The organism is Nocardiopsis sp. SBT366 (assembly GCF_001083815.1).
Classification (GTDB): Bacteria; Actinomycetota; Actinomycetes; order Streptosporangiales; family Streptosporangiaceae; genus Nocardiopsis; species Nocardiopsis prasina.
Window position 1 is genome coordinate 1 of sequence record NZ_LAVM01000001.1, and the last position, 57,523, is coordinate 57,523.

General features: G+C 70.3%; 51 protein-coding genes and 1 riboswitch (1 of these 52 cut by a window edge). Of the genes, 25 read left to right on the forward strand and 26 right to left on the reverse strand.

What is annotated here, in order from left to right; genetic code table 11:
* Positions 1–261 precede the first annotated feature (261 nt).
* The 5 genes from carB to pyrR all read right to left on the reverse strand — a co-directional run bounded on the left by carB (position 262) and on the right by pyrR (position 7,778).
* A complete protein-coding gene (gene carB / locus ADX84_RS00005) occupies positions 262–3,570 on the reverse strand; it encodes a carbamoyl-phosphate synthase large subunit (protein ID WP_049565480.1) in 3,309 nt (1,102 codons plus the stop codon).
* A gap of 15 nt (positions 3,571–3,585) precedes the next feature.
* Positions 3,586–4,728: a glutamine-hydrolyzing carbamoyl-phosphate synthase small subunit gene (gene carA, locus ADX84_RS00010; RefSeq protein WP_049565482.1), complete on the reverse strand. Its 1,143-nt coding sequence runs from the start codon at positions 4,726–4,728 to the stop codon at positions 3,586–3,588.
* 56 nt (positions 4,729–4,784) lie between these two features.
* On the reverse strand, positions 4,785–6,086 hold the full coding sequence (locus ADX84_RS00015; RefSeq protein ID WP_049565485.1) for a dihydroorotase: 1,302 nt from the start codon (positions 6,084–6,086) through the stop codon (positions 4,785–4,787).
* Positions 6,087–6,195: 109 nt separating this feature from the next.
* Complete coding sequence (locus ADX84_RS00020) at positions 6,196–7,104, reverse strand: aspartate carbamoyltransferase catalytic subunit (protein ID WP_017546558.1); 909 nt, start codon at positions 7,102–7,104, stop codon at positions 6,196–6,198.
* Complete coding sequence (gene pyrR / locus ADX84_RS00025) at positions 7,104–7,778, reverse strand: bifunctional pyr operon transcriptional regulator/uracil phosphoribosyltransferase PyrR (RefSeq protein ID WP_049565496.1); 675 nt, start codon at positions 7,776–7,778, stop codon at positions 7,104–7,106. The genes ADX84_RS00020 and pyrR overlap by 1 nt, the downstream gene beginning before the upstream one ends.
* Positions 7,779–8,279: 501 nt before the next feature.
* Here pyrR and ADX84_RS00030 point away from each other — a divergent pair.
* Both ADX84_RS00030 and ADX84_RS00035 read left to right on the forward strand, forming a co-directional pair.
* Complete coding sequence (locus ADX84_RS00030; RefSeq protein ID WP_013154123.1) at positions 8,280–8,774, forward strand: transcriptional regulator; 495 nt, start codon at positions 8,280–8,282, stop codon at positions 8,772–8,774.
* Between the two features lie 310 nt (positions 8,775–9,084).
* A complete protein-coding gene (locus ADX84_RS00035; protein ID WP_049565503.1) occupies positions 9,085–9,693 on the forward strand; it encodes a GNAT family N-acetyltransferase in 609 nt (202 codons plus the stop codon).
* Here the strand turns inward: ADX84_RS00035 and metF are convergent.
* Complete coding sequence (metF, locus tag ADX84_RS00040; RefSeq protein WP_049565506.1) at positions 9,611–10,540, reverse strand: methylenetetrahydrofolate reductase [NAD(P)H]; 930 nt, start codon at positions 10,538–10,540, stop codon at positions 9,611–9,613. The genes ADX84_RS00035 and metF overlap by 83 nt on opposite strands.
* 256 nt (positions 10,541–10,796) lie before the next feature.
* Between metF and ADX84_RS00045 the strand changes: the two genes are divergently transcribed.
* The 4 genes from ADX84_RS00045 to ADX84_RS00060 all read left to right on the forward strand — a co-directional run bounded on the left by ADX84_RS00045 (position 10,797) and on the right by ADX84_RS00060 (position 15,413).
* Positions 10,797–11,882 carry a polyprenyl synthetase family protein gene (locus ADX84_RS00045; RefSeq protein WP_199776436.1) on the forward strand — a complete coding sequence of 362 codons (1,086 nt, stop codon included), beginning with the start codon at positions 10,797–10,799 and terminating at the stop codon, positions 11,880–11,882.
* A 171-nt stretch (positions 11,883–12,053) separates the two neighbouring features.
* On the forward strand, positions 12,054–13,340 hold the full coding sequence (locus ADX84_RS00050) for a DUF418 domain-containing protein (RefSeq protein ID WP_049565508.1): 1,287 nt from the start codon (positions 12,054–12,056) through the stop codon (positions 13,338–13,340).
* A gap of 68 nt (positions 13,341–13,408) precedes the next feature.
* A complete protein-coding gene (locus ADX84_RS00055; RefSeq protein ID WP_049565511.1) occupies positions 13,409–14,302 on the forward strand; it encodes an SDR family oxidoreductase in 894 nt (297 codons plus the stop codon).
* Between the two features lie 139 nt (positions 14,303–14,441).
* Complete coding sequence (locus ADX84_RS00060; RefSeq protein WP_049565736.1) at positions 14,442–15,413, forward strand: zinc-binding dehydrogenase; 972 nt, start codon at positions 14,442–14,444, stop codon at positions 15,411–15,413.
* Positions 15,414–15,871: 458 nt separating this feature from the next.
* Here ADX84_RS00060 and thiE read toward each other — a convergent pair whose 3' ends face one another.
* Both thiE and ADX84_RS00070 read right to left on the reverse strand, forming a co-directional pair.
* Positions 15,872–16,537 (reverse strand): thiamine phosphate synthase, encoded by a 666-nt coding sequence (gene thiE / locus ADX84_RS00065; RefSeq protein WP_049565515.1) that lies wholly within the window; start codon positions 16,535–16,537, stop codon positions 15,872–15,874.
* A 66-nt stretch (positions 16,538–16,603) separates the two neighbouring features.
* Complete coding sequence (locus tag ADX84_RS00070) at positions 16,604–16,963, reverse strand: Rv2175c family DNA-binding protein (RefSeq protein ID WP_026129616.1); 360 nt, start codon at positions 16,961–16,963, stop codon at positions 16,604–16,606.
* Positions 16,964–17,082: 119 nt separating this feature from the next.
* Positions 17,083–17,193: riboswitch (TPP riboswitch) on the forward strand.
* Between ADX84_RS00070 and thiO the strand changes: the two genes are divergently transcribed.
* From thiO to thiI, 7 genes are all read left to right on the forward strand, one after another.
* A complete protein-coding gene (thiO, locus tag ADX84_RS00075) occupies positions 17,192–18,397 on the forward strand; it encodes a glycine oxidase ThiO (RefSeq protein WP_082206218.1) in 1,206 nt (401 codons plus the stop codon). Its footprint overlaps the riboswitch before it by 2 nt.
* 2 nt (positions 18,398–18,399) lie before the next feature.
* Positions 18,400–18,612 (forward strand): sulfur carrier protein ThiS, encoded by a 213-nt coding sequence (gene thiS, locus ADX84_RS00080; RefSeq protein ID WP_049565523.1) that lies wholly within the window; start codon positions 18,400–18,402, stop codon positions 18,610–18,612.
* Positions 18,613–18,615: 3 nt separating this feature from the next.
* Positions 18,616–19,416 carry a thiazole synthase gene (locus ADX84_RS00085; RefSeq protein ID WP_049565527.1) on the forward strand — a complete coding sequence of 267 codons (801 nt, stop codon included), beginning with the start codon at positions 18,616–18,618 and terminating at the stop codon, positions 19,414–19,416.
* 369 nt (positions 19,417–19,785) lie between these two features.
* Complete coding sequence (pknB, locus tag ADX84_RS00090; RefSeq protein ID WP_049565530.1) at positions 19,786–21,765, forward strand: Stk1 family PASTA domain-containing Ser/Thr kinase; 1,980 nt, start codon at positions 19,786–19,788, stop codon at positions 21,763–21,765.
* Between the two features lie 251 nt (positions 21,766–22,016).
* Positions 22,017–22,682 (forward strand): response regulator transcription factor, encoded by a 666-nt coding sequence (locus ADX84_RS00095; RefSeq protein WP_049565532.1) that lies wholly within the window; start codon positions 22,017–22,019, stop codon positions 22,680–22,682.
* 152 nt (positions 22,683–22,834) lie between these two features.
* Positions 22,835–23,860 carry a 6-phosphofructokinase gene (locus ADX84_RS00100; RefSeq protein WP_017546543.1) on the forward strand — a complete coding sequence of 342 codons (1,026 nt, stop codon included), beginning with the start codon at positions 22,835–22,837 and terminating at the stop codon, positions 23,858–23,860.
* Between the two features lie 177 nt (positions 23,861–24,037).
* Entirely contained in the window at positions 24,038–25,330 is a 1,293-nt protein-coding gene (gene thiI, locus ADX84_RS00105; RefSeq protein ID WP_049565534.1) for a tRNA uracil 4-sulfurtransferase ThiI, read from the forward strand.
* 108 nt (positions 25,331–25,438) lie between these two features.
* Here thiI and aroF read toward each other — a convergent pair whose 3' ends face one another.
* Positions 25,439–26,485: a 3-deoxy-7-phosphoheptulonate synthase gene (gene aroF, locus ADX84_RS00110; RefSeq protein WP_049565537.1), complete on the reverse strand. Its 1,047-nt coding sequence runs from the start codon at positions 26,483–26,485 to the stop codon at positions 25,439–25,441.
* Positions 26,486–26,852: 367 nt separating this feature from the next.
* On the opposite strand from aroF, the gene ADX84_RS00115 reads away from it, so the two are divergent.
* Positions 26,853–27,491 carry a molybdopterin-dependent oxidoreductase gene (locus ADX84_RS00115; protein WP_199776437.1) on the forward strand — a complete coding sequence of 213 codons (639 nt, stop codon included), beginning with the start codon at positions 26,853–26,855 and terminating at the stop codon, positions 27,489–27,491.
* A 22-nt stretch (positions 27,492–27,513) separates the two neighbouring features.
* Here the strand turns inward: ADX84_RS00115 and macS are convergent, their stop codons facing one another.
* The 3 genes from macS to ADX84_RS00130 all read right to left on the reverse strand — a co-directional run bounded on the left by macS (position 27,514) and on the right by ADX84_RS00130 (position 30,374).
* Entirely contained in the window at positions 27,514–28,593 is a 1,080-nt protein-coding gene (macS, locus tag ADX84_RS00120; protein WP_082206219.1) for a MacS family sensor histidine kinase, read from the reverse strand.
* A gap of 72 nt (positions 28,594–28,665) precedes the next feature.
* Positions 28,666–29,580, reverse strand: a complete 915-nt coding sequence (locus tag ADX84_RS00125) for a hypothetical protein (RefSeq protein ID WP_049565540.1) — start codon at positions 29,578–29,580, stop codon at positions 28,666–28,668.
* Entirely contained in the window at positions 29,577–30,374 is a 798-nt protein-coding gene (locus tag ADX84_RS00130; RefSeq protein WP_049565543.1) for a carboxylesterase, read from the reverse strand. The genes ADX84_RS00125 and ADX84_RS00130 overlap by 4 nt, the downstream gene beginning before the upstream one ends.
* Positions 30,375–30,790: 416 nt before the next feature.
* Between ADX84_RS00130 and ADX84_RS00135 the strand changes: the two genes are divergently transcribed.
* On the forward strand, positions 30,791–31,654 hold the full coding sequence (locus ADX84_RS00135; protein WP_049565546.1) for a 1-acyl-sn-glycerol-3-phosphate acyltransferase: 864 nt from the start codon (positions 30,791–30,793) through the stop codon (positions 31,652–31,654).
* Positions 31,655–31,747: 93 nt separating this feature from the next.
* Here ADX84_RS00135 and ADX84_RS00140 read toward each other — a convergent pair whose 3' ends face one another.
* Complete coding sequence (locus ADX84_RS00140; RefSeq protein WP_049565549.1) at positions 31,748–32,695, reverse strand: ROK family glucokinase; 948 nt, start codon at positions 32,693–32,695, stop codon at positions 31,748–31,750.
* A 145-nt stretch (positions 32,696–32,840) separates the two neighbouring features.
* The gene (locus tag ADX84_RS00145) at positions 32,841–33,359 is read right to left on the reverse strand and encodes a hypothetical protein (RefSeq protein ID WP_049565552.1); all 519 of its coding nucleotides are present in this window, start codon (positions 33,357–33,359) and stop codon (positions 32,841–32,843) included.
* Positions 33,360–33,929: 570 nt separating this feature from the next.
* On the opposite strand from ADX84_RS00145, the gene ADX84_RS00150 reads away from it, so the two are divergent.
* A complete protein-coding gene (locus tag ADX84_RS00150; RefSeq protein WP_049565557.1) occupies positions 33,930–35,738 on the forward strand; it encodes a long-chain fatty acid--CoA ligase in 1,809 nt (602 codons plus the stop codon).
* Between the two features lie 229 nt (positions 35,739–35,967).
* Here ADX84_RS00150 and ADX84_RS00155 read toward each other — a convergent pair whose 3' ends face one another.
* From ADX84_RS00155 to ADX84_RS00170, 4 genes are all read right to left on the reverse strand, one after another.
* Positions 35,968–37,620 carry a cytochrome bc complex cytochrome b subunit gene (locus tag ADX84_RS00155; RefSeq protein ID WP_049565559.1) on the reverse strand — a complete coding sequence of 551 codons (1,653 nt, stop codon included), beginning with the start codon at positions 37,618–37,620 and terminating at the stop codon, positions 35,968–35,970.
* Between the two features lie 3 nt (positions 37,621–37,623).
* Positions 37,624–38,754: a ubiquinol-cytochrome c reductase iron-sulfur subunit gene (locus tag ADX84_RS00160; protein WP_049565562.1), complete on the reverse strand. Its 1,131-nt coding sequence runs from the start codon at positions 38,752–38,754 to the stop codon at positions 37,624–37,626.
* Positions 38,747–39,589 carry a cytochrome c gene (locus tag ADX84_RS00165; RefSeq protein WP_234003808.1) on the reverse strand — a complete coding sequence of 281 codons (843 nt, stop codon included), beginning with the start codon at positions 39,587–39,589 and terminating at the stop codon, positions 38,747–38,749. The genes ADX84_RS00160 and ADX84_RS00165 overlap by 8 nt, the downstream gene beginning before the upstream one ends.
* Positions 39,590–39,684: 95 nt before the next feature.
* Positions 39,685–40,260 (reverse strand): heme-copper oxidase subunit III, encoded by a 576-nt coding sequence (locus ADX84_RS00170; protein ID WP_369801034.1) that lies wholly within the window; start codon positions 40,258–40,260, stop codon positions 39,685–39,687.
* 536 nt (positions 40,261–40,796) lie between these two features.
* Between ADX84_RS00170 and ADX84_RS00175 the strand changes: the two genes are divergently transcribed.
* Genes ADX84_RS00175 through trpD form a run of 3 tightly spaced genes read left to right on the forward strand, consistent with a single transcriptional unit; the run spans position 40,797 to position 42,536 of the window.
* Positions 40,797–41,234 (forward strand): hypothetical protein, encoded by a 438-nt coding sequence (locus ADX84_RS00175; protein WP_049565566.1) that lies wholly within the window; start codon positions 40,797–40,799, stop codon positions 41,232–41,234.
* Between the two features lie 18 nt (positions 41,235–41,252).
* On the forward strand, positions 41,253–41,384 hold the full coding sequence (locus ADX84_RS26925; RefSeq protein WP_255352538.1) for a hypothetical protein: 132 nt from the start codon (positions 41,253–41,255) through the stop codon (positions 41,382–41,384).
* Positions 41,385–41,444: 60 nt separating this feature from the next.
* A complete protein-coding gene (gene trpD / locus ADX84_RS00180) occupies positions 41,445–42,536 on the forward strand; it encodes an anthranilate phosphoribosyltransferase (protein ID WP_049565569.1) in 1,092 nt (363 codons plus the stop codon).
* Between the two features lie 55 nt (positions 42,537–42,591).
* On the opposite strand, the gene ADX84_RS00185 is transcribed toward trpD, so the two are convergent.
* Genes ADX84_RS00185 through ADX84_RS00195 form a run of 3 tightly spaced genes read right to left on the reverse strand, consistent with a single transcriptional unit; the run spans position 42,592 to position 45,436 of the window.
* Positions 42,592–42,867: an Lrp/AsnC family transcriptional regulator gene (locus ADX84_RS00185; protein ID WP_017546524.1), complete on the reverse strand. Its 276-nt coding sequence runs from the start codon at positions 42,865–42,867 to the stop codon at positions 42,592–42,594.
* A 48-nt stretch (positions 42,868–42,915) separates the two neighbouring features.
* A complete protein-coding gene (locus ADX84_RS00190; protein WP_049565572.1) occupies positions 42,916–43,680 on the reverse strand; it encodes a rhomboid family intramembrane serine protease in 765 nt (254 codons plus the stop codon).
* Positions 43,658–45,436, reverse strand: coding sequence for a DEDD exonuclease domain-containing protein (locus ADX84_RS00195; protein WP_049565575.1), 1,779 nt, complete (start codon positions 45,434–45,436; stop codon positions 43,658–43,660). The genes ADX84_RS00190 and ADX84_RS00195 overlap by 23 nt, the downstream gene beginning before the upstream one ends.
* A gap of 131 nt (positions 45,437–45,567) precedes the next feature.
* Here ADX84_RS00195 and ADX84_RS00200 point away from each other — a divergent pair, with 131 nt between their 5' ends.
* The 5 genes from ADX84_RS00200 (at position 45,568) to ADX84_RS00220 (ending at position 51,261) form a co-directional block, all read left to right on the forward strand.
* Positions 45,568–45,849 carry a hypothetical protein gene (locus ADX84_RS00200; RefSeq protein WP_017546521.1) on the forward strand — a complete coding sequence of 94 codons (282 nt, stop codon included), beginning with the start codon at positions 45,568–45,570 and terminating at the stop codon, positions 45,847–45,849.
* Entirely contained in the window at positions 45,846–47,255 is a 1,410-nt protein-coding gene (locus ADX84_RS00205) for an NYN domain-containing protein (protein WP_049565578.1), read from the forward strand. The genes ADX84_RS00200 and ADX84_RS00205 overlap by 4 nt, the downstream gene beginning before the upstream one ends.
* 368 nt (positions 47,256–47,623) lie before the next feature.
* Positions 47,624–48,619 carry a C40 family peptidase gene (locus tag ADX84_RS00210; protein ID WP_082206222.1) on the forward strand — a complete coding sequence of 332 codons (996 nt, stop codon included), beginning with the start codon at positions 47,624–47,626 and terminating at the stop codon, positions 48,617–48,619.
* Between the two features lie 348 nt (positions 48,620–48,967).
* Entirely contained in the window at positions 48,968–50,014 is a 1,047-nt protein-coding gene (locus ADX84_RS00215) for a C40 family peptidase (RefSeq protein ID WP_049565595.1), read from the forward strand.
* 101 nt (positions 50,015–50,115) lie between these two features.
* Positions 50,116–51,261, forward strand: a complete 1,146-nt coding sequence (locus tag ADX84_RS00220) for a glycosyltransferase family 4 protein (RefSeq protein WP_049565598.1) — start codon at positions 50,116–50,118, stop codon at positions 51,259–51,261.
* Positions 51,262–51,442: 181 nt separating this feature from the next.
* Here the strand turns inward: ADX84_RS00220 and ADX84_RS00225 are convergent, their stop codons facing one another.
* From ADX84_RS00225 to coxB, 4 genes are all read right to left on the reverse strand, one after another.
* Complete coding sequence (locus ADX84_RS00225) at positions 51,443–52,768, reverse strand: Ig-like domain-containing protein (RefSeq protein WP_049565600.1); 1,326 nt, start codon at positions 52,766–52,768, stop codon at positions 51,443–51,445.
* A gap of 248 nt (positions 52,769–53,016) precedes the next feature.
* A complete protein-coding gene (locus ADX84_RS00230) occupies positions 53,017–53,442 on the reverse strand; it encodes a cytochrome c oxidase subunit 4 (RefSeq protein ID WP_049565603.1) in 426 nt (141 codons plus the stop codon).
* Positions 53,443–53,454: 12 nt separating this feature from the next.
* Positions 53,455–55,128 (reverse strand): cytochrome c oxidase subunit I, encoded by a 1,674-nt coding sequence (gene ctaD, locus ADX84_RS00235; protein WP_049565606.1) that lies wholly within the window; start codon positions 55,126–55,128, stop codon positions 53,455–53,457.
* Entirely contained in the window at positions 55,129–55,974 is an 846-nt protein-coding gene (gene coxB / locus ADX84_RS00240) for a cytochrome c oxidase subunit II (RefSeq protein ID WP_049565609.1), read from the reverse strand. It abuts the gene before it with no gap.
* Between the two features lie 529 nt (positions 55,975–56,503).
* Between coxB and ADX84_RS00245 the strand changes: the two genes are divergently transcribed.
* On the forward strand, positions 56,504–56,761 hold the full coding sequence (locus ADX84_RS00245) for a sulfurtransferase TusA family protein (RefSeq protein WP_017546512.1): 258 nt from the start codon (positions 56,504–56,506) through the stop codon (positions 56,759–56,761).
* A gap of 237 nt (positions 56,762–56,998) precedes the next feature.
* Here the strand turns inward: ADX84_RS00245 and rpsD are convergent, their stop codons facing one another.
* Positions 56,999–57,523, reverse strand: the 3' portion of a protein-coding gene (gene rpsD / locus ADX84_RS00250; protein WP_049565612.1) for a 30S ribosomal protein S4. The gene runs 87 nt beyond the window's last position; the window shows 525 of its 612 coding nt (coding positions 88–612); its start codon lies beyond the right edge, outside the window — the gene reads right to left on this strand; its stop codon occupies positions 56,999–57,001.

The following is a 57,523-nucleotide window of genomic DNA, read 5'->3' on the forward strand; positions in this document are numbered from 1 at the left end:
CGACGGTGATGGCGTAGTAGGCGTCCACCCTGCGCACGTTCAGCACGGGGCACCTGGTCTGCACCGGTCCGTTGTCGCTCATGTCTGGTGGTGGCCTCTCTGGAACTCGGCTTCACTGTCCGGGTACCCGGAACTGCCGGGGATGTGGGTTGAGGCGAGCACAGCATCCTCGTCCACGCCTGGCTCGTTCCTCGCCGACGGCTCGACTCGTCCCGCACTTGCTGCGGGAGGTCGGCCCGGCGGTACCCGGACTTCTACAGCCTAGGAGTTCCGGCGGCTCTCCGTGAGCGACTGGGAGTGCTCCTGGAGGGAGCGCACCCCGAGGTCGCCGCGAACGCGGGCCTCGATCGCCTGCACGGCGGCGGCCAGGCCCTGCACGGTGGTGACGCTGGGCACCCCGCGGGAGATGGCCGCGGTTCGGATCTCGTATCCGTCCAGACGAGGACCGGACTGGCCCGCGCTGCCGAACGGGGTGTTGACGATCAGGTCCACTCCGCCGTCGTGGATGAGCTGCACGATCGTGCGTTCGCCGTTGGGTCCGGTGCCCGCGCTGTGCTTGCGCACCACGGTGGCGTGGACGCCGTTGCGGCGCAGCACCACGGCGGTCCCCTCGGTGGCCAGGATCTCGAAGCCGAGGTCGGCCAAGCGCTTGACCGGGAAGATCATCGAGCGCTTGTCCCGGTTGGCGACCGACACGAACACCTTGCCCTGGGTGGGCACGTCTCCGTTGACCGCCAGCTGGGACTTGGCGTAGGCCGGGCCGAACCCGGTGTCCAGGCCCATGACCTCACCGGTGGAGCGCATCTCGGGGCCAAGGACGGTGTCGACGCCCTCGCCCTCCTTGTTGATGAACCGGTTGAAGGGCAGCACGGCCTCCTTCACCGACACCGGGGCGTCGGCGGGCATGTCGCCGCCGTCGCCCTTGGCGGGCAGCATGCCCTCGGCGCGCAGGTCCGCGATGCTGCTCCCGGCCATGACGCGCGCCGCGGCCTTGGCCAGCGGCACGGCCGTGGCCTTGGAGACGAACGGGACCGTGCGGGAGGCGCGCGGGTTGGCCTCCAGGACGTTGAGGACTCCGGAGGCCAGCGCGTACTGGACGTTGAGCAGGCCCCGGACCCCGGTGCCCCGCGCGATGGCCTCGGTGGAGTAGCGGATGCGCTCGATGTCCTCGCTGCCCAGGGTGATGGAGGGCAGGGTGCACGCCGAGTCGCCGGAGTGGATGCCGGCCTCCTCGATGTGCTCCATGACGCCGCCCAGGTACAGGTCCTTGCCGTCGTAGAGGGCGTCGACGTCGATCTCGATGGCGTCGTCGAGGAAGCGGTCGATCAGGACCGGGTGCTCGGGGCTGACCTCGGCGTTGCGCTCGATGTAGTCGGCGAGCATCCGCTCGCTGTAGACGATCTCCATGCCCCGGCCGCCCAGCACGTAGGACGGGCGGACCATGACCGGGTAACCGATCTCGTCAGCGGCGACCTTGGCCTGCTCGAACGAGTAGGCGGTGCCGTACTTGGGCGCGGGCAGTCCGGCCTCGGCCAGGACCCTGCCGAACTCACCCCGGTCCTCGGCGAGGTCGATGGCCTCGGGGCTGGTGCCGATGATGGGCACCCCGGCGTCCTTGAGGCGGCGGGCCAGTCCGAGCGGGGTCTGGCCGCCCAGCTGGACGATGACGCCGACGACCGGTCCGGCGGCCTGTTCGGCGCGCACGACCTCCAGGACGTCCTCCAGGGTGAGCGGCTCGAAGTAGAGCCGGTCGCTGGTGTCGTAGTCGGTGGAGACGGTCTCGGGGTTGCAGTTGACCATGACGGTCTCGAACCCGGCCTCGGAGAGGGCGAAGGAGGCGTGGACGCAGGAGTAGTCGAACTCCACGCCCTGGCCGATCCGGTTGGGGCCCGATCCCAGGATGATGATCTTGGGCCGGTCTCCGGTGGGGACCTCGGTCTCCTCGTCGTAGCTGGAGTACAGGTACGGCGTCTCCGCCTTGAACTCGGCCGCGCAGGTGTCCACGGTCAGGTAGACGGGGTGGATGCCCAGGGCGTGGCGGAGTTCGCGGACGACGTCCTCGGGCCTGCCGGTGATCTCGCCGATCTGGACGTCGGAGAAGCCGAGGCCCTTGACGTCGCGGAGCAGGGCGGCGTCGAGCTTGGGCGCGCTGGCCAGGGCGCGGGCGGTCTCCTCCAGACGCAGCATCTGGTCCAGGAACCACGGGTCGATCTTCGTGGCCTCGTGCAGCTCCTCGACGGTCGCACCGGCACGGAGGGCCTGCTGGACCTGGCGGAGGCGGTGCTCGGTGGGCTGGGCGGAGCGGCGCAGGAGCTCGTCCTTGTCGCCGGGGTCCCCGGCCCAGGTCAGGCCGACACCGGCCTTCTCCAGCGACCGCATGGCCTTCTGAAGCGCCTCGGGGAAGGACCGGCCGATGGCCATGGCCTCGCCCACCGACTTCATGGTGGTGGTGAGGGTGGGGTCCGCGCCGGGGAACTTCTCGAAGGCGAAGCGGGGGACCTTGACGACCACGTAGTCGAGCGTGGGCTCGAAGCTGGCCGGGGTCTCCTTGGTGATGTCGTTGGGGATCTCGTCCAGCGTGTAGCCGACGGCCAGCTTGGCGGCGATCTTGGCGATCGGGAAGCCGGTGGCCTTGGAGGCCAGGGCCGAGGAGCGGGACACCCGGGGGTTCATCTCGATGACGATGACCCGGCCGGTGGTGGGGTGGACGGCGAACTGGATGTTGCAGCCGCCGGTGTCCACGCCGACCTCGCGGATGACCGCGATGCCGATGTCGCGCAGCTTCTGGTACTCGCGGTCGGTGAGGGTCATGGCCGGGGCCACGGTGATGGAGTCACCGGTGTGCACGCCCATGGGGTCGAGGTTCTCGATGGAGCACACGACCACGACGTTGTCGTTGGTGTCGCGCATCAGCTCCAGCTCGTACTCCTTCCAGCCGAGGATGGACTCCTCCAGGAGCACCTCGGTGGTCGGGGAGAGCGCCAGGCCCTGGCCCGCGATGCGGCGGAGCTCGTTTTCGTTGTGGGCGAATCCGGAACCGGCGCCGCCCATGGTGAAGGACGGGCGCACGACGACCGGGTAGTCGAGTTCCTCGGCCGCGTCCAGGCACTCCTGGAGGTCGTGGCAGATGCGCGAGCGGGCGGACTCGCCGCCGATGCGCTCGACGATCCCCTTGAAGACCTCGCGGTCCTCGCCGGACTGGATGGCGTCGATGTTGGCGCCGATCAGTTCGACGTCGTACTTGGCCAGGATCCCGGCCTCGTGCAGGTCGACGGCGGCGTTGAGCGCGGTCTGCCCGCCCAGGGTGGGCAGGAGCGCGTCGGGGCGCTCCTTGGCGATGATCTTCTCGATCATCTCGGGGGTGATCGGCTCGACGTACGTGGCGTCGGCGATCTCCGGGTCGGTCATGATCGTGGCCGGGTTGGAGTTGACCAGGATGACCCGCAGGCCCTCGGCCCGCAGGACACGGCAGGCCTGGGTGCCCGAGTAGTCGAACTCGGCCGCCTGCCCGATCACGATCGGGCCGGAGCCGATCACGAGGACGGATGAAAGATCACTACGGCGCGGCATGCTCTGTTCCTCTTACTACTTGGCAGCCGGTGCGGGCTGGGCGGACATCAGGTCGACGAACTCGTCGAAGAGCTCGGACGCGTCGTGGGGGCCCGCGGCGGCCTCCGGGTGGAACTGGACGCTGAACACGGGTCGGTCCAGCAGCCGCAGGCCCTCGACGACCTGGTCGTTGAGGCCGATGTGGCTGACCTCGGCCCGGCCGTAGGGGGTGTCGAAGGGTGCGTCGAGCGGGGCGTCCACGGCGAAGCCGTGGTTCTGGCTGGTGATCGCCACCTTCTTGGTGCGGGTGTCGATGACCGGCTGGTTGACGCCTCGGTGGCCGAAGGGCAGCTTGTAGGTGCCCAGGCCCAGGGAGCGGCCCAGGATCTGGTTGCCGAAGCAGATGCCGAAGAGCGGCTTCCCGGCGTCCAGGACCCCGCGCATGGCGTCGACCGAGCGGTCGGCGGTGGCGGGGTCTCCGGGGCCGTTACTGAAGAAGACGCCGTCCGGGTCCAACGCGAGGATGTCCACCGCCGCGGCGGTGGCGGGCAGGACCGTGACCCTGCACCCGCGCTCGGCCAGCCGCTGGGGCGTCATGGCCTTGATGCCGAGGTCGACGGCGGCCACATGGAGGCGGGTCTCGACTCCCTGGGGAGGCAGGACCTCGTAGGCGGCCTCGGTGCTGACCTCGGCGGCGAGGTCGGAACCGGCCATGCGGGGCTGCTCGAGGATGCGGGCGAGCAGCGCCCTGGGGTCGCTCTCCACGCTGCTGACCGCCGCGCGCATGGCGCCCCGGTCGCGCAGGTGGCGGGTGAGGGCCCGGGTGCCGGTCAGCGCGATGCCGACCACGCCCTGGCGGCGCAGCTCCTCGTCGAGGGTGCGCTGGGCGCGCCAGTTGGAGGGGATGCGCGCGGGCTCGCGGACGACGTAGCCCGCCACCCAGATCCGGCCGGACTCGGGGTCGTCGTCGTTGACCCCGGTGTTGCCGATGTGCGGGGCGGTCATCGCCACGATCTGGCGGTGGTACGAGGGGTCGGTGAGGGTCTCCTGGTAGCCGGTCATCCCGGTGTTGAAGACGGCCTCCCCGAAGGTCTCGCCGGTGGCGCCGAAGGAGCGGCCGTGGAACACACGACCGTCCTCAAGCACCAGGATCGCCGGACCGCCGGTCTCCTCGGACACGTTTTCCCCCTCTGCCGCACCAGGCTCGGCCTGGGCGTTCACTGCGTTCGGTGTACTCAATTGATCTTCCCCTCCAGGACGGTGGGCGCGCCGCGCAGGAACGTGGCGCGGACCCGACCGGGCAGGGTCATGCCCCGGAAGGGGGTGTTGTCGCTCTTGGACGCCATGGCCGCGCCGTCGACGTCGACCGGCGCCGCGGGGTCGTACAGGACGACGTTGGCGGGCTCGCCCACGGTGAGCTCACGGCCGTGTCCGCTGACCCGTCCGATGCGGGCGGGTGCCGTGGACATGCGATCGGCGACCTCGGCCCAGGTGAGCAGGCCGGTGTCGACCATGGTGCGCTGCACGACCGCCAACGCGGTCTCCAGCCCGACCATTCCCATGGCGGCGTTGGACCACTCGGTCTCCTTGGCCTCCGCGGGGTGGGGGGCGTGGTCGGTGGCGACGATGTCGATCGTGCCGTCCGCCAGTCCCTCGCGCAGCGCCTGGACGTCCTCGGCGGTGCGCAGGGGCGGGTTGACCTTGTAGATCGGGTCGTAGCCCTCCACCAGTTCGTCGGTGAGGAGCAGGTGGTGGGGGGTGACCTCGGCGGTGACGTCGCAGCCCCGCGCCTTGGCCCAGCGGATGATGTCGACCGAGCCCTTGGTGGAGACGTGGCACACGTGCAGGCGCGAGCCGACGTGCTGGGCGAGCAGGCAGTCGCGGGCGATGATCGCCTCCTCGGCGACCGCGGGCCAGCCGGGCAGGCCGAGGCGGTCGGAGACGCAGCCCTCGTTCATCTGGGCGCCCTCGGTCAGGCGGGGTTCCTGGGCGTGCTGGGCGATGACGCCGTCGAACGCCTTGACGTACTCCAGGGCGCGCCGCATCAGCAGGGCGTCGGAGACGCAGATGCCGTCGTCGGAGAAGACCCGGACCTGCGCGGCGGAGTCGGCCATGGCGCCGATCTCGGAGAGCTGCTGACCGGCGAGTCCGACGGTGACGGCACCGACGGGGCGCACATCGCAGTACCCGGCCTCGCGGCCCAGGCGCCAGACCTGCTCGACCACTCCGGCGGTGTCGGCGACGGGGTCGGTGTTGGCCATGGCGTGTACGGAGGTGTAGCCGCCCATCGCGGCCGAGCGGGAGCCCGAGGCCACCGTCTCGGCGTCCTCTCGGCCGGGTTCGCGCAGGTGGGTGTGGAGGTCCACGAGTCCGGGCAGGGCGACCAGACCGGTGGCGTCCACGACCAGGGCGTCCTCGGGGGCCTCCAGGTCCGGGCCGATCCCGGCGATACGGCCGTCGACGAACAGCAGGTCGACGGGGTCACCGCCGAGCGGGCGGGCGCCCCTGATCAGGTACGGTCCGGTGTTTTCGGGCATGAGGGTGTCGGCTTTCTCGTGTTTCGTGAGTTTCGTGGGGCGGCCTGGGCGGGGCCCCGAACAGCGCGGCTCGCTCCGGCGGCTCTCGCGTGTTCGGGGGCCGGTGCTCCTAGGAGCCGCCGAGCAGCAGGTAGAGCACGGCCATGCGCAGGCTGACACCGTTGGCGACCTGCTCGGTGACGGTGCAGCGCGGGGAGTCGGCGACCTCGGCGGAGATCTCCATGCCGCGGACCATCGGACCGGGGTGCATGACGATCGCGTCGGAGGGCATCCGGCCCAGGCGCTCGCCGTCGAGGCCGTAGTTGCGGCTGTACTCGCGGACGGAGGGGAAGAACGAGTCGCGCATGCGCTCGGCCTGGACCCGCAACATCATGACCACGTCGGACTTGGGCAGGACCTCGTCGAGGTCGTAGGAGACCTCGCACGGCCAGGTGTGCACCGAGACCGGCAGCAGGGTGGGCGGCGCGACCAGGGTGACGTGCGCGCCCAGGGTGGTGAGCAGCAGCACGTTGGAGCGGGCGACCCGGCTGTGCAGGATGTCGCCGACCACGGCCACGCGCAGGCCGTCGAGACGGCCCAGGCGGTCACGCATGGTGTAGGCGTCCAGCAGGGCCTGGGTGGGGTGTTCGTGGGTGCCGTCGCCCGCGTTGAGGACGGAGCCGTCCACCCAGTGGGCCAGGCGGTGGGCGGCGCCGGAGGCGCTGTGCCGGATGACCACGGCGTCGGCCCCCATGGCCTGGAGGGTGAGCGCGGTGTCCTTGAGGCTCTCGCCCTTGGAGACGCTGGAGCCCTTGGCCGAGAAGTTGATGACGTCGGCGGACAGGCGCTTGGCGGCCAGTTCGAAGGAGGTCCGGGTGCGCGTGGAGTCCTCGTAGAAGAGGTTGACCACGGTGCGCCCGCGCAGGGTGGGCAGCTTCTTGACGGAGCGGTCCCCGACCTGCGCCAGTTCGGCGGCGGTGTCCAGGATGAGCGTGGCCTCGTCGCGGCTGAGGTCGCCGGTGGAGAGCAGGTGGCGCATCAGGCGTCCCCTTCCTTGGTGTCGGCCGAGGTCGCGACCGCGCCGGAGCGCGGCTTCGAGGGACCGAGGAGGACCGCGTCCTGGCCGTCGGTCTCGGACAGAAGGACCGTGACGCTCTCGCGCAGGGAGGTGGGCAGGTTCTTGCCCACGTAGTCGGCGCGGATGGGGAGTTCGCGGTGGCCCCGGTCGACGAGGACGGCGAGCTGGACGGCGCGGGGGCGGCCGAGGTCGCCGAGGGCGTCGAGGGCGGCACGGACGGTGCGGCCGGAGAAGAGGACGTCGTCGACGAGGACGACCACGCGGTCGTCGAGGCCGCCCGTGGGGATCGCGGTCCGGCCCAGGGCGCGGGCCGGGGCCAGGTGCAGGTCGTCGCGGTACATCGTGATGTCGAGCGAGCCGTGGGGAACGCTGAGGTCCTCGACACGCTCGATGCGGCGAGCCAGGCGCTCGGCGAGCGGTACGCCCCGTGAGGGGATGCCCAGGAGGGTGACGTGTTCGCCGCCCTTGGTGCGTTCGAGCACCTCGTGGGCGATGCGGGTCAGGGCCCGGTTGATCTCGTTGCCGTCGAGGACGGCTCTGGTGCCTTCGGGTACGTCGGGGGTTTCCGGTACCTCGGGTGAGGGCGCGGGGACACCAGTACCCGTGTCACCCCTGGTTGGTTTTCGCGCACGCAAAGTAGTGACCCCTTCCCTGCCTCACAGAACAGGTCGTTAAAGGATGTCGATCGGAGCCACGCTACCAGCGCGGACGGTGAGGCCCTCTGGCGCGTTCCACGCTCCGAGACTGTCAGTGTGATGCTGATCACAAAGACCGTCGATGATTGCCCAGCTAAGAGTATCCGTATCATGACACTCCGGATTTGCACACCATTCGGATGAAACGCGAAATTCCCTGTAGGGACGGGCTTTCCGCCCTCCGTGCGTGCCCCACTCGCCCCCACTTCTCCCAAAATGAGAGGCGTCTCACCTACGCACGGTTTGGCCACTGATTAGTCGCGTTTCACACCAACAGCTTGACCTGGACACCAGCCCCCCTCTACCGTCACTGTCTGTAACCACTACCGGGTGGGGTTGCACCCCGTGACCATCCGCTGGACCGCTCAGGCGGCCCGCCGAGTACGAGCGGACGTCTCCCCACTCACGCCAGCCACCGTCACGGCCGGGAGCGACAAGAAAATGCCATCCGAATACGCCAAGTCCCTCGGTGCGCGACTGCGTGCCATCCGCACCCAGCAGGGCCTGTCCCTTCACGGGGTGGAGGAGAAGTCCCACGGACGCTGGAAGGCCGTCGTGGTGGGCTCCTACGAGCGCGGTGACCGTGCCGTCACCGTTCAGAAGCTGGCCGAACTGGCCGACTTCTACGGGGTGCCGATGTCGGAGCTGCTGCCCGGCGGCGCCGCCCCCACACCCCTTGGGCCCACACCCAAGCTGGTCATCGATCTGGAGCGCATGCAGCAGCTCCCACAGGAGAAGGCGGGCCCGCTCTCCCGCTACGTCGCCACCATCCAGAGCCAGCGGGGCGACTACAACGGGCGGGTGCTGTCCATCCGTCAGGAGGACCTGCGCTCACTCGCGGTCATCTACGACAAGTCGCCCGGCGACCTGACCGAGGAACTCATCAACTGGGGCGTCCTCGACCCCGAGGCGCGTCGCGCAGTCGACGCCTTCTAGGAATCTCCGGCTCCGGGAACCCCCGGAACGGGAGAAGGCCGGGTGCCCCCTTGGGGGAACACCCGGCCTTCAGTGTGTCCGGACACGGGAACGCCGCACGGCGCTCCCGCGTGAACGCACGCGGCCGGGCAGGGGCTTCCCCTCCCCGACCCGGCCGCGCCGTGCCCCGTCGGACGAACCGACGGAGCCAGTCGAACTCGTGTTCGACAGAGCACAGTTAACACTCCACCCGGGGGACTCGTCAAGGAGCGGCGCGCACGGCGCACGCCAGGACCAGCGGCGACCGGTGGACACGCCCTAGTGTGGGGGCGTGGCAGCCCGTACCGAGTTACGCGAACTCGCTCCCCCCGCCTTCACCCACTCCGTGCCCGCCCTGCTGGAGATCTACGAGGCGGCCATGCGCCCACCGCCCGACCAGCTCCCCGGGCGGGCCGCCGTGATGGCCTCCCACGCCGGTTACCCCGGGTTCGGTTGCGTGGTGGCCATGGACGGCGAGCGACCCCTCGGCTTCGCCTACGCCTTCCACGGCCGCGAGGGCCAGTGGTGGCACGACGTCGTCACCGAGGGGCTGAGACTGCATGGGCGCTCACGGCACGCGCGCCGGTACCTGACGGACCCGCTGGAGATCGCCGAGGTCCACGTGCTCCCGGACGCGCAGAACCGGGGACTGGGCCGTTCCCTGCTGCACGCGCTGTGCGCGCGGAGGCCGGAGCGCACCGCCGTGTTGTCCACCCGTACGGGACCCACCGCGGCGCGCCACCTCTACCGCTCGTGCGGGTTCGTCGAGGTGCTGGAGTCCTTCTCGTTCCCCGGCTCCCCCGACCAGCCCTTCTCGATCATGGCCGCTCGGCTGCCGCTCCTCGGACCCGGTGCCCGGCGACCTCGCGGTAGATCTCCCTTGTGGCCGTGGACTGGTTGAACGTGATGAAGTGGATGCCCGGGGCGCCCTCGGAGAGGAGCCGCTCGCACATGCGCTGGGCGTGCTCGATCCCGAAGGCGCGCACCGCCTCCTCGTCGTCGCCGAACCGCTGGAAGCGCTCGGCCAGCGCGGAGGGGAACGGGGCTCCGGAGAGCTTCTCCGAGCGCGGGATGGAGGCGAGCTTCACCACCGGGAAGACCTCGGGGATGATCGGCACCTCACAGCCGCGCGCGGCCACCCGGTCGCGCAGGCGCAGGTAGTCGTCGGCGTCGAAGAACATCTGGGTGATGGCGTAGTCCGCCCCGGCCTCGCACTTGCGCACGAAGTGGTCGGTGTCGACCTCCACGTCGGCCGAGCGAGGGTGCTTGTAGGGGAAGGCCGCCACTCCGACGCAGAAGTCGCCGCTCTCCTTGAGGAGCCGGACCAGCTCCTCGGCGTAGGTGAGCCCGGCGGGGTGCTGGACCCACTCGCCGTCGGGGTCGCCGGGCGGGTCGCCGCGCACGGCCAGCATGTTGGACACGCCCGCGTCGGCCAGGCGGCCGATGAGGTGGCGCAGTTCGGCGACGGAGTGGTCCACCAGGGTCATGTGGGCGACCGGCATCAGGGTGGTGTCGGTCGCGATGCGCTCGGTGGTCTCCACCGTCAGGTCGCGGGTGCCGCCTCCGGCGCCATAGGTGACGGAGACGAAGGACGGGCCGAGGGCCTCGATCTCGCGGATCGCGCGCCAGAGTCGTTCCTGGGCCCTGGCGTTGCGGGGCGGGAAGAACTCGAAGGAGAACATCGGCTCGCCCGAGTCGAGGAGGTCGCGGATATGACGCGGCCTGGAAGCCGGGGTTCGGGGCGCCACGGGGCGGGTCGGTGCAGCCAACATGGCATCAACCTTAGGCGAGACCCCCTCGCAACCGGACGCCGCGTCCCACTTTCTGAGACAAAAACTGGAACCCGGCTCCATTTCTCATAATGCGAGACAACAAATGCCACATTGGACAACACTGTCTCCCATTATGGGCAAAGTGGGTCTCACTCGCCCCCTCTGCCGGGACCGGACCCCATTACCTCGATCCGGGGCATCCTCGCGCGGACCAGCCGCTAATGTGCAGGGTATGGCCGTCTCCACATCTTCCTCAGCCACCTCAGCCGTGTCCGTCATCCGCTCCGACGTGGACCGCGAACTCTCCTCCTTCTGCGCCTCGCACCGCGAACGGCTCCTGGAGATCGGGGAGGAACTGGCCCCGGCCATGGACTCCCTGGAGGTGATGGTCTCCGCGGGCAAGCGCCTGCGCCCCACCTTCGCCTACTGGGGATGGCGCGGCGCGGGCGGCACCGCCGGTGACGAGCGCATGGTGCGGGCCGCGGCCTCCCTGGAGTTCCTCCAGGCCTGTGCCCTGGTCCACGACGACGTGATCGACAACAGCGACACGCGGCGCGGGCGGCCCGCCACGCACAAGCGCATGGCCGGTCTGCACGCCGACCACGGCTGGAACGGTGACAGCGAGGGGTTCGGCGAGGGCGCCGCGATCCTCATCGGCGACCTCTGCCTGGCCTGGTCGGACGAGATGTACCAGGGCAGCGGGTTCTCAGCGGACACGCTCCAGGCCGGGCGGCCCCCCTTCGACGCGATGCGCACGGAGGTGATGGCCGGTCAGTACCTGGACACCCTGGAGCAGGTGCGGGGCACCGCCACCCGCGAGGCCGCCCTGCGCGTGATGCGCTACAAGTCGGCCAAGTACACGGTGGAGCGGCCGCTGCACCTGGGCGCCGCGCTGGCCGGGCGCCACGAGGAGCTGGCCGGCGTCTACACCGACTACGGCATCCCCCTGGGCATCGCCTTCCAGCTGCGCGACGACGTGCTCGGGGTCTTCGGCGACCCGGGCACCACGGGCAAGCCCGCCGGTGACGACCTGCGCGAGGGCAAGCGCACCCTGGTCGTCGCCGAGACCCTGGCCCGGTCCGGCGCGGCCGACGCCGAGCGCTTCCGGAGCCTGCTGGGCGCGCCGGACCTCGCCGTGGAGGCTGTGGACTGGATGTGCGCCCTGATCGAGTCCTCCGGGGCTCTGGCCGCCTGCGAGTCGATGGTCTCCGAGTACGCGGACCAGGCGCTGGCCGCCCTGGAGAGCCCCGAGCTGGACTCGTCCGCCCGCGGGCCGCTCGGCGACCTGGTGGTGGCGGCCACGCGACGCTCGCACTGATCCGCCTCGGGTGGGTCGAACCGACCCACCCCCGGCGCTCACCCTCGAAGCCCCTAGGGGTCAACCCTGGCGACTTCGGGGGTTTTCTCACGCCTGGTACCTGTTGCGGCTTCTGCCTGACTCCCGATTGAATCGAGACTCACGATACATCTCGACACCGGAGTCCTCCCCATGTCCCGACAGACCCCCGTGCTCGGTCCGACCGGTGCCACGGAGCGGGCGTTGGCGCCCGACCTCGCGCGCGGCTTCATGCTGTTGTTCATCGCCCTGGCCAACACCGTCTGGTACCTGTGGGCGGCCCCGAGCAACGGCCCGACCATGCATCCCACCCCCGAGGGCGGCCTGGACTCCGTCGCCCAGTTCTTCACGATCATGGCCGTGGACATGCGCAGCTATCCGATGTTCGCGTTCCTGTTCGGCTACGGGATGATGCAGCTGGCCCGCCGCCAGGAGGCGGCCGGAGCCGACGTGAGGAGCGTCAACGCCCTGCTGCGCCGCCGGAACCTGTGGCTGATCGTCTTCGGCTTCTTCCACGCCCTGCTGCTGTGGATGGGCGACGTCCTGGGCGCCTACGGCGTGGCCGGACTGGTCCTGGGCTGGCTGTTCTTCCGGCGCAAGGACGTGACCCTGATCGTGTGGGGCGCCGTGCTGACCTCGCTCATGACGTTGGTCAGCGCGTTCAGCCTCCTGGCCCTGCCGTTCGTCAGCGAGACCGACGGCGGCTCGGGCGGCTTCGACATCAGCGAGATGGCGGGCAACATCGGTGACCCGTCCATCGCCTCCGCCGCCGTGGACCGGGTGGCGAACTGGCCCCTGGTCAGCGTCGGCCAGGGACTGCTGGGCCTGGTCGTGCCCACCGCGATCCTGATCGGTTTCTGGGCCGCGCGCCGCGGGTTCCTGGAGGAGCCCGGTCAGAACCTGCGGGCCCTGCGCTGGGTGGCGGTCCTCGGCATCGCCGTCGGCTGGATCGGCGGCCTCCCCGAGGCGCTGAACCAGGTCGGTGTCTGGGACCTGAACGCCGCCCAGGGCCTCATGCTCGCCTTCCCGCACATGCTGACCGGGCTCTTCGGCGGCCTGGGGTACGTCGCGCTGATCGCGCTGATCGCCCACCGCCTCCAGGAGCGCGGCCGGACCGGTGGGGTCGTGGTGACCGCTCTGGGCGCCACCGGCAGGCGTTCCCTCAGCGCCTACCTGGCGCAGTCCGTCCTGTGCGCGCCGATCCTGGCCGCGTGGGGTCTGGGCCTGGCCGCGTACCTCACCTCGTGGACGATGTTCCTGTACGCGGTCGCGGTGTGGCTGGTCACGGTGGCGGGCGCCTACGCCATGGAGCGCGCCGGACGACGCGGACCGGCCGAGGTGCTGCTGCGCAAGCTGTCCTACCGGCGTTCGACGAGGGCGGTCGCGGAGCCCTCCGGACCGCCCCGGGCGGACGAGCACCAAGAGCGCACCAGCGCCTGACCGGGGGGCGCAAAAAGGGGCGCGCCGGTCAGCGACCGGTGGACACTCGTACCCCAGGATGGGTTTCCATGGGCGACGATCACATGACAAACCACACCATAGGGGTGACCGGGGCCACCGGTGCGCTGGGCGGGCGTGTGGCCGCCCGGATCGCACGGCTCGGACTGGCTCAGCGCCTCATCGTGCGCGACATCAACCGGGCTCCGGAGTACCCGGAGAGCAGCGCGGCGATGGCGGTCTACGAGGACACAGCCGCCTTCGAGAAGGCCTGTCGTGGCGTGGACACGCTCTTCCTGGTCTCGGCGACGGAGTCCGAGGACCGGGTGGAGGCCCATCTGAGCGCCGTGGACGGGGCGGTCCGCGCCGGTGTGTCACGGATCGTCTATCTGTCGTTCCTGGGCGCGGGCCCGGCGTCCACGTTCACGTTCGCCCGCACGCACTTCTACACGGAGGCCCACATCCGGTCGACGGGTGTGTCCCACACGTTCCTGAGACCCAGCCTGTACCTGGACCTGCTGCCCCGTTGGGTGGACGAGAAGGGCGTGGTGCGCGGCCCGGCCGGGGAGGGCCGGGTCGCGTGGGTCTCGCGCGACGACGTGGCCGACGTCGCCGCGGCCGTGCTGACCGATCCGGTGGTGGCGGCGGCCTCGGAGGACAGGACACACGACGTGACCGGGCCGGAGTCGCTGTCGGTGGGCGCCACCGTGGAGAAGCTGGGCCGGTTGACCGGGCGGAGCGTCCGGTACGTGCCCGAGACCTGGGAGGAGGCCCTGGAATCGCGTCGTCCGAGCGGGGCCGCCGAGTGGGCGATCGAGGGCTGGGCCTCCTCGTACGCCGCCATCGCCGCCGGGGAGCTGGATGTGGTCTCGCCCGTCGTTCCCGACCTGACCGGGCACCCGGCGCAGTCCATCGAGGGGTTCCTGCGCCGCCATCCGAGCGCCCTCTCCCACGTCGGGGGCTGACCGCCCCCTCCCCCGCCACCGCCGTGCCCCGGGCGCGGCGGTTCCCCTTGTCCGGGACGGCGGCCCTTGACCTCAACATTCGTTGAGGAACCAGTCTTGGCTCCGGGGGACACTCCCCCGCCGAAGGAGAGTGGTGGAGATGCGCGCGGTGCGAGTGGACGAGTTCGGTGGCCCGGAGGTCCTGGTGACGCGGGAGCTGCCCGACCCCGAACCCGGCCCCGGCGAGGTGCTGGTCGAGGTCGGGGCGGCCAACGTGATCTACCTCGACACCCTGATCCGCAGCGGCGCCGCACAGGGCCACTTCCCCCAGGCCCCGCCCTACGTGCCCGGGGGTAGCGTGGTCGGCCGGGTCACCTCGGTCGGCCCCGGCACCGACCCGGCCTGGACGGGCACGCGGGTCCTCACCCGCACGGACGACGGCGGATACGCCGACCGCGTCACCGTCCCGGCCGAGGGGCTGCTCCGGGTCCCCGAGGAGCTGCGCCCCCTCGACGCCCTGGCCCTGATGGTCGACGGGGCGACCGCGATGATGCTGGAGCGGGCCGCCCGCTTCGGTCCGGATGCCTGGGTCCTGGTCCTGGCCGCCACCGGCGGGGCAGGCAGCCTGGTCGTGCAACTCGCCCGTCTCGCGGGGGCCCGGGTGATCGGCGCCGCCCGGGGCGCGGAGAAGCTGGCGCTGGCCCGGTCCCTCGGAGCGGAGGAGGCCGTGGACTACTCGCAGCCGGGCTGGCTGGACCGGGTGCGCGGGATCACCGGCGGCGCCGGGGCCGCCGTGGTGATCGACGGGGCCGGCGGTGAGCTGGGATCGGCCTCCTTCGGGGCGGTGGCCGACGGCGGCCGGTTCCTCAGCTACGGCACGGCCGGAGGCTCGTTCGCCGAGGTGGACACGACCGAGGCCGAGCGGCGCGGGATCACCGCCCTGGGTCTGAACGAGATGCAGGCGCGGCCGGGAACGGACCGAGGCGACCTCACCAGGCTCGCACTGGAGGAGGCGCGGGCCGGACACCTGCGACCGCACGTGGGGCTGATCCTGCCGCTGGAGCGGGCCGCCGAGGCACACGCCGCTCTTGAGGGCCGCCGTGTGCCGGGAAAGGTGCTCCTGGTCCCCTGAGTCGTGCTGACCGGATCATTCCTCCCGCCCGCCGCCCGCCGCCAACCTCGACGGACGCCTGCGGCGCGGTGTCCTCGCGTCACCACCGGGATGTGCCTGTGCGCCGATGAAGCTCGGACAGCCACCCGGTCGGGTCCCACCGTGCGACACCGCGGAGCCCGCGTGGCAGCGCACAGCAGGGGAGACGGACGCTCACATCGATGGCGGCCGCGCCGCCACCGGCGGTGCGTCCAAGAGGGGACACACAGGGCCCTTCTTCTGGATCGATCCGCCCCGACGTCGCTCACCACCGTCCCCACCAACTCCTACGGCGCTGGCGGCCAGGCCGCCGTCGGCGAAGGCACCCGAGAACCACGCCCTGGCCCCGTGCGGTCGCCGGCTCGAGGACGATCCCTGGGAGGGGCAGGGCATGGAGCGGCCCCGGTCCCGTGCGGGGTCCCGGGGCCGTCGGTGTTCGTTCAGGCGAGTCGCGCGGTGAGCTTGGCCTTGAGGGCGCTGGCTGCCGCTCGCGGGTCCTGCGCCTCGGTGACGGCGCGCACCACGACCACGCGGGTGGCCCCGGCGTCCAGCACCCGGTCCACGTTCTCCAGGTCGATGCCGCCGATCGCGAACCAGGGCCGGTCGGTGCCCAGCGCGGCCGCGCGTTCCACCAGTTCGAGCCCGGCCGCCGGGCGTCCCGGCTTGGTCGGGGTCGCCCAGGTCGGGCCCACGCAGAAGTAGTCGCTCCCGGGTTCCTCCGCCGATCGCGCGGCGGCCTCGGGGTCGTTGTTGGAGCGGCCGATCAGGGGGTCGGCGCCGATGACGTCGCGGGCCAGGGGTACCGGCAAGTCGCGCTGGCCCAGGTGCAGTACGTCGGCGCGCACCGCGCGGGCGATGTCGGCGCGGTCGTTGACCGCGAGCAGGGCGCCGTGGCGTTCGCACGCCTCCCTCAGGACTTCCAGGGCGGCCAGTTCCCCGCGCGCCTCCAGCCCCTTGTCCCGGAGTTGGATGATGTCCACACCGCCGGACAGGGCGGCGTCCGCGAACTCCGCGAGATCACCGCTCCCGGCCCGGGCGTCGGTGCACAGGTACAGAAGGGATGCGTCCAGGCGCTCGCGCAGGCTGGTTCCGTGGCTCGTCCTCACGCGCCCCACCATAACCAACGGCCCGGGGACGTCACCGAGGTGGTGCGTCCCCGGGCCGTGGACGGCTCAGAAGGCCATGCCCTGCGCCCGGCGGCGGACCTCGGTGCCCCGGTTCTCGCGCATGGCCTGGATCGGCGTGCCCGGCAGGGTGTCGTCCGGGGTGAACAGCCAACGCAGGGCCTCCCCGGTGGAGAATCCGGCGTCGGTCAGCAGCACGATGGTGCCCGGCAGGCCCTTGACCAGGTCCTGGCCGTCCAGGAAGGCGGCGGGAATGGAGAGCTCACCACCGCGCACCACGCCCATCAGGCGGTTCTCGCGGATGAGGGTCTTGATGCGGTTGGGGCTCACGCCCAGCGGGGCGGCCGCCTCACGCAGGGTCAGCCATTCGCCGACGAGTTCGTCGAGTTCACGATCGCTTTGTGTCACCTCACCAATCTGCCACACCCGACCGGGCCCCGGAGACCATCGCGCCGCCCTGGGGGCTCCCTGCCTGGGAGATCCCCGCCACGGCCGGTCCGGACGGGTTGTCCTAGGATGGGTGGACAGACATGTCCCGCGGGAGCCGGGTGGACCCGGCTGAGAGGGAGGCTCGCGGCCTCCGACCGCACGAACCTGATCCGGGTCATACCGGCGAAGGGAGTGGAACACGGCGCCGTGCGCACCAACGACGTTCCCCCGCAGAAGACGATTCATCCCACCACTACCGTGGTCGTGGTCGGCGGCGGTGTCGTCGGCCGGGTCACCGCCTGGCGGGCCGCCCAGCGCGGCCTCGCCGTCACCCTCGTCGAACCCGACCCCGTCACCGAACCCTCCGCCGCCCGCGCCTCCTCGACCGTCGCCGCGGGCATGCTCACCCCCGCCACCGAGGCGGTCTTCGGTGAGGAGGAGCTGATGGAGATGGGGGTGCGCTCCGCGCGCCTGTACGACGACTTCGTCGCCGAACTGGAGGAGGCCAGCGGGGTCGACGTCGGCCACCGCCGCACCGGCACCCTCCTGGTCGCCTTCGACAGCGACGACCTGGCCGTCCTCACCGACCTGCACGCCCTCCAGGAACGCCTGGGCATCCCCACTCAACGGCTGACCAGCCGCGAGTGCCGCCGCCTCGAACCCACCCTCGCGCCCGGCGTGCGCGGCGGGGTACTGGCCCCCGAGGACCACTCCGTGAACCCGCGCGCCCTGCTTCTGGCCCTGGCCCGGGCCGGGGAGCGCGCGGGCGTGCGCGAGGTCTCCGGGTACGCGGAGGAGGTCGCCACCCCCGGCCCCGACGGGGCGCGACTGGGCGTGCGCCTGGCCGACGGCTCCGCGCTGCCCGCCGAACAGGTGGTGCTCGCCGCCGGGTGCTGGGGCGACCGGGTGCGGGTGCCCGAACCCGTGGTGCCGCCGCTGCGCCCGGTCAAGGGGCAACTGTTGCGCGCCCGGGTCCCCGCGGGGGAACCACCGCTGGTCACCCGCACCGTGCGCGGCCTGGTGCGCGGGTTCCCCGTCTACCTGGTGCCCCGCGCGGACGGCGAGGTGATCGTCGGCGCCACCCAGGAGGAACTGGGCCACGACACATCCCTGACGGTGGGCGGGCTCTGGCAGGTCCTGCGGGACGCGCGCGAACTCGTCCCGGGGGTGAGCGAGCTGGAGGTCGTCGAGACCTGTGTGGGGCTGCGGCCGGGCTCACCCGACAACGAACCCCTCCTGGGCCCGACACGGGTCCCCGGACTACACCTGGCCGCCGGGCACTTCCGGCACGGGGTCCTGCTGGCCCCGGTGACCGGGGAGGTCATGGCCGAGGCCCTCACCACCGGCGCGCTGCCCCCGTACGCGCGCCGGTTCGCAGCCAGCAGATGGACGCGTGAGCAGACGTGGGAGTAGCAGTGGAACTGATCATCAACGGACAGGCCCGGGACAGCGCGGCGACCACCGTGGACGGGGTCGTGCGCGCGCTCACCGACGCCGGGGACGGCGCCGTCCCCGGGGGGATCGCGGTCGCGGTCAACGACGAGGTGGTGCGCCGCACCGCCTGGACGGACACCGCGCTCCGCGCGGGCGACCGCGTGGACGTCCTCACCGCCGTACAGGGAGGCTGAACCATGACACAGACGCACGAGTCCGTGACCGTCGCGGAAAGCGCCCCGGAGGACCCGCTCGTCATCGCGGGGGTCTCCTTCGGCTCCCGCCTCATCACCGGTACCGGCGGGGCGCCCTCCCTGGAGGTCCTGGAGGAGGCGCTCCTGGCGTCGGGGACCGAACTCACCACCGTGGCGATGCGCCGGATCAGCCCGGGCACCCAGGGGTCGGTGTGGGACGTCCTGGACCGCAACGGCATCCGCCCGCTGCCCAACACCGCCGGGTGCTTCACCGCCGTGGACGCCGTGCGCACGGCGAAGCTCGGCCGCGAGGCGCTGGGCACCGACTGGGTGAAGCTGGAGGTGGTCGCCGACGAGCACACCCTCCTGCCCGACCCGGTGGAACTGCTGGACGCCGCGGAGGCGCTGGTCGACGACGGCTTCACCGTGCTGCCCTACACCAACGACGACCCGGTGCTGGCGCGTCGCCTGGAGCAGCTGGGCTGCGCGGCCGTGCTGCCGCTGGCCGCGCCGATCGGTTCCGGTCTGGGCATCCGCAACCCGCACAACCTGGAGCTGATCGTCGAGCAGGCCGACGTCCCGGTGATCGTCGACGCGGGCATCGGCACGGCCAGCGACGCCGCCCTGGCGATGGAGCTGGGCTGTGACGCCGTGTTGTTGGCCACGGCCGTGACACGCGCCCAGGAGCCGGTCCGGATGGCCACGGCGATGCGCGACGCCGTGCGCGCCGGACGCGGCGCCCGGCTGGCCGGACGCATCCCGGTCCGGCGCCACGCCAGGGCGTCCAGCCCCGACGTGGTCTGAGCGTCCCCAGAGGACACCGCCACGGTGGGGGCCGGGGGCCGGGGCCGCCGCCTGCGCGGACACACCACCCTGGACATGGGGTCACGACACTCGAACACACCGTGAAAACCGGGTTTGGTGCCGTCCCCTACCGTGGGAGGGGTGTGCGTGCCGCGCGGCGGCACCGCACCCACATACCGCCCAGGCGCGAACGCCCCGAACCGACTCCGGTCGGCTCCACGACGGTGGACACGAGGGCCGCCGCGACCGTGAACCGCGGGGCAAACCTGACACCGGCTTCCGCTATCGTGTCGGATCGACACCAGGTGTCGGGTACGCGCCACCGGCAGCGAACGCCCGCGCTCCCCGCAGCAAGGACACAATCCCGCCGTGGACATGACGACTTCCGACCCGCTTGTAGGCGCGACGCTGGACCGTCGCTACTTCGTCGAGTCAAGGATCGCCGGTGGCGGCATGGCGACGGTCTACGTCGCCCACGACCTGAGGCTGGACCGACGGCTGGCACTCAAGGTCATGCACCCCTCCCTGGCCCAGGACCCGACCTTCGTCCAGCGCTTCATCAACGAGGCCCACTCGGTCGCCAAGCTCTCGCATCCCAACGTCGTGCAGGTCTTCGACCAGGGTGAGGACCAGGGACACGTCTTCCTGGCCATGGAGTACGTCCCGGGCCAGACCCTGCGCGACCTCCTCAAGGAGCACGGTCGGCTGGGCCCGCAGCAGGCCCTGAACTTCATGGCCTCGGTGCTGGCCGCGCTCGGCGCCGCCCACCAGGCCGGCATGGTGCACCGCGACGTCAAGCCCGAGAACGTCCTCATCAGCAAGGACGGCCGGGTCAAGGTGGCCGACTTCGGTCTGGCCCGCGCGGTGGAGCAGTCCAACCAGGGGTTGACCCGTACCGGCACGCTCATGGGCACCGCCGCCTACCTGGCGCCCGAGCAGATCGAGAAGGGCACCGCCGACGCGCGCAGCGACGTCTACGCCGCCGGGATCATGCTCTACGAACTGCTCACCGGCGGCCAGCCGCACACCGGTGAGACGCCGATCGCGATCGCCTACCAGCACGTGACCGAGGACGTCCCGCGTCCCTCGCACTTCCTGCCGAACCTGCCGCCCGAGGTCGACGGCCTGGTCACCAAGGCCACCGAGCGCGACCCCCGGTACCGTCCGAGCAACGCGGGCCAGTACCTGGCCAAGGTCCTGGAGGTCCTGCGCACCCTGCCGGACACCGGCTCGGCTCCGGCCGCGCCGTTGGCCCCCGTGGCCCCGCAGGCCAACTCGGCCGCCACCATGACCGCGCCCCAGCTGATCGCGGGCGGCGCAGGTCCGGGTACCGAGAACGCCACCATGGTCGTGGACATGAACGGCGCCGACCTGGGCCGGGACGACTACGACGACGACGGTTACGACGACTACCCCGTGAGGGGCGGGTCGTGGTTCTCGCGCAACCGCCTCCTGGTGGTCGGGGCGCTCGTGACGGCCCTGGTCGTGGGTGTGGCGGGCTGGTGGTTCCTGCTCGGCCGCTACGAGTCCGTCCCCGACGTGATCGGGCTGTCCCCCGAGGCCGCCAGCGAGCAGATCCGCGGGGCCGGTCTGGTGGTCGATCTGTCCGACGACACGGTGTACAGCGACGACGCCGCCGCCGGTGAGGTCGGCGACACCGATCCGGAGGTGGACGACCGCCTCTCCCCGGGTGACACGGTGACGGTGTTCCTGTCCAAGGGCCCGCAGAACGTGTCCATGCCCGACCTCGTTGGCGACGACGTCGCCAACGCGCTCAAGGCCATGGAGGACCTCGGCTTCGACGACGAGAGCGTCGTCCAGGAGGAGCAGGACTCCCCGGACAACGCCCCCGGCGAGGTGCTGGCCACCAGCCCCGAGGCCGGGGCGGAGGCGGACCGGGAGGGGACGGTGACCATCACCGTCAGCAGCGGTATCCCCGTTCCGAGCCTGGCCGGGGAGAAGCGCGAGGACGCCGAGAAGACCCTCAGCGACCTCGGCCTGACTGCCGAGATCGTGGAGGAGGAGAGCGAGAACATCGACGAGGGCCTGGTGATCAGCCAGTCCCCCGACACCGGCACCAACGTCGGCCCCGGGGCCAGCGTGACGCTGACCGTCTCCAGCGGCCCGCCCGAGGTCGACATCCCGGACGTGGTCGGCGACTCCGTCCGCGACGCCCGCAAGGAGCTGGAGGAGGCCGGGTTCGAGGTCGAGGTCGAACGGATCTTCGGCGGCCGCGTGGTGGCGCACCAGTCGCACACCGGCAGCGCGCCGGAGGGCACCAAGATCAAGCTCACCGCCACTCCCGGCGGGATCGACCTGGGCGACCTCGACGAGGACGACGACGACTGACCGGACTCCGCGCCACCGCGCGCCGCCCGGATGACCGCCGCCCCTTCCCTGTCCGGGAGGGGGCGGCGGTCAGGGCGTGTTCGGTGGGTGCTGCCCGTCGCGAGCGGTGCGTCCAGTGGTGCTGGCGCAAGGCCGAAGAAGGAGTCAGCCCGGGTTTGGCTGTCGACTGATGAGAACGCAGTGCAAGTGCCGCTGGGGCGACGTGTAGCAGGGCGTGTGCCCGCCGAACACGCCCTAGTAGTGTCGGCCGCATGAGCGGTGACGAGATCCGGGTGATGGTCGTGGACGACCACCCCATGTGGCGTGACGCGGTGGCGCGGGACCTGGCCGAGGCCGGGCTCCAGGTGGTGGGGACGGCGGGCGACGGCGCCAAGGCCCTGCGGATCGCCCCGGCGGTCCGGCCCACCCTGGCCGTGGTGGACCTGCACCTGCCCGACACCAACGGGGTGGAGCTGACCGCGGCGCTGGTGGCGCTGCCCGAGCCGCCGCGGGTGCTGGTGCTCTCGGCCAGCGGCGAGAGTGACGACGTGCTGGCGGCGGTCAAGGCCGGTGCCACCGGCTACCTCGTGAAGTCGGCCGGGCGGGAGGAGCTCCTCGACGCCGTCCGCCGGGTGCACACCGGCGAGGCCGTGTACACGCCGGGACTGGCCGGACTGGTACTCGGCGAGTACCGGCGGTTGTCGGCCGAGGACTACCGCTCCGACGACGGCCGGGAGCGGGCACCCGAGCTGACACCCCGGGAGACCGAGGTGCTGAGACTGGTGGCCAAGGGACTGGCCTACAAGCAGATCGCCCGCCGTCTCACCATCTCCCACCGCACGGTCCAGAACCATGTCCAGAACACCCTGACCAAGCTCCACCTGCACAACCGGGTGGAGCTGGTGCGCTACGCCATCGACCGGGGCCTGGACGAATGACTCCGTGAAGACTCCCTCCAACGGCGGCCGTAACGCGGGGTTTCGGATGGTGTTCTCCAGGCGGGGTTGGCCTGGGCTACCCCCGCCCACTATGGTCTAGACCATAGGGCGCCCAGCGCCCGGAACACCCACCAACGTCGAGGAGAAGTCGTATGCGAGTCGGGGTGCTGACCGGCGGTGGAGACTGCCCTGGTCTGAACGCGGTCATCCGCGCCGTGGTCCGTAAGGGCATCAAGGACTACGGATACGAGTTCGTCGGCTTCCGGGACGGCTGGCGCGGCCCCCTGGAGGGCGACACCATGCCCCTGGACGTCTCCGCCGTGCGCGGCATCCTTCCCCGGGGCGGCACGATCCTGGGTTCCTCCCGCACCAACCTCATGAAGATCGAGGGCGGTGTCGAGCGGGTCAAGGACAACATGGCCGGTCTGGGCGTTGACGCGCTGGTGGCCATCGGCGGCGAGGACACCCTGGGTGTGGCCCGCCAGCTGCACGACCGCGGCGTCAACGTGGTGGGCGTGCCCAAGACCATCGACAACGACCTCAACGCCACGGACTACACGTTCGGGTTCGACACCGCGGTCAACATCGCCATGGAGGCGATCGACCGCCTGCACACCACGGCGGAGTCGCACCACCGCGCCCTGGTCGTGGAGGTCATGGGCCGCCACGCCGGATGGATCGCCCTGCACTCGGGCATGGCCGCGGGTGCCAACGTCATCCTCATCCCCGAGCGCCCCTTCGACATGGACGTGGTCGTCAAGCACGTCGAGAGCCGTTTCGAGACCCAGTACGCGCCCATCATCGTGGTCGCCGAGGGCGCCCACGCCAAGGAGGGTCAGCTGGAGCTGGCCACCGGCGAGACGGACGCCTTCGGCCACGTGCGCCTGGGCGGGATCGGCCAGACGCTCGCCGAGGAGATCGAGCGGCGCACCGGCAAGGAGGCCCGTTCGGTCGTGCTGGGCCACGTCCAGCGCGGCGGCACCCCCACCGCCTTCGACCGGGTGCTCGCCACCCGCCTGGGCGTGAACGCCATCGAGGCGGTGCACGACAAGTCCTTCGGCAAGATGGTCGGCCTCCAGGGCACCGACATCGTGCGGGTGGACCTGGCCGAGGCCACCGACACCCTCAAGACCGTGCCCGCGGAGCGCTACGAAGAGGCCGAGGTCTTCTTCGGCTAGGGCGTGACCATAGCGTGTGCCGGGCCCCTCCCACGTCAGGGAGGGGCCCGGCCGTGTCCGGGGTCTCACCCGGATGCCGTGTACACGGGGAATGGACCGAGCGGTCCGGGGATTGTTCGATACTGGAAGGCATCGTTCCATCGCCCACCCCAGGTATCACCCTCCGGAGGTAGCACCATGTCCGCGTCGCTTGAGTCCGCGCCGCTCCCCGTAACCGAGGTCGGAGCCGACGCCGGGCTCGGCGAGCTCTGCGTGCTCATGAAGCTCGGCGAGATCGTTCTCAAGGGCTCCAACCGCAAGCTGTTCGAGCGCCGCCTGCACAACAACATCCGCTCCTCCGTGCGCGACCTGGGCGACATCCGCCTCTCCCAGCGCGGCGCGGGCGTGATCATCGTGCGCAAGCCCGGCGCCTCCGACCTGGAGATCGCGGAGATCGCCGACCGCATGGCCAACGTCATGGGCGTGGTCTGGGTGCACCTGGTGCGCCGCGTGGCCAAGGACCTGGACGCTATCGTCGACATCGGCGTGCGCTCCATGGCGGGCCGCGAGGGCACCTTCGCGGTGCGCGCCCGTCGCCGCGACAAGCGCTTCGAGATGAACTCCGGCGACCTGGCCGGGTACCTCGGATCCAGGATCATCGAGGCGCACGGCTACAAGGTGAACCTCAAGCGGCCCGACAACACCCTGTACGTCGAGGTCGACAAGGACGAGGCGTTCGTCTTCACCGACGGCATCCCCGGCCAGGGCGGGCTGCCCGCCGGGATGAGCGGGCGCGGCCTCGTACTGATGTCCGGCGGCATCGACTCCCCCGTCGCGGCCCACCGGATGATCCGGCGCGGGCTCAAGGTGGACTTCCTGCACTTCTCCGGGATGCCCTTCACCGGGCCCGAGTCCATCTACAAGGCCTACAGCCTGGTCCGCCAGCTGGACCGCTACCAGGTGGGTTCGCGCCTGTTCGTGGTGCCGTTCGGCAAGGCCCAGCAGCAGCTGAAGAGCTCCGGCATCGAGCGGCTCCAGATCGTGGCCCAGCGGCGGCTGATGCTCAAGACCGCCGAGGCGCTGGCCGACGACCTCAAGGCGGAGTGCCTGATCACGGGTGACGCTCTGGGCCAGGTCTCCAGCCAGACGATGACCAACCTGACCGCCCTGGACGACGCGGTGGACCTGCCGATCCTGCGGCCGCTCATCGGCATGGACAAGACCGAGATCATGGACCAGGCCCGCCGGATCGGCACGCTGGCCATCTCGGAGCTGCCCGACGAGGACTGCTGCACGATGCTGACTCCGCGCCAGGTGGAGACGGCCGCCAAGATCCCCGACCTACGCCAGATCGAGAAGCGTCTGGACGCCGAGGAGCTGGCCGAGCACCTGGTGACCACCGCGCAGCTGCACCGCCCCAGCTTCCTGGGTGAGGCCGCGCCCACCCAGGTCGCCCCCTCCGCCGCCAAGGCCGTCACCTCGGCCGTGTAGGACCGGTCGGACCCGCTCAGGGTCCGTGGACGGTACGTGCCCCGGACGCTCGTGAGCGTCCGGGGCACCGTCGTCTCACCCCGGGGCCGGAGCCTCAGGGGACCGCGTTCACCTGTCGGCGAGCTCGCGCGCGGGCGCCGGGGTGAGGGTGCGGCCGCTCAGGGTGGCCAGGGTGCCCGCCAGGTCGCGGAGCTGGGGCAGGTCCTCCTCCAGCAGCGCCTGCGGACCGTCGCACAGCGCGGTCTCCGGGCTCGGGTGCACGTCCACGATCACGCCGTCGGCGCCGATCGCGATGGCCGCGCGGGAGAGCGGGAGGACCAGGTCGCGCTTGCCTCCGGAGTGCGACGGGTCGACGATCACCGGGAGGTGGGTCAGCCCCTGCGCGACCGGGACGGCACTGATGTCCAGCGTGTTGCGGGTGGCCTTCTCGAAGGTGCGGATGCCGCGCTCGCACAGGACGATGTCGAGGTTGCCGCGCTGGGCGATGTACTCGGCGGCCATCAACCACTCCTCGATGGTGGCGCTCATGCCGCGCTTGAGCAGGACCGGCTTCCCTGCGTCACCGACCGCCTGGAGGAGGGCGAAGTTCTGCATGTTGCGAGTGCCGACCTGGAGCATGTCCGCGTAGGAGGCGACCAGCGGGACGTCGGCGGCGTCCACGACCTCGGTGACGATGGGCATGCCGGTCTTCTCTCGCACGTCGGCGAGGATCTTCAGGCCCTCCTCGCCCAGCCCCTGGAAGGCGTACGGGGAGGTGCGGGGCTTGTAGGCGCCACCGCGCAGGAGTGCGGCCCCCGCGGCCCTGGCCATGAGGGCCGCTTCGAGGGTCTGCTCGGGGGTCTCGACGGCGCAGGGGCCCGCGATGACCGTCATGTTGTCGCCGCCGATCGGCACGCCGCGGACGCTGACCACGGTGCGGCTGTCGTGGTTCTCGCGGCTGACGAGCTTGTACGGCGCCGAGATGCGCAGCACCTCGCTCACACCGGGCTTGGCGGCCAGACCGAGGTCCTGGAAGCGCTCGACGTTGCCGACCAGGCCGATGATGGTGCGGCTGACGCCGCGTGTCACGTACGCCTCGCCTCCGGCGGAGGTGACCAGCTCGACGAGGGCGTCGATGTTGTCGGCGGTGGCGCCCGGCGCCATAACGATGACCATGTGGTTTTCCCTGTGTGTCGGTTGGGTGGCTGAGCCGCGCGGTTGTCGCGCCGAGGCCGGGGGCTTCGACCCCGGGCGAAAACAAAGGAGCCCCGGGCCGTTACCGGCCCGGGGCTCCTGGGAAGTCGTCTGTGTCAGCGCAGGGCTTTACAGGCGACCGGGGAGATGGGCCGGTAGCCATAAAAGCGCCAAAAGTTCTGCTGCATGGCAGTGACTATAGCGCAAGGTGAGCGCTCCCCCACACAACCGGGGGGAGTGACGTGGCTCTCGCCGACGCCTGGCAGGATGACAGGACGCCGTCGTCCACCCCTGCGCGGGGGGACGTACCAGGGCCCGCGGGGCCGCATCGAAGGGACGGGAGGACGGGTTGTCCGAGGGCGAGGAGGCCGGGGGCACGGGCGCGGAGCATCGACCGCGACTGCCGCCGGGCCAGGCGGTGCGCCACGAGCACAGGCCCCTGCACTACGGCCGGGTGCCCACCTTCCGACCGGAGCGGTGGGACTTCCGCGTGTTCGGCGCGACCGAGTCCCTGGGCACCTACCGGTGGACCTGGAAGGAGTTCGGCGGCCTGCCCCGCACGGACGTGGTCCGCGACTTCCACTGCGTGATGCGGTTCACCGTGCCCGAGGTTCCCTGGGGCGGACTCCTGGCCACCGACCTCGTCCGGCTGGCCCCGCCGTCACCGGAGGTCACGCACGTGATGGCGTGGGGCGAGTACGGCTACAGCGCCAACCTGCGGGTGGACGACTTCCTTGACGACGGGGTGCTGCTCGCCACGCACCGCGACGGCGTGGCGCTGGCCCCCGAACACGGGTTCCCCGTGCGCCTGGTGGTGCCGCACCTGTACGGGTGGAAGAGCGTGAAGTGGCTGCGGTCCGTGGAGTACATGGTGGGTGACCGCCGCGGGTTCTGGGAGGAGCGCGGCTACCACAACAGGGCCGACCCCTGGAACGAGGAACGCTTCTCCCACCAGGAGGAACCCGGGGACGGGCCGCCGCTCCGCTGACGCCGCGCCCGCCCCCGGGGGTTCAGTCGCGGGGGACGGACATCTCGATCTCGGTGCCCTCACCGGGCTCCGAGTACAGCTCGGTGGTGCCGCCCAGATCGCGGACCCGGCCGACGACCGACTGGGCGACCCCGAGGCGGCCGTCCGCGCGGGCCCGCTCCAGACGCCCGGGCTCGATGCCGGGGCCGTCGTCGCGCACGGTCACGGTGACCGCGTGCCCCTCGTCCTCCAGCAGGACCCACACCCGGGTCCCGGGCGGGCAGTGCCGTTCCACGTTGTCCAGCGCGGCGGCCACGGCGGCGGCGAGTTCGGCCGCGGTGTTCCCCGGCAGGAGCACCGGGGTGGCCGGGGCCGACACCGAGACCCGCACGGACTCCAGGCGGCGCAGCGCCTCCCTGAGGTCCGCCGGGGAGTCCGGGGCCGCCTCGGCCCCGGGCTCGGTCGGCACCGACGCCGCCGCGTCCAGTCCGTCGGTGAGCAGGGACCGCAGCCGCACCTCCTGCTCACCGGCCATCCGGCCCAGTTCGGCGGCCTGGCCGCCGATCTCGTCGCCTCGACGGCGCACCAGGGCCAGGACCTGGAGGACCGAGTCGTGGATGGAACGGGCGAGCTGCTCGCGTTCGCGGATGCGCGCCTCCAGGGTCACCGCCTGGGCGAAGCGCCGCTCGGCCTGCTCGGCGACCCGTGCCATGTAGCCCACGGCCAGGCAGGCCAGCAGGAGCAGTGCCACCCCGCGCACGGTGGCGGCGGTGATCTTGGCGTCCATCAGCACACGCAGGGTGATGTCGGCGAAGCCGTAGGCCAGGGCGACCGTGGCCGCGCCTCGGCGACCCCAGATGACGCTGGCCGACAGCGCGGCCCCGGCGAACCAGTAGGAGCTCAGCGGGGGCGCCTGGGTGAGGTAGTGGGGCATGGCCGCCAGACCGGTGGCGAACATGCAGCCGAAGGCCACGGCGAGGTCGGCGACCAGCAGGCGCGACGTCCGCCAGGCCGGGTGGGCATAGGCGTAGGTCGTCACCACGGTCCAGCAGGCCATGACGACCAGCACCGCCCACGCGAGCCAGGGCCTGGTCAGGTACTCGTGGTGCTGGGCGAGCGGCACCAGGGCGTAGACCAGGGCGACGGCGCGGAAGAGGGCGAAGGCGCGCCAGAGGGGGACGTCGAAGCCCAGGGGTCAGACCACCGCCCCGTTGTCGGGACCGTTGTCACCGGGCGGCCTGGAGTCGGTCATGCGCAGGATGAGCACGACGAAGCTGGTCAGGAAGGCCGCGACGGCCAGGAACATGACCCAGTTGGGTAGCGCGATACCCATGAAGGCAGCGCCGAACAGCAGCACCGGACCACCCAGGAGTCCGAACCAGGCGGCGATGCCCACCCGGTCGCCCTGGAGCAGGGGCGGCGGGGGCGGGGGCTCGTAGTGGCCCTCCAGCTCCGCCTCGGCCCGGCGGCGGTCCTCCTCGCGGGACTCCTCGTCGTCCTCGCCCGAGTCCCTGGGCAGGTTGGCGAGAATGTCCCCGAGCCGCGTCTGGTGCTCGTCGGGGGCGCTGAGGTTCTCGACGTCGGGCCAGGCGACCCGGTCCCGCTGTTCGCTGGAACCCTCGGAGTCGTCGTAGAAGCGGGCGACCAGATCGTTCCAGACGTCGTCCTCGTCGTTGGCGCGCGCCCGGGAGGCCTCGGCTTCGGCGTTGGCCGGGGGGCCGTCCAGGAGGTCGCCGCCGACGGGTGCGTCGTTGCCCTCGTGCCCGGCGGAGGCCTCCTGGGCCTCCTCGCCCTCGGCCTCGGGTCTGACCTCGGCGCGCGGGGCCAGCAGGTCGGGCCCGGCTCCGTTCTCGCTCAGGTCGGGCAGTTCGGAGCCGAGCACCCGTTCCGCGGCGCCGCGTTCCTCGGCGTCGACGTAGAGGTGGTCGGTGGGTGGGTCCTCGACCTGGCCGCCGGTCGGCTCCAGGACGTCCTCCGCCAAGGGGACCGCGTAGGCGGCGATCCCGCTGCGCCGGAGCGCCTCCAGCATGAGGTCCGCGTGGGAGGGCGCGAGAAGGATCAGCGGAACGTAGGCGTCGGCGAGCAGGCCGTTGCCCCGACGTTGCGTCATCGGTCGGTTCCTTCCCCGCTTCTACTGCGCTCGCGCACGAACGCGAGGCTTCCTTCGAAGATGGTGGCGGCGTCGTGGTCGAGAGTCGCGACGTGGTAACTGTCGTGGAGCAGGTGGATCGTCAGCCGGGTGTTGACCGCCCTCTTAGCGAGGATACGCAGACTGTCCGGTCCGACGACGTGGTCCTGGGGGCTCCGGTAGGCCAGAACAGGCGCCCGCAAACCGGACATGCCGTCCTGAACCGCGCGCCACAGCTTCGGGAGTGTCGCGGCGGCCGCGGTGGGCACCCGGTCGTACCCGCCCTCGGTGGCGGTCTCCAGCGCGACGTCGCTGGACAGGCCCGGAGTGGAGGGCATCAGGCGGGCGGCGAGGTGGCGGATCGGGGCGATGATCGGGAGCCTGTGGTCCTCCACGGTCAGGGAGGGGTTGACCACGACCACCCCCCGGACGATGTCGGGGTGTTCCTGGGCCAGGCGCAGGGTGAGCGCGCCACCCATGGACAGGCCCATGACGTAGACCTCGTCGCATCTGTGCGCGAGGTCGAGCAGGGCCGCCTCCACCTCCGCGTACCAGTCGTCGCTGGTGGTGGTGGCCATGTCCTGCCAGGTGGTGCCGTGCCCGGGCAGGCGCGGGAGTTCCACCGTGAGTCCCGCCCGCGCCAGGTACTCGGCCCAGGGGCGCATCGAGTACGGCGACCCGGTGAACCCGTGGCAGAGCAGGACTCCGACGCCCGAACCCGTGTGGCTGTAGGGGTCCGCCCCCGGGATGAGGGGGATGGCGCTGGTCGGTCTCACAGATCTGCTCCCGGGATCGTTCGGCGGGGAACCGGTCGGGACGGCGGCCCCAGCCGTGAGGCTAGTCGCTCGGGTGAGCGTTTGTCATCGAGTGAACGGTAGCGTTCTCCTGCCCGAACCCCGGGAGCGCCCGGCGTGTTCCCGGGTGTCCCGGGGTGGACCTGCCGCGAGACCCCCACCGGTCGTGAGTATCCTCGACAGTGCCCCGCGGCGCGTTCTGCTCCTGACCCGCGAAGAACGGTATGGGTCCGTTCTGGACGCTTTTGGTGGAGACCCGCACGTGGTGGGAAGATGGCGCTCGTCAGCCTCCCCGTGTCCGCGGTGGGGGCCTTCCGGACAATGTCAGCCGAGCGGGACAGTGAGACGTGGCAGGCCCTGCCCAGTGCTCCCCGCGTGTGCAGGGGTGATCTGAAGCGATGTTCTACTGGGTGGTCAAAGCGATCCTGGGGCCGGTTCTGGCCGTGTTGTGGCAACCCCGCGCGGAGGGCGTGGAGAACGTGCCGCGGCGCGGTCCGGCCATCATGGTCAGCAACCACCTGTCGTTCTCCGACCACTTCTTCGGTCCGCTGCCGCTCCCGCGCAGGATCACCTTCCTCGCGAAGTCCGAGTACTTCACCGGCACCGGCGTGAAGGGATTCGTCAGCCGGGCGTTCTTCACCGGTGTCGGGCAGATCCCGATCGACCGTTCCGGCGGCAAGGCGAGTGAGGCGGCCCTGCGCACCGGCCTGCGCGTGCTCAAGCGCGGGGAGCTGCTCGGCATCTACCCCGAGGGCACCCGCTCCCCCGACGGGAAGCTGTACCGGGGTCGCACCGGTGTGGCCCGTCTGGCCCTGGAGGCGAAGGCCCCGGTCGTGCCGATGGCGATGATCAACCTGGAGAAGATCATGCCTCCCGGCCGCACCGTTCCCAAGCTGGGTGTGCGCCCCAAGGTGGTCTTCGGCAAGCCGCTCGACTTCTCCCGCTACCACGGGATGGAGAAGGACCAGCGGGTCCTGCGGGCGATCACCGACGAGATCATGTACGCGCTCATGGAACTCTCCGGCCAGGAGTACGTGGACCGTTACGCGCAGGCGGTCAAGGCCGAGATCGAGGCCGAGGAGAAGGAGGCCCGGCGCGAGCAGCAGGCCAGTGCCAAGGACGAGCGCCGGACCCGCCGCGCCGAGCGCCGGACCGACCGCAAGGCCCGCAAGGAGGCCGCTCGCGAGGAGAAGCGCGCCCGGAAGGCCGCGGAGCGGGCCGACGCCGAGCAGGCCGAGGGGAAGCGGGACGACGACGCGTAGCGTCGCACCGCACAGGACACGAGGGGGCGGTCACCGGGATTCCCGGTGACCGCCCCCTTCACGTCGGCTGGGCTCGGTGCTCGACGCGGTCGCTCAGTGCCGGGCGAGGTCGCCCGCGCCGACGATGCCCGCCTCGCCGCCGAGCTCGGCGACGCGCACCTCGGCCAGACGGCGGTCGGGACGTCCGGAGACGTGCCGCGCGAACGAGGAGCGCACCGGGTCGAGGATGATGTCCCCCGCGTCGGAGACCCCGCCACCGAGCACGAAGCACTCGGGGTCCAGGATCGCGGCGAGGTCGGCCAGGCCGAGCCCGGCCCAGTCCCCCACGATCCGGAAGCACTCCAGCGCGGCCGGGTCGCCCTCCATCGCGGCGCGGGTGATGACCTCGCCCTCGATCCGCTCCACGTGGCCGTCCGCGAGCTTGAGCATGCGCTCGCCCCTCTCGGGGTCCGTGCGGGCCAGGTCCTGTCCCTCGGCCACCAGCGCGCGGCCACTGGCGTACTGCTCCCAGCAGCCGTGGTTCCCACAGGCGCAGCGGCGGCCGTGCGGGACCATCCGGTAGTGGCCGACCTCGGCGGCGACGCCGTGGCGGCCCCGGTGCAGGGCGCCGCCGAGGACGAGGCCGCCACCGATCCCCGTGCCAAGGGTCACGCAGACGATGTGGTCGCTGCCGCGCCCCGCTCCGAACCGGGCCTCGGCCCAGGCTGCGGCGTTGGCGTCGTTCTCGATGACCACGGGGAGGTCGACGTGCCGCTGCACGCGTTCCTTGAGGGGTTCGTCGTGCAGACCGAGGTTGACGGCGATCTGGACGGTGGCGCGGTCCTCGTCCACGAACCCGGCCACGCCCACGCCCACCGCGCTGACCCCGCGTTCGGGTCGGCGCTCGCGGAGCTCCCGTACGGCCCGGCCCACGACCTCGGCCAGGGCGCGCGGGTCGTTGGCCGGGGTGGGGTACTTGACCTTGTCCAGGATCTGCCCGTCGTGGTCGACGACGCCGGCGGCGACCTTGGTTCCGCCAATGTCTACGCCAATGGTCAGCATGGGGGCAGCTCCTTCTACTTACGCCCGAACTCTGACATAAGTCTCAAGGTTCATGGCAGATGGTTTTCAAATGGTGTAAACCATTCGATTAAACCAGGCTCGGGCGGCGGGGCACACCCCGAGAGCGACCACTGTCCTCTTTGCCCTAATCCCCCGCTGTGACCTGCGGATCCGCACCTCCCTTGGCCTGCCCACCAGGCCGGGAATTCCCCTCCGGACCCTCCGGCGAGTCACGGCGGGCACGCGCGTCCCGCTCGCGGTCCTCGCGATCACGATCCTCCTGCTCCTCGCGCGCCCGGGCGGCCTCCTCCCGCCCCTGCTCGAAGGAGCGCTCCACGACCCCCCAGGTGCGCCCCACGGCGTCCGCGAAGGACAGACCGGCCCGCCCGAGGTGCCCGGCGACCTCCGGCGCGCTCCTGCGCACGATCTCGACGAACTCCTCCAGCGGGGGGCGCTGCTCCTGCGTCTCCACACGGATCGCCTCCTCCCACACATCACCCTTGGCAGGGGGGTTGGTGACGGCGCTGACGCCGCGTTTGACCCCGGCGACCAGGAGCCTGCGCTGGAGGGTGTCGACCAGGCGCAGCGCGTCGTCGACGAGGTCGGGGTTGTCGGGACGTCCGCCGCCCGACCGCTCCGAGCGCCCGGTGTTGTTGTCGGTCATGTCCGTGAGCCTCCTGTAGGTGCGTCTGGCATCACGTTAACCGCCCCGACCCGGCGCCGACAGGCACGGCCGGGGAGGTTCAGGGAAGAGCCAGGGACCCCCGAGGGCCTGACCGGGGATGACCCCGGGGGTCCGTCACGTTACGGAGACCGGGAGGAGGGACCGCGCCCTGGGAACGGCGCCTGAAACGGACACCCGTCCGCTTTAGGCGGAAACGACGCGAACCTCACTGGATGTGCACGAAGAACGCGGCGCGCGATAGTCTCGGCTCCGCGCGAGCAGCAACCGGGATCACCCGCTTGACCTGCGCGTTCCCGGACGGACCGACAGGGGGCGACCCGCTCCCCGGCGGCCACGACCACGCCGACAACATCACAGGAGAAGGCCGACCCGACCACGTGCGACCGCCGGCGGACACACGACGAGCAGCGTGTTCGCCCCGCGAGACGCGTCGGGCCAGGATCACCGTTGGATACCGAACGGCAACCTGTTCTACTCACGAGTAGGATGGTGTTGTTACGGTCGTCACGTCCCCACCACCCAGAACCCGTACACGTCCAGGAGCATCACGTGCGCGAATACAGCTCTCCCGCGAAGGCTGAGATCTCCGATGACGCGCGGCTGACCGACACGCTCTTTGCGCGCGCGGCCAGCGAGCCGAACGCCGTCGCCGCCCGCCGTCAGGAGGAGGCCGGGGCCGGCCAGTGGCGCGACGTGACCGTCGAGCAGCTGCACGGCGACATCGTCGGATACGCCAAGGCCCTGATCCACGCGGGCATCGGGCAGGGCGACCGCGTCGCCCTCATGTCGCGTACCCGCTACGAGTGGACCGCGGTCGACTACGCGGTCTGGTCGGTCGGCGCCGTCACCGTACCCATCTACGAGACCTCCTCCGCCGAGCAGATCGAGTGGATCCTCTCCGACTCCGGCGCCAAGGCCGCGTTCGTGGAGACCGAGGACCACGCCAAGCGCGTCGAGGGCATCCGGGCCACCACCCCCGAGCTGGCCCACCTGTGGCGGTTCGACGGCGACGACCTCACGACCCTCACCGCCACCGGTACCGACGTCTCCGACGAGGACCTCGAGACCCGCCGCACCGCGGTGGGCGCCGACGACCTCGCCACCCTCATCTACACCTCCGGCACCACCGGCCGCCCCAAGGGTTGCGAGCTCACCCACCGCAACTTCCTCTTCATCGCCCGCTCCGCGCTCGAGGGCCCGGCCAAGCCGATCATCCTGGACCACGAGGGCGTTCCCTCCACTCTGCTCTTCCTCCCCCTGGCGCACGTCTTCGCGCGCTTCGTCCAGGTCATGGTCATCGAGGGCAAGGCCGTGCTGGGCCACTACCCCAGCACCGGCCCGGACCTGATCGACCAGTTCTCGGTCTTCAGGCCCACGTTCCTCCTCGCGGTCCCCCGCGTCTTCGAGAAGGTCTTCACCAAGGCCCAGCAGAAGGCCGAGGGCGAGGGCAAGGGCAAGATCTTCAACGCCGCCGCCGACACCGCCATCGAGTACAGCAAGGCGCTGGCCACGGGGAACGTGCCCTTCACCCTCAAGCTCAAGCACGGTCTGTTCAAGAAGCTGGTCTACGGGAAGATCACCGCCCGCCTCGGCGGCGAGGCCAACTACGCGGTCTCCGGCGGCTCCGCCCTCGGCGACCGTCTCGGGCACTTCTTCCGCGGCGTCGGCCTGACCATCGTCGAGGGCTACGGCCTCACCGAGACCACCGCCCCGACCTCGGTCAACAGCCCCGGCTTCAACAAGATCGGGACCGTCGGCCAGCCCATGCCCGGCACGACCGTGCGCATCGCGGACGACGGCGAGATCCTGCTCAAGGGCGACCACATCATGGTCGGCTACTGGCAGAACGAGAAGGCCACCAAGGAGGCGTACGAGGACGGCTTCTACCGCACCGGCGACCTCGGCTCCCTCGACGCGGACGGCTTCCTCAGCATCACCGGCCGCAAGAAGGAGATCATCGTGACGGCGGGCGGCAAGAACGTCGCCCCGGCCGTCCTGGAGGACCGCATCCGCTCCCACGCCCTGGTCAGCCAGTGCATGGTGGTCGGTGACAACCGCAAGTTCATCGCGGCCCTGGTCACGATCGACCCCGAGTCCTTCGAGCTGTGGAAGACCTCGAACAACAAGACGGGCGAGATCGCCGACCTGACCGGTGACGCCGACCTCATCGCGGCCATCCAGGGCGCCGTGGACGACGCCAACAACGCGGTCTCCAAGGCCGAGGGCATCAAGAAGTTCAGGATCCTGCCCAGCGACTTCACCGAGGAGGACGGCCAGATGACCGCCTCCCTGAAGGTCAAGCGCCACGTCGTCAGCAAGCAGTGGAGCAAGGAGATCGACGACATCTACGCGGGCTGAGCCCGACGCTCCCCATGACTGAGGGGGCCGACCGCCACGGGCGGTCGGCCCCCTTCTCCGTGCGCTGACGGCCCCGGAGCCCCGCGCCCACCCAAGGGTGTGCGCCCGGACCCGCGCGCCCCGTAGCGCACCTCTCAGCGACGCCAGGGGCCCCGGGCGCTCCTCCGGCGGACACACGACGGACCCGGCCGCGCGATGCGGCCGGGTCCGTCGTCACGACAGGTGGACCCTAGTGGCCCTTGTCGTCTCCATGAGAGGAGTGGTGCAGGTGGTGGCCGCTGTGGGCCTCCACGCCCTCGAAGGACACGTTGTCCTTCGTGTACCAGTGGGCGAGCGCACGGCGGAGCTTGCCCATGGGCTTGCGGGCCGCCGGGTTCTCCACACCGTTGTCGTCGGTCGCGTCCTCTTCCAGGGCGGTCGAGGTGATGACCGGCTTGCTCTCCAGCACGTGGGTGGTCTCGTCGGAGTTCTCCTTGTGAACCTCGATGAACTCACCGCTGGGCAGCTGCTGGACGATGCCGCTCTCGTAACCGTGCTCCAGGGTCTCCCGGTCACGGCGCTGGAGCCCCAGGCAGATCCGCTTGGCGACGATGTAGCCCACGATCGGACCGGCGATGACCAGAACACGGAAGATGTACGTGGTCAGGTACAGGTCGATCGAGAAGGTCTCCGACAGGATGTCGTTCGACCCCGCGAGCCAGAGCACACCGTAGAAGACGATGCCCGCGACACCCAGACCGGTACGGACCGGGGCGTTGCGAGGACGGTCCGCGACGTTGTGGGCCCGCTTGTCGCCGGTGATCCACTGCTCCACGAACGGCCAGGCGCCCAGGGCGCCGAAGATCAGGCCCGGCACCACCAGACCCGGCACCAGGACCGCGGTCATGATCGGGTAGCCGGCGCCGATCGGGATCGTGAAGTCCAGGGTGTTCGGGAAGATCCGCAGCGAACCCTCCATGAAGCCCATGTACCAGTCCGGCTGGAGACCGGAGGTGATGGACGTCGGAGTGAACGGACCGAACAGGTGGATCGGGTTGATCTGTACGAACGCGCTCAGACCGGCGATCACGGCGAACGTGAAGAAGAAGAACCCGCCCGCCTTGACCGCGAACGCCGGGAACATGGGTGTTCCCACCACGGTCTTGTCTGTTCGTCCCTGACCCGGATACTGCGTGTGCTTCTGGTGCCAGAGGATCATGAAGTGCGCGACGATGAGCCCCAGCAGCAGCGCGGGGATCAGCAGCACGTGCAACATGTACAGACGCGTGATGATGTCCTCGCCGGGGAACTCCCCGCCGAAGAGGAACATCGACACGTACGAGCCGACCAGCGGCAGCGCCAGCATCACGCCCTGGAGGATGCGGACACCCATACCCGAGGGCAGGTCGTCCGGCAGCGAGTAGCCGAAGAGGCCCTCGAGCATGGCCAGGGTGAAGATGGCGACGCCGATGAGCCAGTTGATCTCGCGCGGCTTGCGGAACGCCCCGGTGAAGAACACCCGGAGCGCGTGCACCACCAGCGAGGCCACGAAGATCAGCGCGGCCCAGTGGTGGATCTGCCGAACGAGGAACCCGCCACGGACGTCGAAGTCGATGTAGAGGGTCGAGGCGAACGCCTCACTCATGGGAACGCCCTGAAGGCGCTCGTAGGAGCCGTCGTAGACGACCTCGAGCATGCTCGGCTTGAACCACAGCGTGAGGAACACACCGCTGACGAGCAGGATGATGAACGAGTACAGCGCGATCTCGCCCAGCATGAACGACCAGTGGTTCGGGAAGACCTTGCGAAGGTTCTTCTCGCCGGTCTTGGCAAGGTGGAAGCGGTCGTCGATGAAGTTTCCGACGCCGCGCAGCGCCTTGGGAGCTTGCGTGGTCTTACTCATCGACTAGTCCTTCCTGTATTCCCAGAACGTCGGCCCGGTCGGCTCGTTGAAGTCGCCCTTGGCGATGAGGTAGCCCTCGTCGTCGACGCCGATCGGCAGCTGGGGCAGGGGACGGTGCGCGGGACCGAAGACCACCTTGGCGCCGTCCGAGGCGTCGAACGTCGACTGGTGGCACGGGCACAGAATCCGGTGCGTGGTGCGCTCGTAGAGCGCGGCGGGGCAACCGACGTGCGTGCAGATCTTCGAGTACGCCACGATGCCCTCGTGGGTCCAGTTGAGGCGGGTCTGGTCGCTGCCCTCGCGGACCGCGTCGTTCATCCCGCCCTTCCAGTCGTCCTCCGGCATCTTGATGAGCAGGATGACGGACTTGGCCTGGTCGGTGAGGCTGATCCCGTGCGGGTACCGGTCGTCGTCCAGGGCGGGGAGAGCGGAGATCATCCCGTACGGGTCGTTCTCCAGGTCCTCCGCCCTGATCTTGCGGTGGGTGCCCTCGACGTACATGTGCATGCCGTCGACCCACGGGGTCACCTTCATCTGCTCGCCCGGCAGAGGGCCGGTGTCGCGCAGCAGGACGATGGGCGCGATGCCCAGCGGGAGCATGGCCGCGATGAGCGTACGGCGCATGAGCGGCCGCTTGGTGAAGCCGCTCTCGTCCGCGCTCTTCATGAAGAAATCGCTGAACGAGCCCTTCTCCTCCGGGCTGGAGGGAAGCTCCTCGTACGGCGACGCCACCTCGTAGTGCGGCATCACGTTGCGCGCCCAGACCGTCATACCGGCACCGATACCGAACATGGCGATGGTGAGCGTTCCACCAAGCAGCGCGTTCGAGTACTGGCCGATCTGGGGGTCGGCGATCGCGGGCCCCGCAGCCGTGGGCGGGAACAGGAAGTACGAGACGATGAATCCCACACCGCCGAGGAAGGCGATGATGAACCACACCGAGGCGAGCTTCTCGCCGCGGACCTGCTTCTCCTCCGAGTGCTGGTGAGTCTCCGAGGCCAGGTACGGCCCGTTGTGCTCGCTCTCAGCCTTGGCGGAGGTCTCGGTCACCACGTCGGTGGTGTCCGTCGGGGTGCCGACGACGCGCTCATTGGCGTCGTCCCCCGTGTTGTTGTCGTTGTTGTTCTCAGTCATGGGCACGCTGCTTCGCGGTGATCCAGATCGCGCAGGCGATGATCAGGGAGAGACCGACGGTCCACCCGATGAAGCCCTCGGCGACCTGGCCGACTCGGTCCAGGTCGAAGATGCCACCGGCGTTCGGCTCCGCCTGGAGCGTCTTGACGTAGGAGATGAGTTCCTGCTTCTCCTCGGGGGTGACGACGCCGTCGCTGAACATCGGCATGGCGCCGGGTCCGCTGACCATGGCCTCGTAGATCTCACGCGGAGACGAGTCATGGATCTCGGGGGCCCAACGGCCGTCGGTGAGGGCGCCGCCGCCACCGGACCAGCTGTGGCAGTGCGCACAGTTGGTCAGGTAGAGCTTCATGCCCATGTCGGTGTTGCTGGCGCCCTCGATGTAGGCGTCGTACTCGGCCTCGTACTCGGAGAGGGCCTCTTCGTAGGCCTCCTCCTCGTCGAAGTCGGCACGCTGCGGACCGGCGTCGGGCACCTCGTAGGGCACGTCGGCTCCGGCACCGTTGGTCCTGATCTGCGCGTTGTAGTACGCGATCAGGTCCGCCAGATCCTGCTCGGACACGGCCATCGGCTTGCGCGGCATCTGGCTGTCCGGGTCCATCGACGGCATACGACCGGTGCTGACCTGGAAGTCGAGGGCGGCGGGGCCGACCTCGCGCAGGTCGGGACCGTTCAGGTCGGAACCCGAACCGTCCAGTCCGTGGCAGGAGGCACAGGTCTGGTCGAAGATGGTCTTGCCCTGGGCGATGTCCACGTCGTCCGCGGACGGCGCCTCAGCGGCAAGGGTCTGCGCCTGCGCCTGGTCCGAGGTGGGGGCCAGTCCGGCGTACCCCACCCCGAACAGGGCTAGCGCGAGGATGACGACGACATACCCCGCCAGGGGATGCCGTCGCCGCGCGGTAATCCATTTCACGGTTTCCCCGTTTCGGGTTACTGGATGAAGTAGATGGTTACGAACAAAGCGACCCAGACGACGTCGACGAAGTGCCAGTAGTAGGACACGACGATCGCACTGGTCGCCTGCTGGTGAGTGAAGCGCTTCGCGGCGTACGTGCGTCCCAGCATGATGAGGAACGCGATCAAACCACCGATGACGTGGAGTCCGTGGAAGCCCGTGGTCAGGTAGAACATCGACCCGTAGGCGCTCGACTGGAGAGTCAGGCCCTCGTGGACGATGAGCTCGTAGTACTCATACGCCTGTCCAAGGATGAAGAACAGGCCCATGAAGAACGTGATGAAGAACCACATGCGCAGCTTCTTGACGTCGCCGCGCTCAGCGGCCCAGACGCCGAACTGCGCGGTGAAGCTGGAGGCCACCAGGACAATGGTGATCGTGGAAGCCCACGGCACGTTGAGGTGGACGTCCGCCCACTCGCCGAGCTCGGGGTTCCCGTTGGTCACCGATCGGATGGTGAAGTACATCGCGAACAGCGCAGCGAAGAACATGAGTTCGTTGGCCAGCCACACGATGGTGCCAACACTCACCAGGTCAGGACGCTTTGCCACACCATGAGCTGATGCGGTTGCTGTTTTTGGGTTCGCGGTTGCTGTCGCCACGGGAGCATTATTACGGCTTCTCGCGCAGGTCCGTACTCGACCCCCCGTAAGCAGACGGATCGGTCCCGGTATCGACCGGTCTCGGGGGCCGGCACGGCGCTCCCACCGTGACTCGGGCGTTACTGTAGCCGCTCGTGCACCCGTTGTCCGCCTCCGACGCGCCCGCCAGCGCACGAAAGCGCGATCCGGCGCGGTTGAGGCGATCCGTACCCGGCCGGAAGGCGCTTCAACCTCTCCCAACCAACGCCAAGGTATCGAAACGATCACCGTTGGACAACGCCGCGCCCAGGGCGGGTTAGCGCGGTCCCGTGTGTCCCTGGCATCCTGTGGTGTCGAAGGTCTCAACTCCTTCACCGGTCCGTCGGCTCCCCCCGGTGCCGGACGGCCCCGAGGCAATACAGTCATAGGCGGAAAGAGCCAACGAACGCCACGGTCGCACCCCCCACGGCGGCGGCCGCGGTCAGACGCGATGGGACGGTTGCGCGATGGTGGTCAGCGGTACGGACACGGGTGCCAGGATGCGCGTGCTGGTCTACAGCGACAAGGCGGACACCCGTGAGCAGGTGCGGACGGCCATCGGCCGCCGCCCCGCCACCGATGTGCCCAAGGTCGAGTTCGTCGAGTGCGCGACGGCGCCCGGCGTCCTGCGCAAGCTGGAGTCCAAGGACCCGGCCGAGCGGATCGACGTGGCCATCTTCGACGGTGAGTCCGCGCCCACCGGTGGGATGGGCCTGTGCCGCCAGGTCAAGGACGAGATCTTCCGCTGCCCGCCGGTGCTCCTGCTGGTGGGTCGGCGCGACGACGGCTGGCTGGCGACCTGGTCGCAGGCCGACCAGGTGGTGAGCCACCCGATCGACCCGGTCGCGCTCGCCGAGTCGCTGGCCGAGCTCATGCGTCAACGCGTCGCGGCGCTCAGCGGCTGAGCCGTGGGGTGTGACGAGATGACCGACAGGATGAACGGTGACAGGGATCTGCGCCGTCGCGTCGTGGTGGGCGGAGCCCTCAACCACGGCGCCGACATCGGGCGATGGCGTCGCTCCGACCCGTCCCTCCCTGTCCACCGGAGCCGTTGAGGGGCGGGCCCGTGCGCCCGCCCCGGCTCCACCTGCCCGTTCTCCCAGGAGTCGAAGTAGATGAACGTCCCCGCCACACCCGAACAGGACCAGAGGGCCTCCGCCGTCGAGGAGCGGACCTGGTCCCACCTGATCACCGCCCTGCTGGGCGGGGTCACCCTCAGCAGCGCCGACACGGCGTGGGCGATGAACGAGATCATGTCGGGCTCGGCGACCGACGCGCAGATCGCGGGCTTCGCGATCGCCCTGCGCGCCAAGGGCGAGAGCGTGTCCGAGGTGACCGGACTGGCGCAGGGCATGCTCGACAACGCGATCCGGATCAGCGTCGACGGCCCCACCCTGGACATCGTCGGTACCGGCGGCGACCGGGCCCACACTGTGAACGTGTCCACCATGGCGGCGATCGTGGCCTCGGCCGCGGGGGCGCGTGTGGTCAAGCACGGCAACCGGGCGGCTTCCTCCTCCTGCGGCACGGCCGACGTTCTGGAGCGCCTCGGTGTGGTCCTGGACCTTCCGCCGGAGCTGACCGTGAGGGTGGCCCGGGAAGCGGGCGTCACCTTCTGCTTCGCCCCGCTGTTCCACCCCTCGCTGCGGTACGCGGCCAAGCCGCGCCGCGAACTGGCGGTCCCCACCGTGTTCAACTTCCTGGGGCCGTTGACCAATCCCGCCCAGCCGACCGCCTCGGCCATCGGGGTCTTCGACGAGCGCATGTGCGAGGTGATCGCCGGGGTGTTCGCGCGCCGGGGCTCCTCCGCGCTGGTGTTCCGGGGGGACGACGGCCTGGACGAGCTGACCACGGCCACCACGTCCACGGTCTGGGTGGTCGAGGACGGCCGGGCTCGCCGTGAGCGCCTGGACCCGGCCGACCTCGGTATCGAGCGCTCGGGGCCGGACGCCCTGCGCGGCGGCGACGTGGAGTTCAACGCCCAGGCCGTGCGGGACCTGGTCGCCGGACGTCCGGGGCCGGTGCGTGACGCCGTGCTGCTCAACGCCGGTGCCGCGCTGGCCGCCGTGGACGGTGTGGACGGCTCCCTGACCGACGCGGTACGCGCCGGGTACGCCCGGGCCGCGGAGGCGGTGGACAGCGGCGCGGCCGAGCGCCGGCTGGCCTCCTGGGTGGAGACCAGCCAGGGGCTGGCCAAGGCCCTGTAGGGCCCCGCCGGGGCCCGCCGGGCCCGCCCTTACGGCGGCGGTGCCCGACTGGGGCTTACCAGCCGATCGCGAAGGCCGACTCCAGGTCGTGCTTGGAGTAGGTCTGGAACGAGATGTGGGTGTCGGAGGAGATCACGCCGGGGACCTTGTTGACGTGGTTGGGGATCACGTCGGCGAGGTCCTCGTGGCGGCGCACCCGCACCATGGCGATGAGGTCGACCCCGCCGGTGACGGAGTAGACCTCGCTGACTCCCTCGATCTCGGCGATCGCCTCGGCGACCTCGGGGATGCGGTGGACGTCGGCCTTGATCATGACGATCGCGGTGATCACTGTGCCTCCTGGGCGGTTCTGTGCGGGGCGGCGCCGGGCCGGGGCGCGCTAGTGGGCGTCGGAGAGCCTGGTCCCCGAGCGCCAGCGCAGCCGGTGGACCACCAGCCCCGCGATCACCCCCGCGATGAACCCGTAGACGTGTGCCGCGTAGGCCACGTTGGTGCCAGCGCCAGGGGCGGTCGAGGATGTGACGTAGAGAAGATACTGAAGTGCGAAGTAGCTTCCCACCACGGCCCACCCGGGCAGACGCATCGGGATGACGCCGAACACCAGTGTGGTGACCCTGCTGCGGAACTGCACCACGAGGTAGGCGCCGAGGACCCCCGAGATCGCGCCGGAGGCGCCGACCATGGGAACGGTCCCGTCGGTGTCGACCAGGGCGAAGCCGAAGGCGGCCACGACCCCGGTGCCCAGGTAGAGGGCGAGGAAGCGGAGCTTGCCGATGCGGTCCTCGACGACCGGGCCGAACACGAACAGGTAGACCATGTTCCCGAGCAGGTGCATGGCGCCCGCGTGCAGGAACATCGAGCTGAACACGGAGAACCAGACGGACTTGCCCGTGATTCCCTCGCAGGTGGGGCTCAGCGGTCCGGCCAGGTCCACCCGGCCCAGCAGTTCGTCGGGGATGGCGCCCCAGCGCATGAAGTAGTCGTCGATCGCGCAGTAGCGCCCGACCGCGTCCGCCGGATACCAGACGGCGGTGGCCGACTGGGGCGAGACGAGGTAGACGAGGACGTTGACCGCGATCAGTCCGAAGGCGATGACGGGCGCGCGTCGGACGGGGTAGTCGTCATTGAGCGGAAGCGCGGCCATGCGCCCAGTGTGTCATCCCGGTGTGGGCTTCGGCGCTCCGCAACGGGCATGTCCACTCACCTTCCATCTCCACCAGGCGGGTCCCGGGGCGTTCGAGCCAGTCCAGGAGCAGTTCGGTCTCCCCCGCCGTGGCGTTGGGGACCGGACCGGACCCCGGCGGGACCCGCTCGGCGGTGGCGGTGAGGGACTGCAGGAAGGCGGTGGGATCGGTACCGGGCCGCAGGACGGCGCTGGCCGCCAGGCGGCCGTGGCGGACCACCGCGGTCTCCCAGCCGGTGGCTCCGGGGCCGGTCGCGACCAGGTGCGGGACGGCGGCGATCGCGCTGAGCCGCTGGGCGCGCCGTGCCCCGCGCAGGAAGGCGGTGAGGCGGTCGCGCAGGGCAGCCGCCTCCTCGTAGCGGAGTTCGGCCGAGAGCTCCCGGATGCGACCCGTGAGCGCGTCCACGACCACGGCGGGGTCGCCGGTCATCGCGGTGCGGGCGGCGTCGGCGTGCGCGGTGTAGTCGGTCAGCGACTCCGTGCCGTCGCAGGGGGCGCCGCAGCGTCCCAGCTGGGCGAGGACGCACGGTTTCACTCCGTTCGGGACCACCCGTGGTCGGGTGTCGCCCGCGCCGTGTTCACGTTCCTTCGGCACCTCGACGCTGAAGGTGTGCGTGCACTGGCGCAGCGGGAGGGCGTGCAGGATCGCTTCCCTGGCCTCCTCGGCTGCCCGGGGCGAGGGGTAGGGGCCGATGTAGGGGGCGCCGTCGTCCTTGATGACGCGGACCACGGACAGGCGCGGCAGCGCCCCGGGGGTGAGCGTGACCCAGGAGGCGCGCTCGGGGTTGCGGGAGCGGCGGTTGAACGGCGGTTTGCGCTCGGCGATGATGCGCAGCTCGCGGACCGAGGCCTCCAGCTCGGTGGTGCACACGATGGGGGTGACGCCCTCGACCAGGCCGGCCATCTCCCGGATGCGTCTTCGGGACTCGGCGGCGGTGAAGTAGGTGGCGACCCGGCGCCGCAGGTTGTTGCTCTTGCCGACGTAGAGGCTCTCGCCCCGGGCGTCGGTGAACACGTAGACGCCGGGGCGTTCGGGCAGGTCCTCGGCCAGGTGGCGGCGGGCCCGCTGGGCGCGGCTGGCGGGTTTGTTGACCGCCCGCAGCTCCTCCAGGCTGGTCACCCCCATGGGCGCGAGGCGGGTCAGGAGGCCGTTGAGCACGTCGACGGTCGCGCGGGCGTCGTCCAGGGCCCGGTGGTTGGGGGTGGTGGGGGCGCCGAAGTAGGCGATGAGGGTGCCCAGGCGGTGGTTGTGGACCTCGGGCCGGAGCAGGACCGCACGGGCCAGCCGCAGGGTGTCCACGACCGGGTAGCCGGGCCACTCGATGCCCTCGCGTTCGCAGGCGGCCTTGAGGAATCCGGTGTCGAAGGGCGCGTTGTGGGCCACCAGGACGGTGTCGGGTTCGGCGTCCAGGAAGGCCAGCAGGTCCGGCAGCGCCCGGGTGATGGGCGGGGCGGTGGCCACCATCGACTGGGTGATACCGGTCAGCAGGGTGATGTTGGCCGGGATGAGCATGCCGGGGTCGACCAGGGTCGTGAACTCGCCGGTCACCCGGCCGTCGCGGACCCTGACCGCGCCGATCTCGGTGATCCGGGACCGGGAGGCACTGGTGCCGGTGGTCTCCAGGTCAACGACGACGAAGGACACCCCGGCCAGCGGTGTGCCCAGGTCCCCGATGCTGGTTTGGACGCCCTGGGGCGCCACGGACTGTCGAACCACGCGGTCAGGTTAGTCGGGGCCCACGACCAAACACTTCCGGACTACGGTCAGGCGCGCCCGACATGGAAAGATGTGGGTGACGGGACGGCAGAGGCCGCCGCCCCGTGAAGAGGACGACGCAAGGAGGAACCGTGGGGATCGCGATGCCGGGTGACAGTGAGCGTTGGCGATGCACCGGGTGCGGGAACCTCACGCGGTTCGACGTGACCCGGACGGTCCGTTCGCAGGACTTCGTGCACCAGGAGTTGTCCGGTGTCGGAGCGGTCGAGGAGCGCACGGTGCTCTCCGAGACGGTCGAGCGGGTGAAGTGCCGCTGGTGCGGCGCCACCGACAGTGTGGAGATCGTCCCCCGCCCCGACGCTGACTCGTCGGTCTCCGACGCATCGGCGGAGAGCCCGACGGGTCGGGCATGAGCGCCCGCCCGGAGACGGGCGGCTCCGGTGGTGACGACGGCGACCGCACCCCCGGGGCGGTGAACCACGAGGAGAACGAGGAGTCGGTGCCCTCGGAGGAGGGCGGGGAGCGGCTGCGCCGTCCCCTGCCCGAGCCGGTGCGCGCCCGTGTCGTCGAGTACGGCTCCGACGTGCTCGGCGGGATGCGTTCCTCCGACCTGCCCCCGGTTCTGCGCCGGGTCGCCAAGTTCGAGCCCCGCCGCCGGGCGCGACTGGCCGGTCCGCAGATAGCCGCGCAGTTGGAGAACGACCACGGTTTCCGTGGCAAGGTCGCCGCCCGAGTGGAGCAGGTCTGGCCCGAGCTGGCCGAGGGCATGCGCGCGGGGGTCGTCCCGCCCGCCGCCGACCCGGTGGCGGTGGCGGCCAGCGCCTACCTCCTGCGTCCCAAGGGGTGGCCGGAGATCATCGAGGGCGTCCACGAGGAGCTGGAGCGTCAGACCAGCGCTCGGGAGGTGGACGAGGCCGCGGAGGCCCTCGACGACGTCCGGCGACGCCTGGAGGAGACGCAGCAGGGACACCAGGCGGAGCTGGAGCGCCTGCGCGGACAGATCGGCGAGCAGCGCACCGAGATCGCCGAACTGCGCCGCAAGGTGCACAACGAGCGCCAGCGCGCCAGGCGGGCGGTGGACGAGGCGGAGCGGGTGGTGTCGGAGACGACCGACCGGCGACACGAGAACGAGAGCCAGGTCAGTGCCCTGGAGGTGGAGAACCGCAGGTTGCGGTCCCGCCTCGCGGACGCTGAGGCCCAGGTGGAGAACGCCCGCCGCGCGGTGCGCACCGGCCGCAACGCCGACGAGGCCCGGCTGCGCGTGCTGCTGGACGTGCTGGTGGACGCCTCACACGGTCTGCGACGCGAGCTGGCGCTGCCCACGTCCCTGGACAGCCCGGCCGATCTGGTGGCGGAGGCCCAGGAGGAGCACCGCCGGGTGTCGCTGGGCGGCCTGCCCGACGACGCCCCCGGTCTGCTGGAGCGCCTGCTGACGGTTCCTCGGGTACACCTGCTGCTGGACGGCTACAACGTCACCAAGACCGGCTACGGGACCCTGCCGCTGGCTGACCAGCGCACGCGGCTGCTCTCGTCGCTGGAGGGGTTGGCGAGCCGGACCAAGGCGGAGATCACCTGTGTGTTCGACGGCGCCGACGTGGAGGCCCCACCGGTGACGCCCAGCCGCCGGGTGCGGGTGCTCTTCAGCGCGCCCGGGGAGATCGCCGACACGCTGATCGTGCGGCTGGTGCGGGCCGAACCGCCCGGCCGACCGATCGCGGTGGTCACCTCCGACAAGGAGATCGTCTCGGCGGTCAGGCGGGTGGGGGCGCGCGCGGTGCCGTCCACGGTCTTCCTGCGCCACCTGGAGTCGCACTCCTGAGCGCCCCCGGGTCCGGTGCGTGTCCTCGGCCGCGTCGTCTCGGCTGAGAGTCTCACCACGCGCGTGGGCGCGCCGGGCCCGTCGACCCTCCCCTCCCACCTGGTCGGTCCGCGCCTCGCGCGCCGGAAAGCACGGTGTCCGGGGCGGGGTCTCGCGGGTGCCGTGGTTGAGGCGCGCAGGCCGTTCCGCTAGGTTCTTCCAGGAACGTGAGTGCCCTGTCGGATAGAAGGCCGCCCTTGTGCCTCCCCAGGCCGACCGGGACCCGCACACTCTCGTGAGGCCCGTGCCCACACACGGGTTCCCCCCGATTTCCTTCCGTCTCCCAGCACCCCATGCGGACTTTTCTACCTCAAGGAGCGTGGACCGCCATGAAGAACTCCGGTGGTCGGCGTACGGCTCGCCGAATCGCTACGACCGGTCTCGGTGTGGTCGCCGCCGGTACCTTCATCGCCCCCGGCATCGCACACGCCGAGCCGACCCAGGACGAGGTCGAGGACCGGATCGAGGAGCTGAACCAAGAGGCTTCCACCGCGGTCGAGAACTTCAACCAGGCCGAAGAGGACTACGAGGCGGCCAAGGCCGCCTTCGACGAACTCGACGGCCAGGTCGGTGACGAGCAGGAGCGCTACGACGATCTGCGGGAGAAGGTCCAGCAGTTCGCCAGCGCCACCTACCAGGGCGGCGAGCTCAACTCCACCGCCAACGTCCTGACCTCCGACGGTCCCGAGGCGCTGCTGGAGCAGAACGCGGACCTCAACTACCTGTCGGACACCCAGCAGACCCAGCTGGACGACTTCGGCGAGTCCGCCGAGCGCCTGTTCGCGCTCAAGGACGAGGCGGAGAAGGCCCTCGAGGAGGCCGAGAAGGCCAAGGACGAGGCCGAGGAGGCCAAGGACGAGGTCGAGGAGGCCATCGAGGAGCAGCAGGAGATCCTGGCCCAGTTCCCCGACTCCGACGCCTCGGCCGAGGGCGGCGACGACAGCGGCGGGCAGAGCCACGGCGGCAGCGGCAACGCCTCGTCGGCCCTGGACTTCGCCTACGGGAAGGTCGGCCTCCCCTACGTGTGGGGCGGCACCGGGCCCAACGGCTACGACTGCTCCGGCCTGGTCCAGGCGTCCTGGCGCGCGGCCGGGGTGGACCTGCCCCGTACCACCTACGGGCAGGCCGACGTGGGTACCCGTATCTACGACATGAGCGCCGTCCAGCCGGGTGACATCCTGTTCTTCTTCGGCGACCTGGGACACAACGGTCTGTACGCGGGCAACGGGCAGATGGTCCACGCCCCGAGCAGCGGCCGCAACATCGAGGTCGTCGGCCTGGCCGCCTACTGGGGCGGTCAGTTCCAGTTCGCCGTGCGCCCCTGATCCTGCAGTCTCACCTGAGGCCGCCGTCCCGCACCGGGACGGCGGCCTCTCGCGTGGAGGGGATCGCTCCCTCCGCCAAGCGGCTTTTTGGGACAGGCACCCGGTTTTCGGACACTCCTCGTCTTCCAGCAGAATGTCACGAAACAGTTGAGAGCTTCCTGACGAATGCACTAGTGTTCATCGCCGAGCGCGGTTGCTCCTCATTCACCACCCCCCGGTGGTGACAGCCGCGCCCGGGTCGGGCACACCCCCACACCGTTTCGGCCACCCTCTCTGGCCCGAGGTTCCCCACCCGGTGCAGTCCCTTGTTCCCCGTATCGCCTGGGACAAGGGGAGAAAGGTGCTTCAGTGTCTGCATCCCGTGGCGAACGCCAACGCCGTACAGCGGTCATCGCCTCCCTCGCCATCGGAGCCTTCCTCCTCCCCGCCGCCGTGGCCCACGCCGAGCCCACGTCCGAGGAGGTCCAGGAGGAGATCGAACGCCTCGAAGAGGAGTTCATCGAGCTCAACGCGACCTACAACGAGGCCAAGGAGGCCCACGAGGCGGCCGAGGAGAAGCTCGAGGGCATCCTCGCCGACGTCGAGACCGCCGAGAAGAAGGTCGACTCGCTCAGCAGCGGCGTTCGCGCCCTGGCCAACACCACCTACACGGGCGTGGACCTGACCTCTCCCGCCCAGCTGATCGGGGCCACCGGTCCCGAGGAGGCCCTGGAGCACCAGGCGGACCTCACCTACCTCTCCGAGCAGCAGCACGAGAGCCTCTCCCAGTACATGGAGGAGCTCGAGCACCTGGAGGGCCTGCGCGGCGAGGCCGAGTCCACGGAGGAGGCCGCGGCCGACTCCCTGGAGGAGGCCGAGGAGGCCACCGAGGCTGCGGAGGAGGCGATCAGCGAGCAGGAGGAGATCCTCTCCGAGCTGACCGCCGAGGAACAGGCCGCCGCCACCGAGAACGTCAGCAGCGACGCCAGCGGGGGCAGCGAGAACAGCGGCGGCGGAGGGGGCGGTGGTGGTGGCGCCAACTACACCGGTCCGGCCACCGGCAACGCCCAGACCGTGCTGAACTTCGCCTACCAGCAGGTCGGCAAGCCCTACGTCTGGGGCGGCACCGGACCCAACGGCTACGACTGCTCCGGTCTCACCCAGGCCGCCTGGGGCCAGGCCGGCGTGAACCTGCCGCGCACCACCTACGACCAGATCAACGCGGGCCAGCGCGTCTCCTGGGAGAACATGCAGCCCGGTGACCTGATCTTCTTCTACGGGCCCAACCCGAGCCACGTCGGTCTGTACGCGGGTGACGGCGTGATGGTGCACGCCTCCACGTCCTCCCGACCCATCGGCACGGTCCAGCTGAGCGACTACTACCGCTCCAACTTCGTCGCGGCGGTCCGCCCCTAGGCAGCCGGACGACCCACGACCGAGGAACCAGCGAGAGGGTCCCTGGGAAACCACCGTTTCCCAGGGGCCCTCTCCGTGTCCGGGCGCCTAGACTCGCTCAGGTGTCGCGAACCCTGATCATCACCAACGACTTCCCTCCGCGCGCGGGCGGGATCGAGTCCTTCGTGCACGAGCTGGCCCGGCGCCGCCCCCCTGGGTCCGTGCTGGTCTACTGCTCCTCCCCCACGGCGGAGGACCACCGCGCCGACCCGTACTTCGACCTGCACCAGCCGTTCCCCATCGTGCGTGAGACCGGGCCGGTGCTGCTCCCCACGCCGGGGGTGGCACGGCGGGCCCGGGCCATCGCCGAAATGGAGGGGTGCGACTCCGTGCTCTACGGGGCCGCCGCTCCTCTGGGGCTCCTCGCCGCCGGTATGCGCTCGCGGGTGCGGCGCCAGGTGGCGCTCACCCACGGGCACGAGACCGGTTGGACGGTGGTCCCCGGGGCGAGTTCGGCGCTACGGCGGATCGGTGACGGCGTCGACACCGTCACCTACCTGGGCGAGTACACCCGTCGACGGTTGTCCCGCTCACTGTCCGCCCCCGCCACGGAACGGATGCGCCGCCTCGCCCCCGGGGTGGACACCGAGCGCTTCCGACCCGGTTCGGGCGGCGAGGAGGTCCGACGGGAGCTGGGTCTGGGCTCGCGTCCGGTGGTCGTGTGCGTCTCCCGGATGGTGGCCCGCAAGGGTCAGGACACCCTGCTCCGGGCCTGGCCGCGCGTGCTGGCCGACGTGCCCGACGCGGTCCTGCTGTTCGTCGGGGACGGCCCCCTCGCACCCCGGCTCCGCTCGGCCGCGCAGGGGACGGACTCGGTGCGCTTCACCGGACCGGTCCCCGCCGAACGGCTCCCCGCCCACTACGACGCCGGTGACGTCTTCGCCATGCCGTGCCGCACCCGGCGGGGCGGCCTGGACGTGGAGGGCCTCGGCATGGTCTACCTGGAGGCGTCCGCCACCGGGCTGCCGGTGGTCGCCGGGGCCTCGGGCGGCGCCCCGGACGCGGTCCTGGAGGGCGAGACCGGACACGTGGTCGACGGGTCGATGCCCGGTCCGACCGCCCGCGCGCTCATCCGACTCCTGAAGGACCCCGGCCGCGCCGCCCAGATGGGCGCACGCGGCCGGGAGTGGGTGACCGCAGAGTGGACCTGGGAGCGCACCCTCCGGCGCCTGGACGACCTTCTCAGGGGCGTGGAGCCGACGCCCTAGGGCGTGTATTTTGGATGCTTTCGCCGGTGGCGGCGGAGCCGCCATCGATGCGAGCGGCGTCCAGGCAATCTCTCGCAAGCCGTGGAGCGAAGGTCAGCCCGGGTTTGGCTGTCCGAGCTTCATCGGCGCGGCGAGAGGCAGCCTGGTGGTCGCGAGCGCGGAATGATCCAAAAAACACGACCTAGAGGTCGTCGCCGTGGACGGAGCCGGGCGTGCCCGAGCCGTCGGTGCTCTGGGGCTGCCCGGTGACGCTGTTGGCCAGCCACTCCTCCCAGGATCGCTGGTAGAAGCCCCAGCCGTTGTCCCACTCCAGGTCGCGTTCGGTGCCGGTGGTCTCCAGGATGTCCCCCATAAGGGCCTGGTTGTGGAACCAGCGGGCGTCCTCCATGGTCATGTTCGTGCACCCGTTGGAGGTGTTGGCGCTGCCGATGTTCCCCGCGTTCCACGGAGCCGCGTGGGTGAACTCGCCGCTGTTGGAGGTGCGGACCGCCCAGTCCACGTCCAGCCGGTAGTAGCCGGGCGACCCCTCCGGGATGCCGACGGTCGCGGAGTCCATGACCAGGGCCTGGTACTTCTCCATGGTGAGGTGGACACCGGAGGTGGTGGTGTTGAAGCGCTCCTCGGCGGATCCGTTGCTGACCGGGATGGTGCGGACGGTCTCGCCGTCGATGGACACGGACATCTCGTGGTCGGGCACGTGCATCGTGGACACCAGCTCGCGTCCGACCTCGAACCGGACGCGGTGGTCCTCCGCTCCGTAGACGCCCTCGGAGGACTCGACCCCGGCCAGCCTGAGATCCACGGTGACCTCCTGGTAGGGATCCCAGTACTCCTTGGGCCGGAAGACCGCCATCTCGTCGGTGACCCAGTTCCAGGCGCCCTCGGTCTCCTCCTCGGCCGTGACCTGGATGGAGTTCTCCACCTGTTCCTTGTTGGTGACCGCCCGGTCGAAGTTGACGATGACGGGCATGCCCACTCCGACCACGTCCCCGTTGCTCGGGAAGTTGGAGACGAGTTCGAGGCGTTGGTCGGCCGCCGCGTCCATGGTGGTGAACTCCGAGACCACCTCGGTCTCCTCGCCCTCCTGGTCGGCCGCGGTCACGAACACTCTGACGGAGGACCCGGGACGCAGGTTCCAGTCACTGACCCAGGCGTTCCCGGCCTCGTTGAGTGTGCCGGTGACGGTGAAGGGGTCCTCCTCCTCACCCTGGGCTCCGGTGTCGGCCACCTCCTTCGCGTCGCCGGAGGCGACCTCGCCCTCGGTGTCCTGCTGGACCCACACGTCGGTGAGGGTGCCGTCCACGGCCTCGACCCGGATGGGGGTGTTGGGAGGAATCTCCGTGGCGCCCGGTTCCGGGGTGACCTCCACCTCCGGCCCCGGCTCGCTCTCGCCGGGGGCCGCGGTGCCCCCGGGGCCGTCCCCGCCCTCGGGGGTGCACGCCGCCGCGAGGAGCACCAGGGCTGCCGCTGCCGCGGCCGTTCGGGAAGAGGCGATTCGTCGCTTCACGCCAAGGACCTCCAGCGTCCGTACGCGGCCCGAGGCGTGCGCGGAGCGTGCGCACCGGCGTGACGCCGACAGGGCCTGGATGCGGCGTGACCTGCGAAGGCAGCGTCACGTGGGCCACCGAAAAAGAGCACCCCGGTGGCCGGAGGTCGTCTGGGACGACTCGTCCGGTCACCGGGGCGGTGACACTCACATCCTACCCTGCGTAGCCGAAAGCACTCATAGAGTGACAAACGCGCGGGGTGTGCACGTCAGTGCTGGAACTCCTTGCGGTAGTACTCGAAGACCCAGCCCAGCGAGGTGAGGATGACGGCGAAGAAACCGGTGATCACCATCCACCAGCCGATCGCCACGCCGACCGCCGTGAAGGCGACGGCCATCGCGACGAACATCGGCCACCAGCTGTGCGGGCTGAAGAAGCCGTACTCACCGGCGTTCTCGGCGATCTCGCCGTCGAGCCGTTCCTCGGCCGGCAGGCCGTGGTGGTGCTCACTGTGGCGAGCCGACTGCCAGAGCCAGAAACCGATCATCCAGCCGAAACCGATGGAGACCACCAGGGCGGTGGTACCCGCCCACTCGATCTGACCGGTGTCCTGGAGCGACCAGTAGATGTACAGCGCGGCAGCAAGACCGAAGAAGGTCGAGATACCCATGAACAGGTAGGCCTGCATCTTCATGTGCTCTACCCCCTACTTCTTCTCGGCACCGGCGGCGACGGCACCGGGTGCGGCCGCGTGCGGGTGGTTGAGGTCGAAGGCCGGACGCTCGGACCGGATCCGGGGCAGCGACGTGAAGTTGTGTCGCGGCGGCGGGCACGAGGTGGCCCACTCCAGCGAGCAGCCGTAGCCCCACGGGTCGTCCACGGTGACCAGCGGCGCCCTCTTCGCGGTGACGTAGATGTTCCAGAAGAAGATCAGCGTCGAGGCCGCGAGCACGAACGAGGAGACCGAGGAGATCTGGTTCAGCTGCGTGAAGCCGTCAGTGGCCAGGTAGTCCGCGTAACGGCGCGGGAAGCCCATGGCGCCCAGCCAGTGCTGCACCAGGAACGTGCCGTGGAAGCCCAGGAAGAGCAGCCAGAAGTGGAACTTGCCCAGCTTCTCGTTGAGCATCCGCCCGGTGAACTTGGGCCACCAGAAGTAGAAGCCCGCGAACATCGCGAACACCACGGTGCCGAACACCACGTAGTGGAAGTGCGCCACCACGAAGTAGGAGTCGGTGACGTGGAAGTCGATGGGCGGCGAGGCGAGCAGCACACCGGTCAGACCACCGAAGAGGAAGGTGACCAGGAAGCCGATCGTGAACAGCATCGGCGTCTCGAACGTGAGCTGTCCGCGCCACATCGTCCCGATCCAGTTGAAGAACTTCACACCGGTCGGAACCGCGATGAGGAACGTCATGAACGAGAAGAACGGCAGGAGCACCGCGCCGGTCGGGAACATGTGGTGGGCCCACACGGTCACGGACAGGCCGGCGATGGCGATGGTCGCCGCCACCAGGCTCTTGTAGCCGAAGATCGGCTTGCGGCTGAAGACCGGGAGGATCTCGGTCGCGATACCGAAGAACGGCAGCGCGATGATGTAGACCTCCGGGTGGCCGAAGAACCAGAACAGGTGCTGCCACAGGATGGCGCCACCGTGCTCGGCGTTGAAGACCTGGGTGCCGACCATGCGGTCGGCGCCCAGAGCGATCAGGGCCGCGGTCAGAACCGGGAACGCGATGAGCACCAGGACACTGGTGAGCAGGGTGTTCCAGGTGAAGATCGGCATGCGGAACATCGTCATACCGGGCGCGCGCATGCACAGGCCGGTGGTGATGAAGTTGACCGCACCGAGGATCGTGCCCAGACCGGAGACGGCCAGGCCCAGGATCCACAGGTCGCCGCCGAGACCCGGCGAGCGGACCGCGTCGGAGAGCGGGGTGTAGGCGAACCAGCCGAAGCTGGCCGCGCCGCCCGGGGTCAGGAAGCCGCTGATCGCGATGAGGCTACCGAAGAGGAACAGGTAGTAGCCGAACAGGTTGATCCTGGGGAAGGCCACATCGGGGGCGCCGATCTGCAACGGCATGAGGATGTTCGAGAACCCGACGAAGAGCGGGGTCGCGAACATCAGCAGCATGATCGTGCCGTGCATCGTGAAGAGCTGGTTGAACTGCTCGTTGGACATGTACTGCATGCCCGGCTGGAACAGCTCCAGGCGCATGAGGAGCGCCAGCACGCCTCCGAAGAGGAAGAACGCGAAGGAGGTGATCAGGTACATGTACCCGATGACCTTGTGGTCGGTCGACGTCAGCCAGTTGACGATGATCGACCCCTTGCGTGACGGTGCCTGACCGTCAGTGCGGGGTTCGGTTGCCGTCGTGGTCATTTACTCGTCATTCTCCTCGGACTCGGTCGCCTCGGCTCCCGTGCCCTCAGCGTCGGTGCCGTCAGCACCCGTGCCCTCGGCGTCGTCGGTCTCGGCGGCCTCTGCGGCCTCGGACTCAGCGGCAGCGGCCTCGGCGGCCTCTGCGGCCTCGGTCGCGTTGGCTTCCTGCTCTGCGGCCCAGGCGTCGTACTCGTCCTGCGGAAGGACCTCGACGTTGAAGAGCATGCGGGTGTGGTCCACACCGCACAGCTCGGCGCAACGACCGACGTACTCGCCCTCGGAACCTTCCATGAGGTTGACCTGGAAGGAGTTGTCCCGGCCCGGGACGACGTCCATCTTGAAGCCGAAGGCCGGGATCCAGAACGAGTGGATGACGTCGGGAGAGTGGAGGTCGAAGTGGACGACCGCGCCCTCGGGAAGGACGAGGGTCGTCTGGGTGTCACGGTTGGCGGTGCCGTCCGGGTTGGGGATACCAACCTCGGAGAAGAGCACGTCGCCACCGTTCTCCTTGGTGTCGTCCATGTAGTTGAACTGCCAGGCCCATTGGAAGGCCACGACCTCTACATGGACGTCGGCGGGCTCTTCTGTGTCGAGCAGGTAGGCCTGGTCTCGCGCGGTGAAGAAGAAGAGCACCGAGATGACGACGATCGGCAGAACGGTGTACAGCGCTTCGATGGGCATGTTGTACCGCACCTGCGGCGGCAACTGCTCAGAGCGCTTGCGGTGGAAGAGGATTGTCCAGATGAACAGTCCCCACACAAGGACGCCGACCGCGAAAGCCGCCACCCACGAGCCCTGCCAGAGCGAGATAACACGCTCGGCCTGCTCGGTGATCGGCTCCGGCATGCCCAAACGAGTGAGATCGTTCGACGCGCAGCCGGTCGCGGCCAGCCCCAACACGGCGAGCGCGGCGCCGCGTGGTGCCCATCGGCGCAGAGTTGAGCGCCGATTTTTTTGGCGGGTCGGACTCACGGATTGCCTTCCCAGCGGTGAAGCCCGTGGATTCTCCACGGGCGGCCTAAGTATCCAAAGCTTGTCAGGGGGAAACATTATCGCGAACCGCCCAGCGTGCCGTTCATGGGCTTGCCTGGTCAGCGTGTTGCCAGACGCGCCCTCTCGAAACGTTCGGCGGCCCCACGGAGCCGGGCCAGGTCGCCCCCGAGGGTAGTCCTCCCGGCTGGCTACGAGGCGCGGCCCGGCGATCCCCCGGGCCCTTGGCCGCTCCCGTCCACATCTCCGCTCGAGGCGGTGGTGTGCGCGTTCGCGACGCGAGACCAAGGCGAGCGTATCGCTGGGTTTACGACACCCTTAACCGGGTGCGCCTTTTGAGGCGCACCGGGTCAAGATTGGGCCACAGGACGACAACCAACTGGGGGTGGACGTGCCCGAGCGACCGACTTCGCAGCAGCCGCTGGTCACCGTGGAGGCGGTGGGTCTCAAGTGCCCGATCCCGATCATCATGCTGGCCGCCCGACTGCGCGAAGTGCCTATCGGGGCGGTCATCGCGGTCACCGCGGACGATCCCGCGGCGAGCGCGGACATACCGTCCTGGTGCCGGATGAAGATGCACGAGTTCGTCGTCGAGCGGCCGCTGGCGCGGGGTAGCGCTTTTCACATCCGCCGGATGTACTGACCGCCGACGACGCCACCGGAACGACGGGCCGGGCTTTCGGTCCCGTTGCGATAACGATTCACGCCGTCCAGTTTCCGGGGACGGTGTGAAGCTCCCGATCCCCCTCCCGAAGCCCCGACCGGGCGGAGGGAGGGAGGTACCGGACAAGGCGAAGGCCGCGCGGACACGGGGTCCACGCGGCCTCTCCCACACTGCGGTTCCGCCCCCGAGGAAGGGAACCGCGACCGCGGGAACCGTCTAGCGAGCGTAGTACTCGACGACGAGCTGCTCGTCGAAGGGCACGGGGATCTGCTCACGCTTGGGGCGGTCGACGACCGCGATGCGCAGGTCCTTGTGGCTCACGGCGAGGTAACCGGCGATCTTGTCGTCGGCGTGGATGCCCTCGGTGGCCTCGACAAACGGGACCATCGAGCGGGACTTCTCCCGAACGCTGATGATCTGGCCCGGCTTGACCTGGTACGACGGGATGTCGACCTTCTTGCCGTCCACGGTGATGTGACCGTGGTTGATGAACTGACGCGCGGCGTAGATCGAGGCGGCCAGACCGGCGCGCAGCACGACCGTGGCCAGACGCAGCTCCAGCTCGCCGAGCATCTCCTCACCGGTACGGCCGGGACGCTTCTTGGCGTTCTCGTAGATCCTGACCAGCTGCTTCTCGGTCAGGTCGTAGTACCAGCGCACCTTCTGCTTCTCCGCCATACGAACGGCGTAGTCGCTGCTGTTGCGGCGGACGCGACGACCGTGCTCGCCGGGCGGGTACGG

Excerpts from the sequence above, each read along its gene's own strand:
- ctaD (WP_049565606.1), bottom strand. The coding sequence starts at position 55,128 with ATGACCACGACGGCAACCGAACCCCGCACTGACGGTCAGGCACCGTCA.
- ADX84_RS00030 (WP_013154123.1), top strand. The coding sequence starts at position 8,280 with ATGCCATCCGAATACGCCAAGTCCCTCGGTGCGCGACTGCGTGCCATC.
- coxB (WP_049565609.1), bottom strand. The coding sequence starts at position 55,974 with ATGCCGGAGCCGATCACCGAGCAGGCCGAGCGTGTTATCTCGCTCTGG.
- ADX84_RS00050 (WP_049565508.1), top strand. The coding sequence starts at position 12,054 with ATGTCCCGACAGACCCCCGTGCTCGGTCCGACCGGTGCCACGGAGCGG.
- ADX84_RS00175 (WP_049565566.1), top strand. The coding sequence starts at position 40,797 with ATGGTGGTCAGCGGTACGGACACGGGTGCCAGGATGCGCGTGCTGGTC.
- ADX84_RS00095 (WP_049565532.1), top strand. The coding sequence starts at position 22,017 with ATGAGCGGTGACGAGATCCGGGTGATGGTCGTGGACGACCACCCCATG.
- ADX84_RS00160 (WP_049565562.1), bottom strand. The coding sequence starts at position 38,754 with ATGACTGAGAACAACAACGACAACAACACGGGGGACGACGCCAATGAG.
- thiI (WP_049565534.1), top strand. The coding sequence starts at position 24,038 with ATGTCCGCGTCGCTTGAGTCCGCGCCGCTCCCCGTAACCGAGGTCGGA.
- ADX84_RS00190 (WP_049565572.1), bottom strand. The coding sequence starts at position 43,680 with ATGGCCGCGCTTCCGCTCAATGACGACTACCCCGTCCGACGCGCGCCC.
- ADX84_RS00055 (WP_049565511.1), top strand. The coding sequence starts at position 13,409 with ATGGGCGACGATCACATGACAAACCACACCATAGGGGTGACCGGGGCC.
- ADX84_RS00100 (WP_017546543.1), top strand. The coding sequence starts at position 22,835 with ATGCGAGTCGGGGTGCTGACCGGCGGTGGAGACTGCCCTGGTCTGAAC.
- trpD (WP_049565569.1), top strand. The coding sequence starts at position 41,445 with ATGAACGTCCCCGCCACACCCGAACAGGACCAGAGGGCCTCCGCCGTC.
- ADX84_RS00230 (WP_049565603.1), bottom strand. The coding sequence starts at position 53,442 with ATGAAGATGCAGGCCTACCTGTTCATGGGTATCTCGACCTTCTTCGGT.
- ADX84_RS00085 (WP_049565527.1), top strand. The coding sequence starts at position 18,616 with ATGACACAGACGCACGAGTCCGTGACCGTCGCGGAAAGCGCCCCGGAG.
- ADX84_RS00125 (WP_049565540.1), bottom strand. The coding sequence starts at position 29,580 with ATGACGCAACGTCGGGGCAACGGCCTGCTCGCCGACGCCTACGTTCCG.
- ADX84_RS00045 (WP_199776436.1), top strand. The coding sequence starts at position 10,797 with ATGGCCGTCTCCACATCTTCCTCAGCCACCTCAGCCGTGTCCGTCATC.
- carB (WP_049565480.1), bottom strand. The coding sequence starts at position 3,570 with ATGCCGCGCCGTAGTGATCTTTCATCCGTCCTCGTGATCGGCTCCGGC.
- ADX84_RS00145 (WP_049565552.1), bottom strand. The coding sequence starts at position 33,359 with ATGACCGACAACAACACCGGGCGCTCGGAGCGGTCGGGCGGCGGACGT.
- ADX84_RS00140 (WP_049565549.1), bottom strand. The coding sequence starts at position 32,695 with ATGCTGACCATTGGCGTAGACATTGGCGGAACCAAGGTCGCCGCCGGC.
- ADX84_RS00135 (WP_049565546.1), top strand. The coding sequence starts at position 30,791 with ATGTTCTACTGGGTGGTCAAAGCGATCCTGGGGCCGGTTCTGGCCGTG.
- ADX84_RS00210 (WP_082206222.1), top strand. The coding sequence starts at position 47,624 with ATGAAGAACTCCGGTGGTCGGCGTACGGCTCGCCGAATCGCTACGACC.
- ADX84_RS00060 (WP_049565736.1), top strand. The coding sequence starts at position 14,442 with ATGCGCGCGGTGCGAGTGGACGAGTTCGGTGGCCCGGAGGTCCTGGTG.
- ADX84_RS00155 (WP_049565559.1), bottom strand. The coding sequence starts at position 37,620 with ATGAGTAAGACCACGCAAGCTCCCAAGGCGCTGCGCGGCGTCGGAAAC.
- ADX84_RS26925 (WP_255352538.1), top strand. The coding sequence starts at position 41,253 with ATGACCGACAGGATGAACGGTGACAGGGATCTGCGCCGTCGCGTCGTG.
- ADX84_RS00020 (WP_017546558.1), bottom strand. The coding sequence starts at position 7,104 with ATGCGCCACCTGCTCTCCACCGGCGACCTCAGCCGCGACGAGGCCACG.
- aroF (WP_049565537.1), bottom strand. The coding sequence starts at position 26,485 with ATGGTCATCGTTATGGCGCCGGGCGCCACCGCCGACAACATCGACGCC.
- ADX84_RS00015 (WP_049565485.1), bottom strand. The coding sequence starts at position 6,086 with ATGCCCGAAAACACCGGACCGTACCTGATCAGGGGCGCCCGCCCGCTC.
- ADX84_RS00205 (WP_049565578.1), top strand. The coding sequence starts at position 45,846 with ATGAGCGCCCGCCCGGAGACGGGCGGCTCCGGTGGTGACGACGGCGAC.